We start from the raw sequence: 57671 nt of genomic DNA, 5'->3' as shown, positions 1-57671 counted from the left end.
TAGGCCTGGGTGATATCAAAAAAGCCAATCAGGGACTTTTTACCATTATTGACCGCGACGACTCCAACGCCAGTCAGGGCGGTGAAGGCGGTTACAGTCCATCGAGTGTCAATGACCTTTACAAAAAAGTAAGAGTAGTGGTTAATATTGAGTACTCGATAGATTAAGGTTTTTTGCTCCAGATTTTATCGTTGACTTCCAAATAAGCCGGTAATGCTGCCGACCCAAACCATTTAATATATATTGGCTCAAAAATGCCAGTTTTAATAGTGGGGTCGGCAGCCATCAGTTCTTTTATTTTCTCAGGGTCGGTTTCATCCAGAATAAAAATGCCTCTGTAATTTTGGTCATTTTTAAATAGCGGCCCGGCTACCACCATTTTATTGATTTCTACGAGATGGTTTATATTGGCCATGTGGCCTGCAAAAAGGCTGTCTCGTTTTGTTTTGTCTTTTTCTTCAAAATTGCCCGTCTTTAGCAAAACCAAAGTGTAGGCTTTCATTCCAAATTGGTCTGCATTGTATTTTTTGGCCAGACTTTCATCAAAATTTGGGTTTTGGGCAATTGAATTGCCAAAAATAATATCAGTGAAAGTGATAACAATAATTTCATAATCAATCAATTTAATAAGAAATACTTTTTTACATAGATACATTTTTTTTTTGAATAAATGAAAAGACAATTTGCCAATTGAGAATCATTTTAAATAAAAAGACAGTATTTTTTTTGAAACAGAAAAAATATTTACAAAAGGTTGATTTGGTAGAAAAAATACCTAAATAAAAAAGCGTTCAAATCGAGAAAAAATAATTGCACTTTTCCGGTATATCTATATTTCGAGTGCAATTCGGAATTTGTACAAAATGTAGAATAAATTTCTTTATTTTTTGTAAAAATAGTGTTAAGTATTTTGAATACAAATAGTTAGATAATTGAAATGATATTGTCTGAAAATGAAAATTCTGAGAAATGTCATTAAGCTAATTGATTAATAATAGTAAAGTCAAAATTCACAATCATTTTTTGGTATTCCTTCTGTCATTCAAAATCTGAAGAAAAAGGTGAAATTTTGTTTCGTCGAAAAAGAAGAAGTTTTCAGATATAAATAACAAAAAAAATGAAAAAGATATTAGTTCCAACCGATATGAGCCATCTGGCCAATCATGCTCTGGAAGTGGCAGTTTCTCTAGCCAAAAAATTTGATGGTAAAATTGACCTGCTTAATGTAAAAGTGTATCCAACTGCCGACGTTGGTGCTTATTATTCTTTGTATGGAGCATCGGGCATTTCGATAGATGATGCCTGGAATCAAATCATGACTGAGGCCAAAACTGAAATGCAGGAATTGATTTCTAATTTTAGTGGTGTTGATATCAAGCCGATAGTAGAAGAAACCGGCGATCATTTTGTTGAAGCGGTTTTGGAGCACAACGCCGACCTCATTGTGATGGGTTCGCATGGTGCTGAGGGCTTCAAAGAGTTTTTCAAAGGCTCAAACAGTGAAGAAGTAGTAAGAATGGCAAATTGCCCGGTACTTGTTTTGAAAGATGAAGCCAAACCTTTCCAACCTAAGAAAGTTGTTTTTGCGGTAGATTTGAAACATGAAGATTTTATCAAAAAAGCTTTAAAATTGCTTCCAATCGAAGGTGCCGAATGCCATTTCCTTTATGTTGATTATGGAATGAAAGCAATTAATTATCATGAGACTGAAGCTCAGTTGGTAAAATTGGCTGAAAAACTGGGTATTAAAAATTATAAAGCTGAAATCTACAATTCTACAACTATTGAAGATGGAATACTTGAATATTCAGACAGCATCGGAGCAGATTTGATCGCCATGTACACTCATGGTCGCACAGGAATCAATCATTTCTTCAAAGGCAGTATAGCCGAAGACGTGGTTAATCACTCCAAAATTCCGGTTTTCACATATGTAGAATCATAAATTCTCATTTGGTTTAGCTATTACTTGTTTAAAAAAATAATTCCGAATAATTGCAAATTTTATAGAGTGTCTCGTGTCGGGGCACTCTATTTATTTTTTTAATGGTCTCAAATCAAAAATAAATTTTTTTGTGCAAAATAATATTGAAATAATTCTATAATTTCACGGCAAAAAAACTTCAATTTGGAAACCATTATAAATTATTTTGAAACTATTCCCACCATTCACCGAACATTGTTGCTGGTTGGTGGTATTGCCTTCTTTTGGATATTAGAAAGTATAGGCCCACTGTTTGATTTTAAATACAATAAAATCAGACATGCATTACCCAATATTTTCTTTACACTTACCACCGCATTGATTAACCTTTCCTTGGCTTTTGCTCTGGTAAAGTCTTCTGATTGGGTTGTGGAGCATAAATTCGGAATAATACAATGGTTGCCTGCAATGCCTCTTTGGCTTTTTGCCTTATTGGGTTTGATGCTTCTTGATTTGATAGGTGCCTATTTCATACATTGGCTGGAGCATAAAGTCAAATGGATGTGGATGTTTCACATTATCCATCATTCTGACAGGCAGATTGATACTACAACTGCCAATCGGCATCATCCCGGTGAAAGTGTTTTCAGGTTTGTTTTTACCACTTTGGCGGTTATTATTACCGGGGCTCCCATGTGGCTGGTTTTTATGTACCAGTCATTTTCAGTGGTATTAAGCCAATTTAATCATGCCAATATTGGATTGCCACTATGGCTCGACAAAGCATTGAGCTATGTGTTGATTACGCCCGATATGCATCATGTGCATCATCATTATGTTTTACCCTATTCCGATACTAACTATGGTAATATTTTTGCTATCTGGGACAGGATTTTTGGCACTTTTAGTACTCTCGATCGTGAAAAATTGATTTATGGTATTGATACAGTGATGGATACTGCAGAAAATGAACATATTAAGCCAATGCTCAAAATTCCGTTTGCCGGTTACCGTCAGCCAACCGGATGATTAGTTTTGTATTTTGATTAGCCTGTTTTTTTAGTTTTTAGAATTATTATTGTAAAATAAATTGTTGATAAATTTGAAAACCATTATAGCTGCTACAGGTACACACTTGCCTGAGCGTAGGATTGAAAATAGTTTTTTCCTTAGCCGTACATTTCTTAACCCCGATGGCTCGGCCATGGAAAAATCGCCGGAAGATACAATTGCAAAATTGGAGCAAATCACCGGCATAAAAGAAAGGAGGTATATTCCTGAAACCGGCGACTCAGTGCCTCTGATGCGAACTTCCTGCGAAAACGCATTGGAATCCTGGGGTCAGGACAAAGACCTGATAGATGGTATCATCGTGGCTCATAATGCCGGAAATATGCTGGAGGGCCGACAAGGTTTTCATACAGTGCCAAATATGGCGGCATTGCTTAAAAACAGCCTTGGAATTGAAAACTATGACTGTTTTGCTTATGATATTTTGTTTGGTTGCCCGGGTTGGGTTCAGGGAGTGATCCAGGCCCATCATGCCATTCAAATGGGTGATGCCAAAAATGTGCTGGTGGTTGGAGTTGAAGTGGCTTCCCGGTTGGTTGATCCCTACGATTTGGATTCTATGATACTTGCGGATGGTTGTGGCGTGGCAATTATTTCGGCCGATGATGTTGAGAATCAGGGCGGAATCATTTCCTATGCCACTTATTCTCATGCCCACGACGACGTAAAAGCGATTTATCTGGATAAATCATACAATAAAGAATGGAGCGATCCTACTCTTTTTAAAATGAACGGGAAAGATGTATATAAATATGCTACGACCTGGGTACCAAGAGTTATTAAAAAGGCTTTGGATAAGGCCGGTCTTACTGCCAGTGATGTAGATATGTTTCTGTTTCATCAGGCCAACGGTAAAATGCTGCACGCTTTTGCCCACAATCTTGCACAAATGTACGGCATAGAAGGCCTTTCGTTGGATGGTAAAATTCCTGTTACCATCAACTTTACCGGAAACACTTCGGTAGCTACTATTCCTACCATGCTCGATCTGATATTGAAAGGCAATCTGGAAGGATACCAAATCAAACCCGGCATGAAGGTGGTTTTTGCTTCGGTAGGAGCGGGTATGCACTGTAATGCATTGGTTTATCAGTTTTGATTTTTTAAAAATATTATGATTTTAAGCCTCAAAATGAATAGTTTTGGGGCTTTATTATGTTTGAATGTCTGAAAAAGTAAAAATTGTTCCTCCCAAATGGCAAGCCAACGGGCATTGGCAAACGGTATATCCAAGTTTATTTAGAAAAGTAAAAATCGAAACAAAAAGGGAAAGGCTGGAGCTTCCGGATGGTGATTTTTTGGATTTGGATTGGAAAAAACATGGAAATAAAAAACTGGTAATTGCCACCCACGGTCTGGAAGGAGACTCTACCCGACATTATGTAGCAGGAATTGCAAAAATAATGGAGGCTGCAGGTTTCGACGGCCTGATGTGGAATTCGAGGAGTTGTAGCGGAGAAATCAACCGTTTGCCCCGGTTTTATCACCATGGCGATGCCGGCGATCTTAAATACGTGTTGGAACATGCCATAAAGCAAGGTTACGAAAAAATATTGTTGGTTGGATTTTCGATGGGTGGTAGTTTGACTTTAAGGCTGTTGGGAGAATATGCCGGGGAAGTACCATCGGAAGTGATTGGAGCTGTAGTGGCATCGGTTCCTTTAGATTTGCCTAGTTCTGTGGCAGAGCTTGATAAACCGGGTAAGCGATTCTATATGGAACGTTTTCTGAAGAAATTGGGCAAAAAGATTGAAGAAAAATCAAAAATGTTTCCTGATCACCCCATTCTTAAAATTGATGAGAATAAGAAAATCCGCAACTTTGAGCAGTTTGATAATCGATACACTGCACCACTTCATGGGTACAGTGATGCCCACGAATTTTATGAAAAAGCTTCTTCCAAACCACTTTTGCCAAGAATTGAAGTCCCAACTTACATTGTTCAGGCCATAAATGACCCCTTTTTGAGTCCCCAATGTCTGGAGATTGAATCTGTCACAAATAATCCTAACATCCGTTTGATTCTTTGCGACCAGGGAGGTCATGTAGGATTTATGCAGCGTGGTTCCAAATATACATTTGTTGAAAAACTCGCATTTGACAAGTTTTCAGGTGATTAGTAATTAATTTTCAAAAAAACAGTAGTGTTTTGGTCTGATTTTTGCTCATAAAAACTTATCGGGTGAATCTAAAAAAACTACTTAAATGAAAAGAATTTTACAATTGTTTGTAGGCCTTTCTATGGTGATGGGCTTTACTTCCTGCGAAAGTGATATAATCGAAAGTGCAGATTATAATTACACTAATAATGCTGTAAGTGGTGATGAGAAACTTACACTGGAGCAACTTCCATTGACTATTCAAACATATTTGCGGGAAAAATACTCCGGATTTACATTTAAAGAAGCAAAAAAAGTAAGCTCAAATACTGCATCAACTGCCTATTTTTCGGTTACAATCGTTTACAAAGATGCTGTGATTGAAATGAAATTTAATCTTAATGGAGTATTAATCAATAACTTCAATGAAACAAAAAAAACAGAATCAGTAAAAGAGGCAGAGCTTTTACAAGTAATTAAAGATTACATTAAGAGCAATTTTGCTAATTTTAGCATTGCTTCTGCTGAGAAAAAAACAGTCGGAACTCTGATTACCTATGATGTAAAACTAAAAAGCAATTCAACTCAAATATTGCTGACATTTAACGGTGATGGAAAATTTTTAACGAAAACTGTGTTAAGTGGAGAATGGGTTGAAGCTGTGAAACAAGCTGATTTACTTGCTTCAATAACAGAATACTTAAAGAAAACATATCCCAATGCCGTATTTGTTTCGGGTGAAAAAGTCTTCAAAAATACCGTGGTTTCTTACGTTTTAAAATTAAAAACGGAATCTCAAAATCTAACTTTGAAATTTGATGCTAATGGCAAAATAGCTTCGATTTTAGCAGAAAATCTCAACAAAACTGAGTTAAAAGAAACAGAATTGCCGGAATCAATAAAAACGTATCTTTCTAAATTGGGGACTTATACATTTGTAAACGCCCGTAAAATAGCGATTGGAACGTCTCAATATTTTTTGGTTATTGTTAAAGTAAACGGCAAGACTCAGGAGCTAAAATTTGATGCAAACGGCTCACTATTTGTGTTACCTTCAAATAATCCAAAGCCTTTCACAGTAGATTCGCTACTAGCTGACACCCGAAATTATCTCAAATCCAATTTTCCGGATTACACTTTTAAGAGTGCAAAAAGATTAACTTCAAACGGTACGGTTTATTATCTGGTAAGTATTTTGTTTCAGGGCAAAGTGGTAGAACTTAAATTTGATAATAAAGGAATAATAATTCAGGCTTATGGCTCTAATTTTTCTGAGATTAGGATAGAAAAATCATCTTTACCAAAAGCAGCAACTGATTATTTGATAGCCAATTATAAGAACAACGTTTTGGTTTATGCCAAAAAAGTAACCCGTACCACCGGAATCAGTTATGTAGTAAAAATAAAATACAATGATAAAGTTTATGAACTTACTTTCGACAAAAACGGGAAGTTTGTTTCAGTAAAGAATTCTTAATATATTAGGTAAATAATAAAAGCAAGCCCTGGATTTGGGCTTGCTTTTTTGTGTTTTATTGGCAGTTTGGAGCAGCAATATTTGTCATAAATCTTGCCGGATTCTGGATAAAAAACATACCCGGTGTGAGTGTAATTGATTTTCCTGCATTGTATTTAACATTTGAGCTGCCAAGAATTTTATTTCCCGCCGTGATTTTTCCTGTTGCATTTATTACCTGTAGTGTAGGCGTATTTATTGTATTGTTGATCGTGACGTCGGTCCAGCATTTTTCCGAAAATGTAAATCTGAATTTTTGAGAAATGCAATTGTACTGATCTTTTAAGATATAAACCGGTCCAATTTGGGGGTTAGGTACCATGGCAGGGGTATTTGAAAAAGTTTGACTGTAGCCATCGGGGCCTGTCACTGAGAAACTTTTGACATTTGGCCAGTTGGTTTTAAGTAGCTGTAATTGAGGAGATTCTGTTGGCAGGTCGAGTGCTGATATTGCTTTGACCAAAGTGTCATTTTTGTTAATATCTTTAAAAATCACGAAACTATCGGCCACCACGCCGTCTTCCTGTACAAACTTTGCGTCGAGCCGGTTGTCTTTTACTTCGATATAAACCGAGCCTCCTTTTTCCATTTGGATGTTTCCGCGAGTTTGGTATATATTACTATGGTTAGTAAATGATGCTCCATTGAGGGCCTTATGTCCTACGATTGCATTATAAGTAGTCCCCTCAGACCTTTGAAGTTGACTTGATGAACCCGTCAAAACATAAACAATTCCCTCATTAATCGCATTTGTTCTGGATTTTAAATAGGCACAAGAAGTGTCACTGTTATATTTTCCATTTGAATTGGCCTTTGAGTCAAAAAGTGGGTCAAGAAGAGGTTTATTGTGAACAGAAGGAGTAAAAGAATCCTCAAGTCCGTAATGACCTTTCATGAGCCTTGAACGTGAATAAACATGGCTATGACCATTTAAGATTAGATCTATGTCAAAATTACCCTTATCCAGAAATCTTATTAATTTGTCTCTAATTCCATAAAGAATAAATTCGTCATTCCAAAGTGAATCTGAAAAGTGGCCTCCACCCCGGGTATAAGGCGAATGATGCCAAAACATAATCGTCCATTTTATATCTGGATTAGATTTCGCCTTTTTTAAATCGTTCCTTAGCCAGATAAACTGTGAATTTTCAGAGGTATCGGTTAATGATGAATCTGGAATTCCGGCATATAGCATTCGATTGTTGTAAAATCCATAAGAATCAAGTCCAATGAAGTGAATGTTATTATGATTGTAGGAATAATATGCTTTGGTGCTGTCATTGACAGAGGTTGAATATTTTTGGCCAAAATTGTTTTTCGGAAAAGAGAATAATTCGAAAAAGCTATTCTTTTTTATTTTTCGATCTACATTGTTGGTCAAGCCTCCAAAAAAAACATTGGTATATCTGCTTGAAACAAATTGATTCGCTCGATTAATTAATACTGAATCAGAACTCAAGAATTTTGTTGCTTGGGTTGAATAATAATCATGATTTCCAACGCATGATAACAATGCCGTTTGCCTCATTATTTTCAGAGCAGAAGTGTCATGGGTAGCAAAAAAAGCCGTGTCATATTCTATAAGACTTCCAGTTTCATTACATACATCACCCAATAATAGCCAAAGATTTATATCGCCGATGTTTTTTTCAGTCTTGAATTTCTTGAAACCTGCCAAAACTTTTCGTCTTTGGTCGCTATGTTTGGTTTGGCCTATGTCACCTGTAACCCAAATTTTGGTTGTTTTAGTGGTGTCAACATTTTGAGGGGAAGTAGAAAAATAAAAATCACTTCCCATTTTATATATTGAGTCAACTGAATTTTGGATTGAATAATAATACGTTGTATTGGGTAGTAAATTAGAAATATACAGTTTATGATTTGTAACTGATTCAGTATCAATTGTGCATTCACCATGATTTGATGGACTTATCGGGTTTGAGCTGCTTATGCAAACTTTACCTATTTCAGCAATATTGGTTTTCCATCTAACTTGGATTCCTGTGGGAAGTGGCAATTGGAGATAAGGCCCTCTGGTGAGTGAAGGGGTAATATTACCTAATGTACCACTTAGTTGCATATCTATAAACAGGTCACTGGAATTGGTGGAGCAGTTTGGAGTAAGTCCCACTGTACTTTGGTGTATTTCGGCAGTGATTGTGATTTTATCTGGACTTTCGGGATGTTGCGGGAAGGTATTAGAGATTTGAAATACCTTACTAATGGTGTCGGTACCTATAGCAGAACCCGCCGAAATATTGGCACCAAGAGCACCAGTCGGCAAGTTATAGTTGGCAACTTCAGTTTCATTAAAATAAACTCTGACTCCATCATCAGCTCTTATTTTAAGTGTAAAAGAACTATATGAAGCCCTTGGGAAAGATGTCAAAGTAATAGTCCTTCTAATATATAGAGTAGTGGGTTTTGCAGAAGGATCACTAAAAGTGAGTACCTTTTTAATGGTCAAACCTCCATAAATATTGGAAGTGTTTACAGCATAGCCCATTGGCAGTGTATCGCTATTATTTACCCAGCCGGGTACAGCTATCGTATTGTATTGCGGCGATTTCCAGCTAAAAGAAGCAGAGGATATATAATTTGGGGGCTCAGTGCAGGGTGCTGCAGCAGGCAGTTGATGATAATATTTCCAACCCGGACTCCCAAACGGTACTATTTGTCCAAATAAACTGGAACTGAAATACAAAATACAAATAAAAATCAAGGCGATCTTTCTCATGGTAATGCTTATTTTATTATTATTTGGGCTTTTTGAGCACCCAAATTTTAAATAATTTATCTGAGCATTAAAATGACTTCTGATATCTCAATCGACTGAAACTGGTTTTTTTATTTGGCGGTCCATTATAAGGTCTTCTAATTTTTAAATAGCTATATTATTCCTAATCACTGTAAAAAATATCCATTAGTAAAGGAGTTTTTGAGTTAAATAAAATTTGTTTCTTTAAAAATTACTTTCCTATCCCAGAAAAATGAAATCTGAATTCAATAAAAGAAATTACAATAATTTTGGCCATCAAAAGTGCATGTCAAAATACAATTATTATATTCCATTAAATGAATTTTTATGGACAAGTTGAAATAGAGTTTGAGGTAAAAACAGCTGCAGGGCTTGCATGGAATCCTACCCCAAACCCAGTCCAACCTACAGAATAACTATTAACTACCGAGGAAGCTTTTATTGTGTTAAACCAGAATAAGCTTCCTGAGGATTTTATTGTTTCAGGAACTGGGCTGTCAATTAAGTTAAATATATTGACACCAGAAGCAGGCCAACAATCAGGCGTAAAGTGGAAGCGAATATTTTGAGCAAGGCAGCCCGTTGCGTCAGAATAAGAATAGTAAGGACCAATTTGCGGATTAATAATATTATACGAGGAAATGGATGGCACAAAAGTAAATGAGCTTCCCGGAGTTGGCGGAGGAGCCGTAAAGGTGAAAGGAATACCTGTAGCGACAGATGGATCCCAAATCCTTTGAAAACTAGGTGAGTAGCTTGGTAAATCTAGAGGACTTATTTCTAGGACAGCCTCAGGTCGTTTAATTATATCTTTAACTATTGTGAAATTATCTCCTACATTTCCATTTTGATCTATCCACTTTGCTACTAATTTAAATACTTGCATTTCTAAAATCATTGACCCACCCAATGAATAATTAAATATCGGTAATGCTTTATGTCCGGCTGGGTTTATTGGGGTTACTTGGACAGTAGATCCAGAACCAACAACTGCATAAATTATTCCATTTGTACTAGCCAAGGCATTCGAACTAGTTTCATAAGGACAAGAATCTGTTGAACCATCATATTTTCCTGTACTAGTATTAATTTGGTGTGTTAAGGCATTGAAATGTGTATGAGGTTTAAATGTAGCAGAGGACATTATAGTCGAGTTTATAGCTGTACTTACGGGCCCAACAATAGGATCTGTTGCATCATATAAGCCTTTCAATTGTTTTGACCTTTCGTATACGTGGCTATGCCCACTTAAAACCATATCTACTTTATGGTTTTCAAGTTTTCTGACCAATTTATTTGCAATCGCATTCATAATACCATCATTAAAACTGACTCCCGGTTCGCCATGAAGTGTATCAGAATTGTAGGATCCTTTTGTATAAGGTGGATGATGTAAAACAACAACAGTCCAAAAGATTTCTGTATTGGTTACAGCGATATCATTTTGACTGAGATCATTCTCTAGCCAAGCCATTTGAGGGCTATTGTTTTCCCATAATGACCGTCGTGTACTTGTCAGAGGGTCAATATCAGCACCGTAAGAATCAAGGATTATGAAATGTATGTTATTTGCATTGAAGGAATAATAGCTTGGAGAATTTGAAGGCACCCCACCCGCTTGACCTTTCTGCGGAGTTTTAAAAAGGTCATAATAGGCATAATTTCTAGAAAGCCGGTCATTGCCACTTCCGTCAAGGGTATATCCAGACCTTGTTGGCACAGGATTAGGAGTAGAAAGAGCAGTAAGTCTTGACTCATAATACTCATGATTACCTAGTGCCGGTATAATTGTCGCCTGCTTCATCATTTTCGTATTTTGAAGGGGACCAAAGAAATAATCTTTGTAGTCATCCGAGGTTCCATTTAAATAAGCGTTGTCCCCTAACAGTATCCAAAAATCCAAAGAAGGGTTAATATTTGTATTTGCCCAAGTATTAAATCCAGAGATTACATTGTTTTGAACTAGGTTGTATGTTGAGGCTGATGGAGCGAAAGATAAACCTGCATATCCAGCAAGATTATAGCCAATATCCCCGGTAAGCCAAATCTTTGTTTTTTTTGTAAAGACATCCATATATTGAGGTCCTGATTGAAAAAAGTGGTCAGGGCTAGTTATTAAACTAACAAAACTTGAGCTAATTGGATCTAAGTAACCTATTTCATATCTATATTTTTTATTTGCTGTTAGTCCATTGATATTGATTAAATGATCTGTGGTTGCCATTGTCTCTGATGATTGATTTACTATAGAACCAGGAGTATCAATCCAATATTTAACAGAGCCTTTTATGCTTGAATTAGTAGCCCACCTAAATTGCTTAGTTGTGGCTGGGTCTCTAATGATTCCTACCACATCCGAAACATTATCCGAAGCCAACTGCAAATATGGCCCTCGTGTGATAGTGGGGGTTGCCGAGGCTGTTGTTCCGGTAATTTCAATATCAAAAAATGAATCTGTAGATCCTGAAAATTCTGTAGAAGAGGCAGGTGTATCATATTGGTGCACTTCTACTGCCACGGTGATATTTCCGGGTATATAATGAGCAGCAAGAACACTGGCCAGAAGTGATCCAGAGATAGTAACTGTATTCACAAAAGAACTGGTGGAACTGTTAATTCCCCCATTGGCGTTAGTAGTGGAGGTGATTGGAGCAGGGGCTACTGGAAGATTGCTCCTTTGTACTTCAATTCCATTTAAATATACCACAGAGGCATCATCGCTTTTGCAATTTATGGTAATTGAAGAGTAACCCGAGATGCCAGTTAGAGTTTTTCGGTAATAAGAAGTAATTGGATATGGGCTGATGCTAAGAGCTGTCCCCCATGTAAAGGAGGGAAGTAATCCTCCGGGAAAATTTGTTCCATAGCCAATGGGAAGCGTCGCTCCCGATGGCCAGGTAATGCCAAAAACCGAATTATAGTACGGAGACTTCCAATCATATGTGCCTGGGAATCCCGGATCACCCGTAATAGAAACATAATTTTGAGGTGCTATTGGCGAACTGTTCTTCATGTAATATTTCCAGCCAGTACTACCATAGTTTAAAGGAAGCTGTGAATACAAAAGCTTTCCTGATATTAAAATTAGAACCAAAGTATATAAAAAGTGTTTCATTTATTTATTAATAGTTTAGGTACGATTTTAATTTAAAGTCAATTTTTTTGGAAAAGTTTTACAAGATGAAAATAAATGGTGAATATCTAAATAATTAATAATCGGTTTTATTCAATTTTTCTCCATTTTGACCCATCCGAAACAATTGTAAGACTATTTCCACTATTTATTGAATTAAGACTTCCAGTATTTGAGAAAAAAATCCCCCCTGTTGGTGTTACAATATTTAAATTTCCATTTCCATGGTTCAAAATTTTGTAAATACGGCCTCTGTTGTAGGAAAGTGGGTCTGGTAATTGGAGACCACAGTCAGAACTTCCTGTATAAATTAAAATACAGTCTTTTTCATTAATTATTAGATTCCCGATTGTAGGTGGGGCGGTTTCAATCCGGGTACTCATGGAAATTGACCCATTGATAGTCAAACTTGTATTTGAAGTCAAGGCATCATCTAACTTTAAAACCGAAAGATCTCGGATCTTGAAATCAATAGCACCAATATTTCCTGAAATGTTTGTTCCGGGAACACTAAAAAGGATTTTCTGATTACTTAAAATTTCATAATCCATATAATTAGGTCGTGGCCACATATTAACCCACTGACTACCGTTATTATATTTTATATCCTGATCTGTTGAACTATATACTAACCTGCCTTTTTCGTTTGGCATCAAGCTTATTGAGGCGTTTGATTTATTTGGTAATCTTATATAATCTGTATCAATTAAAGTGGAAGACTCTGCTGCGAAACATGAGCTTGTCATTGTTAAGATATCGAAAGTGCCGGTGGCTGCTGGAGGTGTAGAATTGGGATACCCGGTCCAAATCGCACTTGCACCGCCTCCGTAATTTTGCCATTCTGCACAGCAAGGTGGCTGATTATCAGTAAATAGTCCGCTAGTCATGTATAACATATAATGCATAAATGACAAGGAACCTGGAATGTTGGCTTCCATATACCACCTATTGCTTTTTCTAATAATTTTGAAATATTGAGTACCACTATTATAGGCATAAATATTTGTACCAAGATCTGCATTTAAACCAGTTCCTACCGATTCAATTGCATATATATTTCCCATAAAAGTAACTTGACTAAGTACTTCTTGGCAATTGAAAAAATCAAGTATAATTAGTATTAATATAATCTTTTTCATAATTCTTAAATTGTAATAATTCCCCTTAAGGTTCAAATAAGGTAAACGTGATTTTTTATTTTTGTAAGAAACAAAGTTCAAACTCCTTTCTTCTGCGTCTTGAAGTATACTCCAATGTACCCGTAAGTAGTCTAACCCTGTCATTTTCAATCGCTTCTATATAATTTAAATTAATAATCGTATTTTTGGAGATGCGGAAAAAATGCGGGAAAGGCTGCAGGCGACTTTGGATTTTCTTGAGCGTGGTCGCGACCACCTCTTTTCTTTGGCCATCAGTAAAAAACACTGTGGTGTAGTTTACATCCCCCTTAAGGCTCAGTATTTCTGAGGGGTTTACCATCTTTCGGGCTCCGATGAGTATTTCTGTTTCCATGTGAGATAATTTTTGGGTTGTATTTGTTTACACCTCAAAATTGGGAAAGAAACAGACGCGTGTAAATCGCTAATATTAGGGAGAGACTGAATTTAATATCCTATTAGTTACAGGTTTTTTCTCAATAAAAAACTGATTCACCACAGTAAATCAGTTTTTTAAAATGCTTTGATGGTCATATTTACTTTAGGAGAGTTACATGTCCTAAATAATCCACCATATCCCCGGTGGAAGGATCAATGATAAATTTTTCGCCGTTTGCATTTTGTTGAACCACATGACCATCAGTGTCTATACCAAGTACTTTAATTCCTTCTATTCCCGTTGCATACTTAAAAGTCACTGTTTTTCTACTTGACCTACTGCTATTTTGTTTAGTGGCTGAGGCGATATTCATTTGTTTTTCGAAAGGACTCATTTTTATGTATAAGTCTGAATTCAAAATTTTCATATCACCAGTTTCTGGGTCGATTGAAAATAACTCTCCTTTGCCGGATTTGTACACCGGGCTGCCATTTAAGCATGCAACCAAAGTTGTTTTTTGCTGTAAAGCCTTTTCTATTTTTATTTTAATGTAAGGGTCAGTACTTGCCGCGGTTCTTTGAGTAACTGAGTTTTGAGAATAAACGGCAGTTGTGGCCAATTGTGATGAAAGAATTGCAGCTACTACGATTGCTCTCTTTTGATTTTTGTTCATATTTTTTTGTTTAATCTATTGAAAATAAAGTACCTCTGCATTTTACAGAGCCGCATTGGCATGGAAACATTGCTTTTTTTTGTTCAAAGTCAATAACCTGCTCAGGATTTTCAGTTACTAGTTGGTAGTCAAAACTTAATTCTTCACCTTCAGAGATTTCTCTCAGAGCATAGATAAATGGCTTATCATCAAAATAATAAACTGTGCAGTTGGGTTCACAACTGTGATTAATAAATCTTGCTTCATTCCCATTTCGTTCACCATCGATAGCTATGGTTTCAGTGAGGTTCATAACATACTTGAGACTAGTTAAACCTTTTACCATATCAAGGATAAGATCTTTCTTGGATATTCTTTCTCCTTTGTATTCTATTATTCGGCTACCTTTAGGAATATTTCTTTTTGCAAAAACACCCAAACCTTCCACCTGAGAGTCTTTTACTAAGGTAAAGTCTCTGTCAAGAGCTTCTTTAATAACTGAATATTGCATAATCCTTTAAAAATTAAAATCCAGCATGTTTGGGACTACCTGCACCACGGCCACTGGTGGTGATGAGCTGCAATGTGTAAGTTTTACCGTCGATGCTGAGGTTGGCTTTTTCATATACTTCTACGATTCGGAGTTTTTTACCACGGTTTTCGGTGTCATTAATCACTACTTTCTGGTCAGTGGTGTTAATTCTTACCTTTCCTTTTGGCATTTTGAGGCCTACGTTGCCTAGTATGTCCTTGAGCATTTCTTGCGGTAGCTCACCAGGCATTGGTTTTAGGCTTTTTTCGTTTGCGGTCAGTAAGAATTCATCACCTATGGAGCCTTTGGTGCCTATTGTTGTTACTGTGATTACATTGCCCTCCAATGTAATTTTTGACTCTCCTGTGGTACTGTTTTCTTCAGGCCTGTTGGCATTCAAGTCTGGTAATCTCAACCATTTGCGGCAGAATATACCTCCTTGGTTGCAATCGCCATCCCAGCCGTATTTGCCCCAGTTGGCAAGTAGGCCACCTCTGACAGGCGAGGCTGATTCTTTGCCAGCAAGGGTGCAGACCCCATCAATATTTACAAAACCAGCAGGGCAAGTGTTTTCTGTGGCAGATAGCACTACTATTTTGTAGCTGCCCACAGCTAAGCCATTGAAACTAAACGAGCCATCTTCCTCTTGATTGGCATATTTTATAGCACCAGATGGGCTTTTTCCTAAACCTACTTTTACTGCTCTTATAGGTCCACCAGCTAATTCCACTCCTGATGATTTAGGATAAACAGGCACGATGTTATAGTTGCCTATTTCTGTGATATCGACGGTGGTCTCGCCGTTTTCATCTGATGGTGCTGTGAGTCTACTGGCACCACTACCAGGGTTTTTCTTTACTACTACGCCTACTCCTTTTATAGCGGGGAGTACGCCTACTCCTTTTATAGCGGGGAGTGTTATGACTATGAAAAAGGGTATGAGGGTGATTATTAATGTTTTTTTCATTGGGTAGATTGACTTAAATTATTGACATTGTCCATTTATACAGGTTTTATTTATAGGGCAGGGTGGCTCACATGCCATTTGTAATTGTATTCTATCAGTTTTTTTTGCAGGTCCCATATTCTGAATTTGAATACCACAATCTTTTGCTACTAAATTAAAAATATATGGCTGTTGTGTATGAGGCTTGTTATAGGTATTACCGAAAGGATTTACAACATGGATAGTATAGGTCTGTCCCGCAATTAAATTCAAACACTTTGACGTGAATGGGCTACTTTTTATTCCTTTAATATGTGAAACTAAGTTATTATTTGAATCAAAAATTTTTAATCCTTCATTCTGAAAAACAGATGTACCCGCCGAACTGTTTAATATAATTTGATTGGGGTTATTACATTGTCTTTTTACCGAAAAACTATTGACTGAACATTCAAAATTAACTTCATCAACAAAATAAAGCGGTGCTGCAACTTTTTGTACTTTTTGGCCAAATGAAGTACTGAAAGAGAATAACAGTATTAGAATTGAGGTAATTAATGTTATATTTTTCATTTTTATATTATTTTATTTTTTTTTGCCTTCTCTATCCACAGTTTTCGGCTTTCCTGTTATTTGAGCTTATTTGCAAACCGGAGCACCTCCATTTTCTTTTGTTCCCCAAACCCAGATACCATTACCCCATATGAAGCCCCAGTTTCCAATCTCTGTTCCGTTTTTTGGAAGTGGTTTAATATCGATTGGACCACAAACCATTTTTTTACATTTTCCGTCTTTTGTTATGTCACCTTCTTTTTGAGTGGTGTTAGAAACCCAGCCAAGAGGACATTTACAAACGGGATCGACTTTTACAAGGTCATAACAGCCTCCCAGGTAGAAGCCAGTGGGACCACTAATATTGTTTATTTCTGCTGAAATAGTGTACTGACCTGCCGTTAACCTAATTTGAAGACATTTTTTTAATATTATATTTTCCTCCTTAAAGCCCCAACCACCTATTTGTCCTTGATCATACACTTTACTTGAGTTTATGAACAATTTTAAATCATTATCACCTCCCAATTTTGAAATTTTTAAAACTGCTTCTTGACCTGAAGGAACTGTTATGGAGTGAGAATAAACATATACTCCGTTTTCAAAGTTAGACCCTGGAGTAAGCAATTGATCTGAATTTGATGGAAACTTGGTGCCAGTGGCTGGCATAATCCATTGTTCAGTATTCGAAGCTGCTGCCCACAATGGAAATCCTGGATTTTTTACAATCGTATTTATTGTACCGGTTCCATTAGGATATGACGTTATTTTCCAATCATTGTCGTTCGCTCCATTTTGATGTAGAGATCCAGAAGTATTGCTGTAACCGGTTGAGATAAGTCTTCCATTTTCCTTGCAATTGCAGTCTTTTGTACTTTGAGATATTACCTCAAATTCCTGGGAAAAAGCAATATTTGAGATCAATATTGCAACCATTAATAAGATTCTTTTCATGCTTAAAAAATTTAAATTTCTCTCCCTACCTCCTTTCAGCCGAATCGGGTTTTGCATTTATAACTACAAAATAAAAGGAGAAGAGAATGCGTGTAAATCGCTAATATTAGGGAGGTTAATAACAAAATACGGAGCCTGAAATCAAGCTCCGTATTGGTTAAAAAATTGATTGGTAAATTATTATTAGTTAGCCAGGTCGTAAAGGTAATCGCGTTTAATCACATTTGTACCCACTGTTTCGGTTGAGCTGGTTATGCATCCACAGCCGTCTTTGATGTAATCATACATGGTGATGATAGTTGGGGGAGTAACTCCCCCAGGGGAACGATTAACGAAAGTCTTTGTGATTTTCTTTATGGCATTTCCTGAAGTCTTTCCTGTTAAATTCAATCCTAAATATTCACTCTGGATATTGTTATTGACAGAGCTACCCAGCAAGTTCATTTCCAGGTAAGGATTCTGTACTGTGTTTCGGGTGTCGGGGTCATATTCATAATTCACGGTCGTACTAATCGTACCTTGGGGCCGGTCATATTTAGTTTCTACCAGATTTTCTTTTACCCATTTATGGTAAAATATGGTCTTTTGACCATTTTTTATTTCGGTGGTTTCAATCACCTGATCATCAAGGTCATATTTATAAGAGTAGGTTGTGTTTAATGCAGGCGTTGCCGATGCAATTACTTTTCCAGTACCATCAAGCGTATAGGTGGTTGTCACTCCATCATAGACCTTAATTACCTGGGATGTTTGGTAATCAAAAGTTGCGAATTCACTCAACGCTTTTTCATAGCGAACTGCCTGATTATCTGAGTCATAATCTATAGTAAAGTATTCGCCTCCATTGTCAATGTTACGGATACGCTTTCCGTCGCAAGTGCCCGTGCAGTTAATAGCTGTGTCGCAAGCCGTTAACCCAATATTAAGGGACAGGACAATCAATATTTTTTTCATGATATTTTGCTTAATTGGTAAGAGATAATTACAGAGATAATGAATATGAGAGTAATACGGTTTGACTGAAAAAAGGTCTATAAGGAATGGAATTGTCTATCGGTCCATTAAGAGATGCTCTATGACTGAGCTTGAGTCCTTTCATTATTCTGAAATTTGTGATAAACATACCTTTCATATTTCCCTTAAGTGCTTCACTGGTAAAGAAATTATACCTTATTCCCAGTTTGTAATCAAAATCCAACCTCTTTGCAATTTTCTTATTAAGCCAGATATTGAGTTCGGTGCCGTTTGGAGATACATGCCTTGTTTTGTAGTGACCATCAGGCCTTCTCTCACTGATATCGTTTCCTTTATCCGCAATAAACTGATTGGTAAGTCCAAATATTTCAGTTGAATAAGGGGATAGTGAAATAGTGTTTTTGGGTGCAATCTGATACCTTATTCCGGGTGAAACCACTAAAGTGTAGGGATTTAGGAAAGACCTGATTGGCCCCAGTTGGTAATAATCTTTCATGAAATTTCCTTCATATTGCTTAAATATTGGCGAATCGGTTTTTAAAATGAGATTGGCACTCCATTTTCCTGATTTTGAAAGCGAATAAGATAAATCATGAAATGTAAAAAATTGGTCGGCTGTAGTTAGGGTTCTGGATCGGGCATCTGCTTTCCCAAGAGTAAAAAGCCAATGGAGTTCGTTAGTTGCCCTAAACCGACTTTCTTCTTTTACATAATTAAAAATAATATCAACTGCATTGGAATAGGCTAGTCCTTGACTTGGGGTGCCAGCAGGTGCATTGATATTGAGAGTATGAGAGATATTTGCCCCCCAGGTAAAGGATTTTTCCCATGATGGAGGTTTGGTTTCTGTTTGACTGGAATCTGACTGGCTATAGGCAGATATTGACATGCCCAGAATGAAAATGAGTTTTTTCATATTTTAAATGGTTTATACTAATATTTTTAGAAATTCATATTTGTCCTTTTTGGAAACTACTATTTCAAGATTTTTTTTATTTTAAAAGTGTTACATATCTAACAAAACCGTGTTTTTTACCTGCTACATCCTGAGTACAACCATTGCCGCTGCCATCGTCCCAAATCGGATGACTGATATTGTTGGTTCCTATCAATTTTTATTTCTTTAAATCAAGTGCAATAAAATAAGGAGGTTTCCTTACTGCTGACTTCTTTTCTCAAAGGACTTACACCATTGTCATCCATCATTATTTTTACTCCATCTTCATTTTGTAAAATAAGGTATCCATCTGTTCCACCAATTGTCATCCAGGTAGCTTGTGAAAGATTTTTTATTAGGCTTTTATCTGGCGAAACTGCCAAACCTAATGCCTGATCCATAGTAGATCTAACTAGTGCAAATGATGCGATTGTAGAACAAATTGCAAAAAATAGTACTCCCAATTTCTTCATTTTTTATAAAAACTTTAAATTTCTGTCCCTACCTCTTTTTTCAATTCAGGTCTTTTTCGTTTTGATAATTACAAAATAAAATGAGAAGTGAATACGTGTAAATCGCTAATATTAGGGAGATTAAAAGCCGGGATGGAATAAAAAAAGCATCACCCGAGATAATTACAGGTGATGCTTTTTATAGTTTTAAAAGAATTAATTAGCCAAAACCAGCTTTTGTAATAACGCAAAACTTTCCTGGTTAAACTCAAGTAGGTAAGGCTTGTAATTAAAATGCTTAATCTTGATTGGGTTTTCGAAATTTCTGATAGCGTTAACCTTAATATTTGTCAAATCGGCTTTCGGGATAAGATTGAACAAATCAATCAAAATATATTTTCTTTCTGATTTATTTTTTAGCGGGATAAGTAAAAAGTCAGGGTTGCTTTTGTAAGATTTGTAGTAAAAAATTTTATGAAAGTCCATGTCAATTTCCGGCATCTCTACAGTCGGAATTTCCGGCCTTTGAGCTACCCTGTTTGCAAAATTGTTTTGAGAAACAAATGCCGACATTCTAGGCGGTTTAGGTGCAGTGGTATCGGGGCTGTCTGATTTAACTTCGAGATTGTCCAGTACATTAACCACCGAGGTTTCATACGGTTCTATCCTTTCGGTCATTGCAGTAAATTTTTTTGCGTATGCATCATTGGTGCTTACATACACAAATTTTGTTTCTCCATTTTTTTTAACACTATTGTAATATGAGGTTTGATTTTCGGAGTTTGATAAAATCAAAAATTCCAGTTTACTCAAATTTTCAAAATCCTTATCTTTAAGGTAAGTTACTTCCATTCCCTCATCGACTGTCATTGAATCATTTCCGAAGATGTACTGATTAAATGAAGTCTTGTATTTCGGCAAGGAAGAAATACTACTTCTGGCGTATTTTATAGACAATCTCTTTTTAGATTGTAAGAATTTCTTTCTTTGTCGGGTAGATGGAAGCCCTGGAAATGAAACCTCTGAAGTGTCCACCGGATTCAAGCTTTTCTGAGAGAAATTATAGAAAAATTTTTGTTTGCCGCTTAATTGACTACTATCTAGTAAATCGTAATTAAGAGCATAATTAATGCCCAGAGTATCAAGATTTTTCACCCATGGGTCATTGATTAGCAGATATTTTGTGCTTGACTTTGAATTGCTCTGCGTTTCAAGATAACCAGTTATCATGAAAAAATGAGGACTGGGTTTACTAATATTGTTGTCCTTGTAAACAATAATTGGGTTGGCATTTTTATTTCTAAAATTCTGTTTTATCTTATTCCAATCAAGAGTTTCGGTACTATCACATTTATTTTTCCTGGAATCAAGCAGGTCGTAAAGGCCTCCAGGAGCAATACCTTCGACAAGTGTTTTTGGATCACTGATACTCCGGAAGTTCTTGTAGGTATAATTTTCTTTGAGCTTTTTATTAATATATTCCAATTGAAACTCTCTTCTGATTCCTGCTGAGTTTTCGAGCATTTCAATACAAGCAGCCCAGCAGGTTGATTTAGTAATCTGACCTCTGGGCTTAATGTTTTTTATCAATGCATACTCAATATTACTTTGGGCATTGACTACTGATGCCCAAAGTAATAAAAACACCACTTTTTTCATATTAATTGCTGGGAGGTGGGGTGGTTTTTCCGAATCCGTCTCCATGACCTTCCGACGGCAGTATTTCTTCAGTATCAACCAAAGTGAGGTCGGGGTATTCTCCTTTATAAAACGAAAATATGGGTCTTACTTTCTCAGTAATAGTTTTTAAATTTTTGCTTTTGTTAAATCCCATATTCACCACCATATAATCCCATTTATCAGACTTTGAAGTTGACTGAAAATCGGCAACATCCTGAAAAAGGGTTTTTAAAATCATTCTTTTTGGTATCAATGCTCCGAATGGCAACTCCATATTATAGTTTTCGGCATATTGCAGAATTTCCAGTTCTTTTTGCTCACCAGACGTGATTTTGATTTTCTTTGCTAATTCTTTAATTCTTTTTTCCCTTCCATCTCTGGTTAAAAGATCCTTTAAATTTGATTTTACATTCATTTTTTTGGTATTTTACGTTATTAAAATTGTAATTTATGATATTTCTATATTCAAAAACTTTGTACTGGCTTTATCTCAATGTTGGTAATTTGGCTGTGTTTTTTTTATTAATTTTAACTATCTATACTATTTGGAACCGCAATTTTGTAAAAGAAGAATACAGGGTTTTCTACTTTCTCCTGATAGGTTATTTCTCCATTGAGATTTTTACTGCATTGCTTCCATATTTTGGTGTAAAAAACACAATTTTTATCAATTATTTATATTCTACTTTTGCATTGGTAGTATCTACAATTTTTTATTTTCGGTTTTTAAAATTGAAAAAGTCGATCTCCAATATTTATTTAGCCCTGATTGGGGTTTATATTTTTGGTTCATTATTCCAACTTTATCGGGAACCGTGGCCGCCAACCAGCCCTAAGTTATTTCCACTAAAAAACCTTATTACACTTTCTCTTACTCTGTTTACTTTAAAAAATCTTTACAACTCTCCCAAAGTCAAAACCCTAACTAATGAACCCATTCACTGGATAAACTTAGGCTTCCTGCTTTTTAATATCTCAAATCTAATTCTCGTACCTCTTTTTAGTGCCGCCATTCCAATTTCCGACGATTTGGCTTTTATCATCGGTATTATTTCAAGCTTGGTTGACCCTATCGCTTACACCCTCTGGGCCATCGGCATTTATAAACTCACCAAAAAACCCTTCAGACCAGTCGCATCTCTATGGCCTTGATGATGGCCTCCGGTGCCGAGTTGACGTGAAGTTTTTCGTAAATGTGCTTCACGTGGGTATTGACTGTCGAGTAGCTGATACCACAGGCGTCGGCTATGAGTTTGTAGCTCAGGCCTTTTACCATACATGCCAGCACGTCTTTTTCCCGTTGGGTGAGGTCCACAAAGGTGTTTTGCGACTTCACAAACTGGTTTTGGAACAATTTCATCACTTTCGATGCAATCGTCGGTGACAAAGCCGAGCCCCCTTCATGTACTTCTCTTATGGCCTGTACATACTTTTCAGGGTCGGGTGACTTCACAATGTAACCCGAAGCCCCCCCACAAATTGCCTGGAAAATCCGGTCTTCGTCTTCAAACACAGTTTGTATCAGGATTTTGGTGTCGGGAAAGACCTGTTTTATCTCCGCCATAGCCATCAGGCCGGTTTTGTGGGGCATTTCGATGTCCATAAGCACCACGTCGGGCTTGTGCTTTTTTACGATACTTACCGCTTCTCTTGCATCAGGGAAATTGCCAATCAACCAAATATTTTCATTGCCCGCCAGATATAGCGAGAGGCTTTCTCTAAAATTCTTATTGTCTTCAAACAAAACCACTCTTATCATTCTTTGGCTCATTATTGATGTGAAACTATTGTTGTAATGTATTCTTTCCGCCGCGACCATTTGTTTCTGTTTTTTTTTCTACAAAATTGAAACATTCGCATCTTCCAAAAAATCACTAATATTAGGGAGAAACCACAATACTTAGAATCGTTCCATTTCCATTTGTGCTGTTAATAGTTAAACCAAAACCCGATTCCTCGGCTCGTTCTTTAAAATTTCGGAGTCCGTTTCCTTCCTGGTTTTGACTGATATCAAAGCCATTTCCGTCGTCGCTTAGAATAAAAATTATTTTTCCTTTATTTTCAGAAATATGCAAAGAGGCCGATTTGGCTCCGGAATGTTTACAAATATTATTAATGCCTTCCTTAAGGATCAAATATAGGTTTTTGCGGTTTTCCATGTCGAGTTTGAGTTGCAAAGGATTAATATTGACCGATTGAGAGTACATGATTCCTTTGGCAGAAAGTACCTGGCGGGCTAAACTTTCGATTTTTGCAAAAAGCCTTTCCGGTGTGTCATTTTTGGGGTTCAGGGTCCATACAGTGTCTTGCATCAGACCTACTGATTCTTTAGAATTGTCAATTATTTTATCTATGATGGGTTTTAGCTCGATATCATTTTCAGGAATTTTTTTCTTCAAAACTTCAGAGAAAATGGCAATACTGCTCAGGTTGGAGCCCACTTCATCGTGCAAGTCTGCCGAAATCTTGTTGCGAAGCAATTGCAACTTGAGTTTTTGCCGGTAATTATTCTGGAAAAAGAAAAATACCACCACGCCGACTACCAATAATACATAGGCAATAATCATTGGGAAAAACCACCATTTCTGCCAGATGGCCTGTAGTACACTTACATGTATGACTGAAAATGTTTTCGAACCTGAAAATCTGTACTTTAATTGAAAATCACCCCCGGGGAGATTGGTATATCGCAAATGCGGATATGGGCAGGATTGTAATTTTTCATCATATCCAACAAGTTGATATACAATCGAATCAGGGCTTTGGTCAAAAGTGATTTCCAGGAAATTGGTGATTCCTTTGATAAAAATAGAGTCCTGGTTTTTCGAAATGACCTGCTGGCCTATCCCATCAATTTTTATACTTTTTGGTTTAGGGTTTTGACTCCAAATTATGCCGGAGACAAACAATTGTATTATTAAAAACACAATTTTTAATCCATTGGGCTTCATTTTTTATTCTGTTCTTTTAGGGTTTTTGTTTATAGTTTTCGATTGTATTTCTGCAATCTTTTTCAAAAAATCTGTGAAGTGTATTTAGATTCTGATTTTTGGATTTAATCTTTTGATTGAATTTGAAAATCAAAAAAGAGCAAAAAAAATCAAAAAGAAAATATTTGTTAAATCTTTTTTTGAAATAATTTGCTGAAAATCAGAAAGAAATCATTTGGAAAGAAATTTCAAAACATTGAATAGCTACTCAATTTTTAAGAGAAACCATATTTTGAAAACTGGAATATTTAATTTCAGTGAATTTGAATTTAAAATTTATAAAAAACAAAAGTTGAAGATTTAGTAGCCTTTTTCATATTTAATCTTAAATCTACGTACCTGATTTTAATTGGCAGCAAGCAACATTTGTCCAAAGAAATCTCTTTTTCTGCGTCTCGATGCCCTTTCTATATCACCCGTTATCAACAGGATATCGTTGTCTCTGATCTGATCAATACAATTTAGGTTTATTATGGTATTGCGTGAAATGCGAAAAAAGTACGGGAAAGGCTCAAGGCGACTCTGGATTTTTTTGAGAGTTGTTGCTACTACCGTTTTCTTTTTTCCGTCTGAGTAATATATGGTAGTATAATTTATGTCGCCCTTCAGACGGATAATTCTTTGAGGGTTAATACTTAATCTTCCTCCGACGTGTATTTGAGTTTCCATGTTACCATTATTTTGGGTGTATATGGATGTATCCCTGCTGTTTTAATTTTTGTAACTCACACTTTTAGATATTTTCTGTATTTTTTTAACATAATTCATAATGTGTTGATAATCATGCTTTTATGAATTAGTTTTTTATTTAGCGGCATTTTTTTTTAATAATAATTTTTAATATCAGGGTCACCCGATAAATTTGTACAAACCTTGACTACTGTAATTTAAATGGCCAATTTCTTTTCGGACTCTGAAATTGTTTTTGCCCTCAAAGCTGGGGGTAAGCAACAGGACGATGCCATTTATGCCCTTTATACCCAAAATAAATCTTTACTTCTCGGTATTTTAAGGAGTTCATTCAAAATAGAACGCTCCAAAACTCCCGACGATATTATCTGGGAAACCATTGAAGTTTTTGTTTCCAACGTACTTTCTGAAAAATTTTCATTAAAAGAAAATACTTCAATTTCAGCCTATTTAAGGGTGGTTTCAAAAAACATTATGATGAAATATATATCCTCAGAAGAAGCGAGAAGTATGCGAGAGATGAGCTATGGTGCTGATAATGAGTATATTGATCAGGATGTGTCTGTGATGATTTCGGAAAGTGAAACCTGGAATCGTTATCTGGAGATTTTTGAGCAAATAGGAAAAAATTGCAAAAGAATATTACAAATGGTCTATGGACTTGGATATAGCATAAAAGAGATGGCAAATGTACTGGTAGAAGAGGGGCTATACGAAAATGAGCAAGTAGTCAGAAACGCCAAAAGCAAATGCCTGAAAAATATCCTTACGAAAATCTAACGTATGACAGATCAGGAACTTGAAATATTGGAAGCTTATATACTTGGACACCTCGATGGCATTCAGATTGTGGAAGTCGAAGAAAAACTGCGTACTGACAAAGCTTGGCAGGAAAACTTTGGCAAAATCAAAGTATTGAAAGAATTGCCGGGAAGATTGCAGCTTAGAGAAAAAATTAAAGCCATACAAAATGAGGTCCTCACTGAATGGAAAATCGATAGTACTCCTAAAAGCAGGATTATTTCCTGGCCAAAAATAGCCATTACAGGTATAGCAGCTTCGGTGGCTCTGTTTGTATATTTTAATGTTTCCAATATTAGCATTCCGGGTGCACTGACTATGCAGGAGCGTGGCAGCGAAACCAATATAAGTAAAGCTGATTTGGTTGACTTTCAGATGTTTAAAGATGCACAACAATTGTTGATTGATGGCAAAGACAAAGAAGCAGCTCAGGCTTTTTCTGTCATTAAAAACTCAGAAAATCTCCGGAAATATTACCGTGACCTGGCAAGATGGCTGGAAGTTGTGGCCCTCGCTGAAACCGATAAAACAAAGGCAGGTAAGCTTTTTAGAGAAATAGAGGCAGATGCTGACTTTAAATACAAGATTTCTTTTTCTGACAAAATCAAGCTCAGAGCCCGTTTACTTTTTTGATTTTCTGCTGATGTAATACCATCTGAGTGCAATTGCAATAAGGAAAGCCAATATCCAGAAAATCTCTTTTTTAAAGTTTTCAAATAAGTTGATATCTATTGGTTTGTCGTTTCCAATCAAAATAAAGTTTGACCAAAAATAAGGGTGATCGTATTGCCCAAAGTCTTCGTTGTGAAGTAAATCTAGCTTGGCCTGTTGCACAGCTTTAGCTTTGTTGTATCCTTTTTTTAGGTATTTGTGGATATTCGCAGCGATAAAGGCCGAAGTCTCGTCGTTGGCTTTCCAGAGGGTACTTATGACTGACGGGCAACCCGCATATGCAAACGCCCGTGCCAGAGACATGAGACCCTCGCCTTTTTGATTATACCCATAACCGCCTTCACAAGCCGATAAAACTACCAATTGGGTTTTATCAAAATTCAAATCAAAGAGTTCCTGGGTGAAAAGCTTACTTTCTTTTTCATCAGGGTAAAATGCTATGAATGAGAGATTTGGGTCTGTATCGTTAAGTTGGGCATGTGTGGCAAAATGTATAATGTCATAGTTTTGATAATTCTTAAAAAACAGATCTTTTTTTGCTTTTTTCTCCAGAAATATGTCGCCACCGATTTGTTCTACCTCTTTTTTAGAAGCCAAAAGAGGTTTTAATTCATCTGCAACCTTACCGGAAGCATTTTCAGATGTAAATGGAGCTATCGCCATTAGTCCGCTGCGGTGTGAAGGCGAATCGTCATTTTTATCAATTTTCCAGATATTTGCCGACCAGCCATATTGAAATTCATATTTTTCAATTAAAAACTTTCCATTTTGGTCAACTAAAACTTCAAAGGGCAGGTATTGCAACAGCCCGTCTCTGATTACCACCAGTTGCTTTATGTTTTTCAATTCTTTTTCAAAACCATCGAAAAATACCCGATATAAGTCTTTTGCTATGTTTTTGTCATCAAATTCCGAAATACCCGGATTGGTATTAATCTCTTTTAATAATTTTTTTAGTTTTGATTCTATTGTAGGAGTATTTGTCAATAATCTAAAATTCGTATAGTTTTTCCCAATACACATAATCCCGATTTTGTTTTCAGAATAGTAAAAACTCAATATCGCCTGATCAGGCTTCAGTGCATTTTTTATTGCAGAAATTTCTACGCTATCGAGTGTATTGACTTGTTTTTGATAATTGGGGCTTTTTATTCTTATTTCGGTTTGAATATTGGTTAATGCTATTTGTGCCTCCCTTATCTTAATTTCATTGGTTTTCTTTTCGGCTAAAGAATTGGCGTTGTTTAGCTTTAAACGATATTTATTTATTTCTCTTTTTATTAATAATTCTTTCTTTATCAGGTCTTTAGCAATCGTGGAAGCTTTGAATTGATTTTTTTTCAAAACATCAGAAATAAGTGCCGCTTTGCTGTATTCCATTATTTTGAAAATACCCGCTATGTTTTCAGGCGAAATCATTACGATGGCTTTTTCATAGAAATCTGATTTAGCTTTCAAAAAATAAAGCTTTGAATCATCTTCTTCGAGGCTACTTTTTATTTGGTTTACTGCCTTTACGGCCGACAATATTGCCTCATCTTTCTTTGGGTGTTTGGTTTGAAAATAGTATTCCGCTTTTTCCCACAAAATTTCAATATATTTTTCTACCGAAATCAGGTTTTGAATTTCAATTTTTTCGCCAGCAAAACAAGACTTTATACTTTTTTCAAAAAAGACCTCTGCATTTTTTATTGTTGAAATTTTCGCCAGCATCATGTAAGCATCTGCTACATGAGGGCCTTTTTCATTCCCAAATTTAGCATTTGAAATTTGTATCACATTACGGCAATGGGTGGTACATTCAGCCTTGTTGTTTTTAATAAAATAATGTTTAGCCCATTTTGCCTCAATGGCCATTTCAAGTGCGGGGAACTGAGCCCCGGCTTCCTTAAATGCTGATTTGAGAAGGTTTTTCCTGGCGTTAATGATTTGTGTTTTGGCTTCTTCGGCTTTGTTTTGTTTCAAATAAATTTGAGCCAATGAAAGCTCAATTTCACATTTTTCTTCACCTTTTTTAGCAATTTTTAAAGCTTGCTGATAGTAGAGTTTGGCTTTTTCAATTTCGGCTATTAAAAAATAGTTAGTTGCTAATGCTTTAAATATAAATAACTTATAGTATTCTGTTTCTTTGGTATTTGTCAATGTGAGTGCCTCGTTGAGCAATAAAATGCTTTTATGTGGGTCACCTTTTTCACGTTGAAGCCTGCTATAATTGGTAAAATATGCAATGGTATATTCTTTTAAATAAGACTTAATTTTTGGGTTTTTAGAAAGCAAAACGGCTCCCTGGTCAAAGCAGCTCAAGGCATTTTCGAAATCAAACCGGGCATTGTAATAATAGCCCAGGTCTGACAGCAACTTAAAATGCAGGGTGTCGTTTTTGTAACCTGACTCTTTAATTTTTTCCAGGCCTGAAATACATTCTAATGCTGATTTTTCGGTCTGATTTGAAAGATAAAAGCCTAAAGCTTTGAATAACTTTATGTTTAACCCAATATCTTTGTTTTGCCAGTTGTTTTGTTTTTCCAGCGTTTCTAAAGTAGTAATTGCCTGGGTTGGGGATATTTTGGCAGTTCGGAGATTTTGGTAAATCTGAAATACTTTTTTGTGCAAATCATTAACCACCTTTGGTCCGGCCATCGAAGCTGACCAGACCAAAGATAATAAAACTGTTAATATGTGTACCTGTTTTTTCAAATTATCATCCTTCAATCAAAGGTAAGGGAGGATCTTTCTCATCCTGAATTCTCAAAGTTTTAAGACTGGACTTTTGACCTGATTGTTGTATTTTAAAACAGGGGTCGCAATCATAATCTTGGATCATATCCACTCTGAAGCTTCTAAGATAGTTTTGTTTGATTACATTAAAAAAAGTTTCTTCTATTCCATCTTTTAAAACCTTCTTGCCTTCCCGTATTTCATAAAGATTATCGAGTTCCGGGATTGTTTTTTTAATTAAAAATACCCGCAGCTGATAGGTTGGAAGATTTGCCTTTTGGGAGGAGAAAGTGATTTTGTCCATTGTATTAAATGCCGTTTCAGAACTTCTTTCCCGATCAATTTTTCCATTGGTAATTACCAGCCCGCTTCTTGAACTATTGATTTGATAATCAGCAGCATTTAATTTCAAAGTATTAATCAAATCAACTGCATCGGCGATATTTCGGTTGGCTGTTTTATGATAATCCAGAAATTGGGTGTAATCTTCTACTATCACCTCATTTTTTATCTTATATATTTTTATGCCCGAAACTTCGGTTTCAAATCTTGGAGTTTTTCCGGCTGGTCTGAAGGTGAAAATCGGCTTTCTTTGACAAATCAAAGTATCATAAGGTAGCTCATAACCGGGCGTTTCGACCCAAACTGCGTTTTTGATGGATGTACTTGCTTTTTGAATATCTTGCATTTCAGTAGGAATGCCCCCACCTTCAAATACGTAAAGATATCCCTGATTGTCCTGGTAACCGTTAGGTTTACAACTAGAGTTAGTACTTACTGCACCGATAGCTCTGTGTTCAGGTTTGAAGAAACCGCCTGATTTAAATACCATGCTTGGTTCGTTTTGAAAAGTGCCATTTTCGATGTTTCCACTTTCGAGATAAATACTTGTAAGTTGTAAATTTTTGGTTCTGGCTTTTCCACTTCCCTGTACTGTGCAAGCTGCCAAACTAAGTGCCAGCATTATGGCAATAAAAGTTAATTTTTTCATGCTACTTAATGGTTTTTTTTATATATACTATTAACAGCAACTTTTGTAACTTCCTGATATTTTATTTTTTAACCTAAATATCTCAATAGATTTTATCTTGAAGTATTTAAGCCATGCAGCCCATATCTTATTTAGATATTTGGGTTTAAAGTATTAAGTTTTTCGGGAAAAGGAAATCTCCTGGCCACTTTGTTTTTTAAATTTTTCAGGAACCTGCTCCAGAATTCCTTCCTGTAAAAGACTAATTAGCCGTCTTTTCAGAAAATCACGATGAGTAATAATACTTACCTTTCGGTAAGGTTGGGGTTCGGCAAAATATTTAAGTTTTTTTCTTTCGTTGGGTCCAAAGTCAAGGGTAGCCATTTCGGGCAATATGGTTATTCCCAATTGCTTGTCTGTGAGGTTTTTGAGTGTTTCAAGGCTACCTGAGCTGTATTCAATTCTGGTATTTTTTTGTTTGGTGAGCTCGCAAAATTTCAGGATCTGAGTTCTGAAACAATGGCCTTCTTCCAGCAACAAAAGCTCTTCGGTATCGATGTCTTCAGCCAAAAGATATTCCTTGTTAAAAGGTCGGGTCGAATACACCACAAATGGCTCATAATACAATTCGTACTCATGGTAATTTTCTCCATCATCAGGCATCACCATTATTCCTGCGTCTATCTCCCCGGTTTTGAGTTTGGCTAGTATGGTATCTGTAACATTTTCTGAAATAATCAGTTTTAAGTTTTCATATTTTTTACTAAAACTTTGTAAAAACATAGGTAAAAGATACGGAGCAATTGTTGGAATCACTCCTAACCTTATTTCTCCGCTGATTATCCCTTTTTCTGTTTTTACAATATTTTTAAATTCTTCTAATTCATAAATTACTTTTCGGGCTTTTGCAAGAATTTTTTCGCCTATTTCGGTTGGAACTACAGGTTGCCTGGAACGGTCAAATATCTTCACATCCAGCTCATCCTCCAGTTTTTGGATCATCATACTCAATGTGGGTTGAGTTACAAATGAGGCTTCGGCAGCTCTGGCAAAGTGCCGGTGCTTATCTACTGCCAGGATGTATTCTATTTGTTGTAAATTCATGTCTGATTACTATTTGCCGCTAAATTTAATCCAAAAAAGCCAATGGGAATTCTGTCGCTATTTTATTTTGAAAAAAGCCTGTGATATTTAATTGAAAATGTGTGCTATTTGCCTTTAAATATTATCTGAAATGATTTAAGTTTCGGCTATTTGAAAACCATTAAAATTGGACCCATCGACTTAGGATTCTCTTTGGTTTCCGGGTGCATTGTAGAAGTTTTTGGGAAATATTTTTGAGTTTTCTAAAAATATTATTTAACTAAATTCTTTGGAATGAATTGATTAGTCCTGAAACTAATAAATATTTTGAAATAAAAAACGTTGGAGTTACAAACAATTCCTCGTTGAAATTTAGAATACGGGCATATAGCAATACAAAAAGGATGTTAGCAAATACTAGTACAAATAAACTTAGATTTACATTAGAATGAATTTTTGGGTTTCGCCAGGTCCAACCAAAAAACAACCCTAGTTGTAAGATCCTTATAAAAACGACGATTTGTTCCGGAAAACTAAAAAGTTCGAAAAAAAGTAAAATAAACAGCAAACTTATTGCAGCCACAATCACAAACTTCAATACTTCATGGGTGATATTTTTTTGTTGATTTAATCCCAAATGAAAAATAACCGGCATTAAAAATAGAAATTCGGCAATATCGAAAATTGTATTTTTTGCTATGAAGTCTTCCTCTCTGGTAATTAATTGGCCGGTAGAAAATCCAATAAACATAAAAGTGAAAACCAAAGTCATCCAGAATTTCACGTTTTTTGGATACTCACCTTCTGCAAAAAACCATAGTGACAAAATCGGTATCAAAGACATAGTAGTGAAAAGTTGGCGATTGGGGATATCAAAAAAAACCAGAATGATATACAATGTCAAAACAAAATAGAAAGTAATGGAGAACAGGGTTTTCATTTGGGAAATAGTAAGAATGTCAGAATAATAAAATCGAAACCAATTATTACAATTTATTCCGGGAATTAAATTCTAATTATTAATGAATTGTATTGTATTATTTATTTAAATGTGGTCTTAAAAGTAACAAAGAATTGTCAATCAAATATTTACTATGACAAATAATTTTAGGACAGATTTTAGGATTTGGCAAATATTGTATATTATATAGAAGTATGTGTCAAAATAGTATCAAAAAGTACCTGTTAAGCACAAAAAAAAATAAAACCCCAAAATTTTTGGGGTTTTATAAAATCTATTTTTTTACCAAACTTTATCCTTGATTGCCACCAGCTCTGTTTTTCAGGTCATCATTGGCAGTTTTTCTGTTTCGTGCATTTTTTACATTTTGATTTCCGAAATTATAAGAAAATGTAAGTGATACTCTGCGGCTGGTCCAACGGTTTTTGATTGTAAAATCCATGTTTTGATATTTTACGGCTCCATTCCAGAATGAAGTCAAAAAGAGATCATTACCACTTAGTTTTATTCGGCCTTTTTTGTTGAAAATAGACTTCTGAATACCTCCATTAATAGCATATTGCGGTTTGGTACCCGTAAAAATTCCACCCAGACTTGGGCTGTTATACCACATATTAAACTCAGCCGACCAGTTTTTAGGCAAAGTAAAAGTAGAGGAAGTATAAAAATTATAAGCTAACTGCCCGGCGTCTAATCTACCACCCAAGAGATTTTCATCCAGGAATTTACCGTAATATAAGCTAAAATTATTTTGCATAATCCACCATTTTCGGACTGTAACCGGAAACGAAAGGTTCATTGAATAATTTTCAAATTGTTGCAAATTCCGCTGAATGGCATAAGTCACTCTGGTTGTGTCATTTTGCTCTGTAATTTGTGTCATCATGTCACGGGTTTTTGAATATCCTAATCCCACAGAATATGAGTCTTTGTAAGTATAGTTTAGCTCAAAATTGTCGGTAAACTGTGGCTGTAAAAACGGATTTCCTTCTTCGTAGGTATAAGGATCAAGGAAGAATAAAAACGGATTAAGTTGCTCATAGTTAGGTCTGTCAATGCGACGGCTATATGAGTATCTCATACTATTGTTTTTGTTGATGTTTTGATTGATAAACATCGTAGGGAAAAGCGATAAGTAATCTCTTGGTACTACTTTGTTCATAGTTAGAGAATTACCCACAGAATGTGTATGCTCTGCTCTTAATCCACCTTGAACACCCCATTTTTTCCAGTTTTTACCCAGATTTACGTAAGCGGCGTTAATGTTTTCTTCATATATAAAATGATTGCTTTTGCCGGCATCGTTGATCCATTGTGCATCTTGCAAGTACTCAAAACCAAAATCGTTGTCAGTTTTAACATATCCGGTTTTGGCTCCCATCTCCAATTTAGTCTGATTTTTTAAAGGTAATACATAATCAATCTTGGCAGCCACAATATTGATATATTTTGGAGTATGGCTTTGTTGAAACAATGTGCTGGTAGTATTTCCTTTTTGATCAAAATATGATGTGTTAAAGTTTTGATTATCAGTATTTCTAAAATTTGAATAATCAATGTCAAAAGTTAATTCTTGTCCTTTTTCATTAATGTTATGTTTAATATTAAAGTTTGAATTAATATTTGTTCTACCCATCTCCATTCCAATAATCTGCTTCAAAGAGCTGTTGATGGTCTCCGCACCTGTTGTACTGGCTATGGTTGTGTTGCCTGTACCCACCATTTCACCATCCCAAAGATTAATGTCGGACATCACTCCAATCGTGGTTTTTTTGTTTAGGAAATAATCAGCACCGATTTTTGTTGAGTTGCCCAAGCCATGGCCATTTCTTTGACTAAATTGATCAAAAACGCTTTTTGTGTTTTCATAATAAACGTTTCTGTGCAGACGGTTTTCATTGTACCATGAGCCTCTGTTTCCGCTAGTTGACCCAAATAAATTCCACTTTTTGTTTCTATAGTTGAGGTTCAGATTTACCGAACCACGATTTAAGTCACCGGTTGAATTAGGCACAAAAGCGGTACCAAGTGTGGAAGAAAAGCTGCCGTTTGTTCCATAATTCTGGTTTTTCTTAAGCTTAATATTGATAATTCCCGAGTTTCCGGAAGCATCATATTTTGAAGAAGGGTTGGTAATGATTTCAATCGAGGCAATTTGGTCACTGCTCATATTTTTCAGATATTGAACCAGGTCGGCTTCTGAAAGGTAATTTTTTTTGCCATCAATCATAAACATCACCCCCGACTTGTTTTTGAGTTTGATGCTCTCGTTTTGTTGATCGACAACCACTCCCGGTGCTTTTTCAAGGACTTCAAGTGCTGTACTTCCACTTGCCACAATGCTGTTTTCAACATTTAAAACGGTTTTGTCAATCTGCTGTTCGATAAAGGGCTTTTTTGCAGTTACCGATAACTCTTTCAGAGCATTTGTCTGAACCGCCATTTTAATAGGTTCTAATTTGAAAGAGCCATTTTGTTCATTTAGATAAAATTTGGGACTATAAAAATCTTCATAGCCTACCATGGAGATTTTTAGAAAATAATGGTTGAAAACTGCATTCTCAATCTTAAATGCCCCTTCAGAATCGCTCACAACGGCTTTGGCGAGAGTGCTGTCTGAAGCTTTAAGGAGCATAACTGTAGTAAAAGGAAGTGCCGAAGATTTTTCGTCAAGAACCGTTCCCGACACTTCCCCGCTTTTTTGAGCGAACACAATAATTCCACTCAATACCCCAATAAGGGTAAGTAATAACTTTTTCATTTTTGTAATAGCTTTTTCTAATTTGTAATTCTTCTGCAAACGTATAGTATTATGTAATACAAGGTAATGAGTAATACATAAGTGGTTGTGATTTTGTGATGAGTGGTTTTTTGAATTATAGATGAAATGATTTTTAAAAGGGTTGCATAATAATTTAGAAATTTAAAATTAATTAACTAAATCGTAGATAGAGAAGGGCGATGGGCAGGTTTTGGAAAAAATCTAGAGGATAAAAAGAAAAAAAATAGATTATTTTTTTAAACAAATTTTAAAAATGGAAGAAAAGATCCGGTTAATTTCTTCTAAAAGATATTTCGATTTATGCTTTATAATATTTTATAAGAGGGTATTACTTTAAAATTACAGGAAGGTTAAAACCATTATTTCAATTTTAGTATTTTGTTAAATGTTCTAAATTGCGTATAAAATTCTGTTTTTTATTAAAAAAGCACGGTCTTTCAATATAATTATAAGATTTAGATTGATTTGCTTATCATTTATACTTTATTGGTATTTTTTTAGCACTTATCTACTTTATTAATATACTTATCTTATTTTTTAGTAAAAAATATTAAAATACCTTTACTGTGCTTATCAAAGCTGAGTACTTTTGTTTATCAATATTTCCAATCAGGCATGTTCAAAAGTTTACAAAATCTATTGTTGCCCACTCACACACCAGACTTGACCCAGTCAATTTTTGTGGTGCTTTTCGCAATATCATTAGGTATTTTTCTAGGTCGAATTAAAATCAAAGGTGTTTCCCTGGGTATTTCTGCAGTTATGTTCTCGGGTTTATTGTTGGGGCATTTTGGTTATAGTCTCAATGACGAAACACTAAAGTTTCTAAGGGAATTTGGTCTGATATTGTTTGTTTATGGTATCGGTATTCAGGTGGGTCCATCATTTTTTTCATCATTAAAGAAGGAAGGGCTAAAATTTAACATTCTGAGCGTAAGTACTGTGATTTTGGGTGGAGTAATCGCTTTTTTGATTTTTAAATATAGCGGTTTGACCATTGAGAATACTGTAGGTCTTATGTCGGGTGCCGTAACTAATACACCGGGACTAGGTGCAGCTAAGTCGGCGTTGCAAGAACTTCAGGAACATTTTCCAGATCGTACATTCTCTGATCCTGCTATTGCCTATGCTATTGCTTATCCATTTGGAGTGTTTGGTATTATTGCTGTGATTATCATTTCTAAAAAGCTTTTCAGAATTGATATTGAAAAAGAAAATGAAAATTTCGAGATTAAAGCCAGACAAAAAATGGCTTTCCCGATCTATAAAAAATGCAGAGTCACCAATAAAGAAGCATTTGGAAAAAGTTTGGGAGATATTTTGGAAATTTTTGGTGAAGATTCTGTGATTTTTTCAAGATTAAAACATAGTGGTACACATGGTGTCTTTTCGCCTTCTTTGGATACCGTTATTCAGGAGCGTGATGTACTTGTAATTGTAGGTTACAAGGAAACTGTAGACAAAGTTGTAACTTTTATTGGTCGGGAGTCATCTGACAATCTTATTGAGTCTGAAGACGACATCATGTCAAAAACTTTGATTGTAACCAAAAATGACATTGTTCACAAATCACTCGAAGAACTGGACCTGTTTAACCGTTATGACCTTAAAGTTACCCGTATTTACCGTTCCGGACTGGAACTCCTCGCTAAACCATCATTGGAGCTGTTTTTTGGGGATAAAATCCATGTTGTAGGCAATAAATACTCAATACAACAAGCCGAAAGATTGATAGGTAATTCTGAAAAAAAATTGCTAGAGCCAGATTTTCTTTCACTTTTTGGAGGCCTCATTTTAGGACTTTTGGTGGGTTCTATTCCACTTTTTGTACCTTCATTTCCTGTGCCGGTGAAATTAGGTTTTGCTGCCGGACCATTGATAGTGGCTTTATTGCTTAGTAGATATGGTGGAGTAGGGGTTATTCATACTTACATAAACCATGGAGCCATTTATTTCATGAAAGACCTCGGAATATGCTTGTTTTTTGCTACCGTAGGTATTCATGCAGGACATGACTTTTATGCCAATTTTGTTAAGTATAATGGATGGATGTGGATTGGGCTTGGTAGTTTAATCACCGTAGTGCCATTGCTTATAATGCTTTTTGTGGGACGGGTAATTATGAAAATTAATTATTTGCAACTCGTAGGTCTCATGAGCGGTACCTATACCGATCCCGCCGCTCTTTCATTTAGTAATTCATATTTCAATTCTGACATTCCTACCCAGGCTTATGCATCGGTATATCCTTTAGTCACGATAACCAGGATTCTGATGGCTCAGCTTTTAATCCTGTTGTTCTTTTGATTCAGGATTATTTTTCAAAAAGAAAAACCTTATAAAAATATAAAATATAGGAGCAGGCGATCTTTTCAAAGGTCGTCTGTTTTTTTTTTAATTTGATGAAGTTTCTGAGTCTAACCCTTTAGAGTTTAAGTAATTAAGAATCCAAAAAAATTTGAATTTTTTTAAAAAGTACTTTAAAATAAAATGATTTTCGATTTTAATCTAGAAATCTTTTTTTTCCTTTGATAGTTTTCATCAATGCGAATCCATCATAGTAAAAATACCCTATAATCAGGAATATTAAGAAAGCCTCCATTCTGTTATTTTTTAATAATGTTTTATTCTTATATCCGGAAAAAATAAATCAAAATTTTATAGTATCCTGAATATTAGTATTTAACAAAAGTAATGGGCTTTTGGTTCTTAAATTAATTTAATATATCAAACAGGACAATCAGTTGACGAAACTATAAAGAAAGGGGGCTTTGTTTGCAGCTCCGGTATATTGTTTTTCATGTCTTTTGAGAAGTCCGGAAGCTAAAATTTTCCTTTGAAAAGTACCTCTGTGCAAAGTTTCGCCTAATATAGACTCGTACACTTTTTGAAGTTCTTTCATCGTGAATTTTGAAGGCAGAAGGTTTACACCCTTAAGTTTATGGTCGATGTTTGATCTGAGTGTGTTTATGGCTTTTTTTACTATTTCTGAGTGATCAAGAATTAGAATTGGCAGATTATCTACATCATACCAGGAACAAGAATCCGATAGCCTGTCAGGTTGAGGATTTACATCTTTTAAATTAATTAATGCATAATAAGCAACAGAAATATATCTGTCCAAAAGCCAGGCAAATTTTTCAAGATCTTCATTGCTGGCGACAAGAATTTTTTCCATCACTTCAGGTTGGTATCTTTCAATATTTCCGAAGGTGTAAAATTGCTCCAAAAATACTTCAGAAAGGCCAGTTCGTTCTTTCAAACCCCTTTTTACAGCATCGTTGAGGTTTTCAGAATGACCCACAAAACCACCTGGTAAAGCAAATAAACCAGTGTTCCGATACTCCATAATCAGGATTTTGAGTTTTTCGCCCGAAAAACCAAAAATTACTGAATCGTAGGCGATATGTTTTAAGTAGGGGTTTGTTTCCATAAATATTTTCAAAATTAAATAGGAATAATTGCAAATACTAATTATTATTGTCGCATTAAGAGACAATAAAATCATTTTTTTATGAAAAAGAAAATATTATTCGTATTGGTTTTGGCTTTTGCATTCCATTTCAGCAATGCCCAAAACAATGCTTTTTCTGTCCAAACCAGAATATCAAATGGAATTATCGAAGGTAACTACGACACCAAATCAGGTATTCAAACCTATTTTGGAGTTCCTTTTGCAAAACCACCGGTTGGAAATCTACGTTGGAAAGCCCCACAACCGCTGGAAAATTGGGTAGGTGTTAAGCAAACCAAAAAATTTGGATCAAGGCCTATGCAGACTGTAGTTTTTGGAGATATGAATAGTCGTTCTGATGGTGTAAGTGAGGACTGTTTGTATCTAAATGTTTGGACTCCTGCTAAAAGAAATACTTCAGGACTTCCTGTTTTAGTTTATTTTTATGGAGGAGGAAATGTTGCAGGTGATGCTTCTGAACCCAGATATGATGGTGAGAGTATGGCTAAAAAAGGGATTGTGGCTGTAACATGTAATTACAGGCTTAATGTGTTTGGCAACTTTGCACATCCTGAACTAAGTGCAGAGGCTTCTTATAAAGCGTCGGGTAATTATGGTTACCTCGATCAGCTTGCTGCCTTAAAATGGGTGCAAAAGAATATTGCTAAATTTGGTGGTGATCCCAACAAAGTGACCATAGCCGGTGAGTCTGCCGGTTCTATATCAGTAAGTTATCAGATGGCTTCTCCTTTGACAAAAGGATTGATAGCGGGTGCAATAGGGGAGAGTGGAGCCGGAATTAACCCAACAATGGCACCGGTTACGCTTGCTGACGCGGAAAAGGAAGGACTCCAATTTGCAAAAAAAGCCGGGGTTCCCTCATTAAAGGAATTAAGAGCCCTTTCTACCAGAGATTTGTATGAAATTTATAACGAAGCAGGTAGATTTGGTTTTCCGGTGGTATTGGATGGGTATTTTTTACCTAAATATCTTCCTGAAATCTTTAATTCAAAACAACATTCCGATATTCCACTTTTGGTAGGATGGAACTCTGCCGAAATTCCCGGTGGAGCTTTTATGTACGGAATGGCCAATACTCCTGAAAATTTTGAAACCAGAGTAAAAAAGGAATATCCTCAGGATTTTGAAGAAGTATTAAAACTATACCCTCACGCCAGTGCTGAAGAAGTTGCTATGTCGGCAACCCAACTGGCATCTGACAGGTTTATTTCCTATAGTACCTGGAAATGGTTTGATTTAGCCAAGAATAATGGTTCCAAGCCTGTTTATCGGTATTTGTACAGTAAACTCCGCCCCGAATTGGTTGACAATACACTGGCTTCGGGCTTGGCTGGAGGGACAGTCAAAGCTGATGCAAATACAGCCAGGCCAAAAGCTCTGGGTGCTCCACATGCTTGTGAGATCGAGTACTGTATGGGAAATCTTCATCTGGTAAAAGAATATGCCTGGACAGCCGATGACTTTAAAGTGTCACAAACCATGTCAAATTATTTTGCTAATTTCATAAAAACCGGAAATCCTAATGGTGAAAAATTGCCGGAATGGCCATCTGCAGCCAAAGGCGATGCAACTCCACCGGTAATGGTTATTGATGTAGAATCCAAGGCCATAAAATCAGAGATAGAAGGAAGATATCATTTTTTGGATAAGGCTTATAAAAATAAATAACTAGAAATTAGAAATCAAAAAGCCCCGGAATTTCGGGGCTTTTTGATTTAAATAAGGGGTAAATTAATAATTATCAATCTAAGTATTTTGTTCAGTTTAATGATTTTTAAATTCTTTCACCATTATATAAATTGTATATAAAGTTTTAAAATTAGAAATTGGTTAGTGTTAAATTTTTTTTGAAAAGTAAGCTAAATTGTAAATAACGTGCTTAATAAGAGTCAGTTGAATACTGTTAAAGAAAAATATTATGTACCTTTTAGTACCAATACATTATCAATTGAACCATCTTTCCTAACTATAAATTTTATAAATACCCGGCCAGAAATATTAGCTTTTTGAGCCTCAGCAGGGTAAGTAATATTTTTTGCTAAAAATTTGTACATAGCAGCTTGTCCACCGGGGAATTCGGGTTGTATTTCCACAGCGGTAAGGATGGGCTCAGCAGGTTGTTGAGCAAAAGATATTTGGCAATAAAAAAATACAATTGTTAAAATCCATCTCATTTTTTTACTTTGTTTTGGTTTTTATCAAAATCACGCCATTTTTTCCTTTTTCTCCATACACCAGTATTGCTTGTGGACCTTTTAAAATATCGACTCTTTCAATAGAGGATGGTTCAATATCATTGATTTTCCTGTCCAGAATTTCTACGCCGTTAACAATGATTAGAGCATTTTCATAGTCTTTATTTGCAACCCTTATCTCCAAAGGCTTTTCTTTTGGTGTAGGTGGAATATGATTACTTGTAATTTCCGCATTTGGTGTTGTAATATTTTTTTCACCGTCCAATTTATACACAATCGGCATATTATAATAAACATTTACGGCTTTGCCGTTTTGCTTGCCGGGAGTCCATTTGGGCATCATTTCTATTACCCTTTTAGCTTCCTCGTCACATCCAAAACCTATGCCTTTCAATATTTCAACATTTGACACAGTGCCGTCATTGCCGACAATAAACCTCACAAAAACCCTCCCTGAAACATTGGCTCTTTGGGCGGCTTTCGGATAAACTATATTTTCACCCAAATAACGGTACATTGCAGCTTGTCCGCCCGGAAACTCAGGTTGCTCTTCCACAGCAGTAAATATCTCACCATTAATTTTTAGGTTTTCGGGTTTGGTGGTGTCAGCTATTATCAGATTTTCTTCTCTTTCAGAAGGAAACGAAATTCTTTTTTCCCTGGGGCTAAAAGACTTTGGATCTATTTGAATGGTTATGCTACTTACTTTTTCAGGAAAGTTTTTTAACCATGTAAATGAAGAGCTTATAAGTAAAATAAACAGAACAGGTACTGCAATAAAATACTTGATCTGAGCCGAATCTCTGGATGGGTTCTTTGCTAACATGGTGATCCTGTGCTTGATAGTTGATTTTTTGAAAAAAGATTGGATAAAAGGATTATTAGACTCTACGCCAAAATGCCGGGCCATCAGCAATAAGGAATAATGATACTTAGACTCCATGGTTTCGCTGGCGTTGCGGTCGGCAAGGTATTCATGCAATATCCTGATTTGGCGGTTAAGGCCATAGCTTGCAGGGTTTATCCAAAATAGAGCCTTAATTATTTCAAAAAACACCAGGTCAAAGAAGTGTCCCTGTTTGATATGTGTGTTTTCGTGCTCCTCAAGGGTTTCAAAGGCCAGGAGGTGCAAGTCGATATGCTTTTTGCCCAAAAAAGAGAAGGCATTGTTTTTTAGAAATGTTAAATTTGAGAATAATCGAAAAGCCTTAATCAATCGGAAAATGGTGATGGCAATCAAAAAATAACTAACAAAAAGGTAGGTATTTTTGATAAAAAACATCGAAATGCCAATCTGTGGTTTTTGGAGGGTGATCTGCACGGCGTCCATCGTAATGGCTTCATAAATGACCTCATCTTTTAAAGGCAAAAACCAAGCATAGATGGTGGGGATGTCAATCCATGGGATAAAAACCGCCAGAAAGGTACTGCTAAGCAAATAAATGCGGTTGGCCTGATGGAAGGTTTCATTTTTTAGGAAAAAATAATAGATTCCATAAAAAACCAGGAGGAAGAGGTTGGATACTAAAAACGGGAAAAGCTGTTCCATGATTGAAATAGTTTTATGTTAATAGAATTTTTGAGGTTGTCCTTTTTAAGACTTATTTTTCATTGTTTCGATAATTTTCAAAATCTCGTCGGCTTCTTTGAGGTCTATTTTTTCATTTTTTACAAAAAAAGACATCATTTCTGTCATAGAATTGGAAAAATAGCCTTCTCTGAGTTTGTCAGTAACAAAGACCGTATATTCTTCTTTTGATATCAACGGAAAATACCTGTGAGTTTTTCCAAATGCATCATGACCTACAAATCCCTTCTGTTCCAGTATCCTTACAATGGTCGAAACTGTGTTGTAAGCAGGCTTTGGCTCGGGTAGTCGCTCAATGATGTCCTTTACGAAGGCTTTTTTGAGTGTCCAAAGTTCCTGCATTATTTCTTCTTCGGCACGGGTCAATTCTTTGAGTTCCATTATTTGTATTTTTTGAATTACTGAACGAATTTAAAACTAAAAAATTAGTTATGCAACTATTTGGTTAGTTTTTTTGAATATATATTTTGTAAAAAGTAGTAAGAACTTAATATTTAGCATTTTAAAATGTATAAAATGTCTATTTTGGATTTCAATTTTCCCAAAATAGAAACACATGGAATGATTTGAAGTGTATATTTACAATAATAATTTTAAATGATATGGATCCCATCGAAAAAGTCGAAGAGCCGGAAGCGGTTTACGGAGGAGAAATAGATTCGTTGAGTAAGCTTGACCTGAGTAGAATTTATACTTATGCCGATTATTTGATGTTTAGGTTTAAAGAGCGGATGGAAATCATCAAGGGGAAAATATTTGCTATGTCGCCTGCCCCAAATGTAGCCCATCAACGGGCAGCTACCACTTTAACAGGGATTTTCTATAATTATTTTCTGAAAAATCCGTGTCAGGTATTTACAGCACCTTTTGATGTGAGGCTTCCAAATAAAGACGTGAATGGGAAAGGAATATATACTGTAGTACAGCCTGATCTGTGCGTTTATTGTGATGAAAACAAGCTTGATGAACATGGTGGAATTGATGCTCCTGATCTCATTATTGAAATCCTTTCACCAGGTAATACTCAAAAAGAAATGAAGATAAAATTTGATCTTTATGAAGAGTATGGTGTGAAAGAATACTGGATGGTTCACCCATTAGATAAGACTATTATGATTTACAGTCTTCAAAACGGGAAATATCAATCGCATCGACCAATGATTGAAGATGACACGGCCAGAAGTGTAATTTTTCCTAACTTAGAAGTAGTGGTGGCAGAATTGTTTTAAAGTAAAAATCCCCACCTCCAACGGAAGCAGGGATTTAAAATTTAACCTCTTATTCTATATTTTTAATTTAATGCAAATTCACCGCTCGCCCTGAGCTCAACTTCTTCCGCTACAACAGCACTTGGCATGGCACCCACACCAAAATCAGTACGCTTCACAGTACCTGATGCTTTAAAGCCAACCAGTTTTTTGCCCTGACGGTTGGTACCCGTACCCAATAATGTAAGGTCAAGGGTTACGGGTTTTGTTACTCCTTTCATAGTCAGATTTCCTGCTAGTGAGTATTTTTTCCCGCCCAGACTTTTAATTCCTGTACTTTTAAAGGTCATTGTCGGAAACTTCTCAGTATCAAACATGTCGGCTTTTTGAAGATGGCCATCACGCATATCATTGTTGGTTGTAACTTTGGTGAGGTCGGCAGTGAGTTCGAAAACGGCATCGGAGAAGTCATCTTTTGAAGAAGTAATGCTTGCATCGAAAGACTTGAATACTCCGTCAACTTCAGACATCATAAGGTGTGTAACAGTAAAGGTTAGTTTTGCGTGTGATTTGTCAAGAGTCCATTTCTGGGCCGAAACAGCCACACTCATTAAAAAAGCGATTGCCAATAAACTGATTTTTTTCATTTTTAACAGATATTTAGAATTGAAAATTAAGGTTTCGGAAGATAATAAAAAGAGTCACATTTTTTTTTGAAACCTGACTCTTTTAGAAAAATTTTATTAATTAATTGTCGTCGCCACCTGACTTCACGTCATCGTTTTTGACTTTTTTGGTTTTTTGTTCTACAAATCTCATATTACCCAATTTGTAACTAAACGTAAGTTTAACGTTAGAGTTGTACATATAATTGGTTGATTTTGAATAAATAGTTGGGGTGCTTGTAGTATTTCTCATGGTCATGCCTTTTACGAAGTTCTCAGCTGCCAGACCCAAACTAGCTTTTTTGCCAAAATCTTTACGGAATCCTATTTGATACATTCCCATACCACTTTGTGTGCCTTGAAGGTTAACTTGTTTTCCTCTCATTCCACCTCCGGCTTGAAAAGCCCAACCATTTTTCAATTTCAGATTAGTCATGGCTCTACCACTTATTACCCAACCATCATTGGACACTTTTTGGCTCAGTCCGTCCAGGCCTGATTGTTGACCTTCCATATATCTGTACATGATATCAAAGCCACCATTCAATGTCCAGTTTGTTCCTAAAAACACATTTCCAAAAATATTGGTACCATACGATTGTTCCTTTCCAATGTTTTCAAATGTAGTTTCTACTCCACCTGGGATTGAATCCGATGGTGTTGTGATTCTATTAATCGAATTGCCTGAATTTCTGAAAAACAAAGCGGTAGTCAAATAAGTTTTTTTGATGCTCTTGCTCAAACTTAATTCAAAATTGTCAGTAAGCTCAGGACTCAAAGAAGAATTACCATAGCTAATGTTTAATGGGTTAGCCAAGTTTACGTTGGGGTTTAATTGTTGCAAACCAGGTCTTTGGATTCTTCGATTGTACGCAATTTTATAAGTCGAAGTTTTGATAGTTTTCGAAATATTAATACTAGGTACCAAATTGTCATATGCTGGAATCACTATATTACCTTTGGGGTCATCAGCAGTGATTTGTGTTCTTTCATATCTTGTTCCCAATTTAAAATTAATCCTGTTTTTTGTTGTAAAAAGGTAAGAAACATATCCTGAATAAACATTTTGAGCATAGTTTAAGAAACCAGCAGGGTTTTTAGCATCAGAGACAGGTGTTGATCCTGGTAGCCCAAACAAATACTCGTAATCACTATCCACACCACGCATTACACCTTTAATTCCAAATTCAATCTGTTGTTTTTTACCAATTGGCGTTACATAATCAGTCTGAAGGGTAATTTCGGTATTTAAATTATGATTAATGTTCTGCTGAGTCCTCAATAACTCCCCATCGACTCCTGTTAGGAAGTCAGAAGTGAAATTGTTTATGAGTTTATTTTGGCTGTACATTGTCGAAATTGACCATTCTTGTCCGGGTTTGAAAGTACGAATGTAATCAAGGTTGGCATCTACCGAATGTGAATTATCATTTGAATTTACATCCCTCCAGATTTCGCTATTGGTGGCTCCGGTACTTTTTGAATAAAGGAGTTGATCTCTTCCAAAATTTCTTGTGCCAAATGCCAGTCCAGCGGAAAGAGACTGATTTTTTGCCAAATCATAATCAAATCCTAAATTGTATCTGCCAAATAATCCGTTATTTTTCCCTGTTTGAGTTTGTAAAGTAGTGACATTTTTTGTCGGGTCAAGATTGAAAATATTTTGCTCACTTTCACTATCTGACTTATTATACATTGCTCTTCCAAAACCACCAAAACTGATGCCCAATTTACCTTGGCGGTAGTTACCGTTGAGGCCCAAATTTGATGCTCTTACACCCACACCGGAATCAAGATTAAGATTTAAGCCCTGTAAAGTTGATTTCTTAGTAATGATATTAATAATCCCTGCCGAGCCTTCTGCATCGTATTTGGCTGAGGGCGAGGTGATTACTTCTACACTTTTAATGAGTTCGGCAGGTAGCATTTTTAATGCGTCGGCAACACTGCTGGCTACTATTGTAGAAGGTTTGTTATTGATTAAAACTCTGATATTTGCACTTCCTCTCAAAGAAACATTTCCATCAAGGTCAACGCTTAACATTGGTACGTTTTTCAGTACATCGGCGGCATCACCACCTCTTGAAGAAAGATCTTTTTCGGCATTGTAAACCAGACGATCCACTTTTTCCTCAATCATAGCTGCCTGCCCTGTTACTACAAGTTCGTCGAGTTGTTTGGTACTTTGTTTGAGTTTGATTACTCCCAAATCTATATCTTTTCCTTTTTCAACTTTAATATCAGCGATTGTTTTTGTTTCAAAACCTATAAATGATACTTGAAGATAAAAATCACCGGCAGCAACTTTTTTCAGTGTAAACTGACCTTTTTCATCGGCCATTCCACCGTCAACAGGTTTCTTTGTGACTTTGCTGTAAAGAGCCACATTGGCAAATTCTACTGCTGATTTTAGGTCTTCATCTACCACAACACCGGTGATTTTTGAATTTCCTTTTGGTGCGTTGCCATCCAGGTCAAGAGTAGGAGTGGTTGGCGTCTGGGTACGGGGGCGACTATTGCCATCTCCCATTGGTCTTCCCATTCCGCCACCCGGAGGGCCAAATTGAGCCAGAATCTGACCTATACTTAGTGTGGTGATGGCGAGTGTAATAATTAACTTTTTCATAAAAACTTATTTAATGATATTATCTTGATGTCTTTCGGATTATATGATGCAAAATAAAAACATAGGTTTATTACATTAATGATGCAATAGACCAAAAGGTTTTTATTTTCGACAATTGGGCATTTTTTTAGAAATTCCTCCAAAATTTCCAAATTTCGAGCAATTTGGGCGATCGGTAGAAAAAACCTTCCCATTGGTATATAATGAGATATTTTATGAGATTGGTTTTAAATTAAACCCATACATTCGTATTGAATTAAAATCAAAAAATTGAAAACGAAAGCGATTTTTTCCAACAATAGAGTATTAATGATGCACCTGTCTTTTTGGTGTCTGTATTTCTCTTTTTTCTTTTATCAGATTACATTTTTACGCCACCGGGAAGACTTCAATCTCGGAAGGTCATTTGCCGATGCCATTACCAATGTGTTTTTCATGGGGATTGCGAGCTACCTCAACTATTTTCTTTGGTTGCCTCGATTTTTAAAGCATAAACGTTTTCTACAATACCTTTTTGAATTCCTGATTCCCTTTGCAATTATAGTTTTTTTACATCTTACATTTAAAAAATGGCTCTATGCTGATTTGATTCAAAATGGCCGGAATTTTTTTAATAGCAACCGTTTTGTGTTTCAACACATAGCGGCAGCACTATTTATTGTGATTTTTGTAGGGATGCTCAGATTTGTTGAGGATTGGTTTACATTGGAAGCTAAAAAGAAAGAGGTGGAAAATGAAAAGCTCACCTCAGAATTAAGATTTTTGAAAGCTCAGATAAATCCTCATTTTTTGTTTAACACCTTGAATAATCTCTATTATCTGGCAACCATTAATTCACCAAATACAACGGAAGTCATCGAAAAACTTTCACAGATGATGCGATACATGCTTTATGATTCCAATCATGAGGAGGTACCATTGAGCAAAGAGCTGGATTATATGCAGAATTATATTAGCCTGGAAAAACTCCGATTGGATAATCAGGTGCCGGTGGATTTTGAGATTATGGGTAATCCAGAAAGTGTGACGATTGTACCTTTGATATTTATAACTTTTCTTGAAAATGCTTTTAAACATGGTGTAAGCAACCAATATAAGGATTCTTTTGTAAATGTCTTTGTGAAAATTGAAGAGAAACTTATCATTTATAAAGTAAAAAACAGCATTCTCCCCAATGCTAATAAACTGGAAAAATCAGGGATAGGTTTACAAAATGTAAGCAGAAGATTGGAGTTGAGCTATCCTGGAAAATATATCCTAGAAAAAAATCACACTGAGGAATACTATGAGGTGATTTTAAAGTTAATTTTATAATTGTTTCCGGATGTTTTTCTGGAAAAAAGTATTCATAATTTACCTCAAAAATGGAGAAATACAGCTGCATTGTGATTGAAGATGAGCCCCTGGCTAGAAACCTTATCACAGCTTATATTCAAAAATCTCCGAATCTTGTATTACAACAGGCTTTTTCAAATGGTCTTGAAGCACTCGAATATCTCCGTGACAATAAGGTGGATATTATGTTTTCTGATATTCAGATGCCCGAATTGACCGGTATTGCACTTTTAAAACTCCTAAAAAACAAGCCCATTGTAATCTTGACCACCGCTTATTCGGAATATGCTATTGAAGGATATGAGCTTGAAGTTTTTGATTATCTGCTTAAACCCATCAGTTTTGAAAGATTTCTGAAAACAATAGAAAAAGTGATTGCGAGGCTTGATAAGGAGAAGAATTCAGTCAACCCAATTGTTCAGAATGTTGTTGTTGAAAATAATGAACCGAAAAGTGATTTTATTTTTGTGAAAGACGGCACCAAGCTGGTCAAAGTCAATTTTGCTGATATTCTTTATATTGAAGGGCTTAAAGATTATGTATGTATTTATACTCCCGACCAGAAAATCGTGACTTTGCAGACCATGAAATCTTTGGAAAATACCCTTCCTGCTGAAAGATTCATAAGGGTACACAATAGCTTCATCATTGCATTTAATGCTATAAATTCAATTGAAAGAGACAGGGTTACTATCGGTAAAAACCTCATTCCTGTAAGTGATTCTTATAAAAAAGCTTTCAAGGATTTTATCGAGAAAAAGCAGATCTGATTTGTTTTTAGAACCTTTCTAATAATTGTTTTTGTCCCCGCCGCCCTTGTTTGTGTCCCCACAAACAAGACACAAGCCCTTGTTTGTGTCTCCACAAACAAGACATACCCTTGTACGTGTCCTCACAAACAAGTAAACAGCCTATTAAGTCCCCACAAACAAAATTCCAATAAATGCTTGAAATTTTACATTACTTTATTTTTGTTGTCAACGACAAAATATGCGATATCATTCCGTTGGTACGGTTATAGTGTCCATATCTGATTTCGAGCGAATTCCACCATTTGTTACCTAAAATCCCTCCGGGAGGTGCTATCCTCAGACCTGCACCCCAGAAACCTGAATTAAAATCAGAAATGTCGAAATCACTAGTGTAGTAAGTTTCAGACAAAGTATGGGCATTTTTTGCCGCAAAATATTTTACTGCCGTCTGGGTATTGAAGCGATAATGCGGAGTGAGCGAAATAAATGAAGTGATTTTTATCGGAGTTTCCAGATTGATGGTATGAGCGGTCATGCCCCAGGTGTCCATATAATATCTGTACATGGCTTTGATGATGATTTTATCACCCATAAAATAGCTGGCCCGCACGCTCATCGGAAGTTTAGCCCTTTGACCAGGCAGTTTTTCTACTTTCAGAGTATTGTCGGTAAAGTATACCCTGTGAAATGGTGTACTCAGCAAACCTTCCTGAAAAGAAGGCTCTACCATTACCATGGCCTGGAAGCGTTTGGTAAACACTCTGGAAACTCCCAAGCCCACATTATATGAGTTCCTTTGCTTATAGGCTATGCCCGACTGGTCACCTTCTGCTCCTGAAGGATAATCGGCCGGCCGGAGTTCATAGGGCAAAATAGCCATCCAGGTGTCAAAAAATGCACCTGCTTTAAGGTTAAACTCGGTGTTGTTGTCTTTTGACGTTTTGGAATAATTGATATTTCCTCCGTAAGATTTATAATCCCATTCTGTAGAATACGCTAATCCGATTCCGAAAGTGCTATGATTTTTTTCGTCTTTCCGGCTCCAGGAAACACTTGGGTAAAAGTGTAAGTCCGTCATCGAGGCCGATGAAAGGGAGCGGGAGTCAATCATGTCTGACGAAGCTGAAGAGTAATAATCAAAAGATGCATCTACAGTGACATTGTTGCTCCGGCTTTGCCTATCCAGAAAAGAAAGTTTTAAATCAAGACTATTGGCTGCATCCCAGAGGGCTTCGGTTCCAATACCACCGGTTACAGCAGAGTGGTTGCCGGTTTGGGTATAATACGCTGTTACAAAATTTACCTCATCGAGTTTGAGACTCCTTAAACCCACAATGGTTTCGGTTTTTTCATCAGATGATTTAAGAGTAGGTAAGCGGCTTTGGGCATTTGCACCCCAAATCGCCATACAATATATTCCTATACTAACTATTGCCTTTTTCATTCAAAATATTTTGATTAATTACAACCACAGCCACCGCCACTTTTTCCACCATTTGCACCCGAGGCACCTTCTCGATAGAGGTAAAAATTGGTTTCAAATTTTTCAACTTTTCTGTTTGCAAGTTCCATTTCGGAGTCGTTTATACGGCTTTTCTGATATTCTTTAACACTCACGCAACTTTGGGTAAGCATTAAAATCACGGCCATAATTCCTGTTATTTTTTTCATTTATTCGAAAAAATTTAAATGCAGATTTCAAATACTTAATTCAAAATCCGGTTAATCGGTATGTATGTTATCCGATGTAAAAACTTTATTTTCGTTGTTAACCAAAATACAGGCAATACCCTTCATTTGGTTGATCATATTCAGTGATTCGCTTACACTCATTATACTTATGGGAGTAGCCAAGGCATCGGCCAACTCAGCCATCGGGCAAATCACAGTGACACTTTTGAGTCCTTCTATCGGCATCCCTGTTTTGGGATGAATCGTATGCGAAAATCTCTTGCCGCCAATCATCACATATTTTTCATAATTTCCTGATGTCGCTACGGCCAAATTGCTGATGTTCATTTTCGAAAAAGCAGAATTTGGGGCATCAGGGTGAGCAAGTTGGATATTCCAGGATTGCCCGTTGGGTTGATTTCCCCAGGTTATCAAGTCTCCGCTGGCATTAACTATACCACTCTTAACACCTGCTTCTTTCAAAATTTTTGCTGCCCTGTCTGCGGCATAACCTTTTCCTATGCCTCCAAAACCTATCCTCATACCTTTCTCTTTTAGAAACACTGTAGAATCGTTTTCATTTACCAAAATATTCCGGTAGTTAATCAGTCTTACTTTTTCTTTGGCCAAATCAAGATCAGGCAAGGTGGTCATTTTTTTATCAAAATTCCAGAAAGATTTATCAATGCTACCATAACTCAAATCAAAAAGCCCTTCTGTCAAATCAGAAATTTTTTGTGCCCTTAAAATGAGTTCCAACACTTCCCGATCTACTTTTACAGGTCCAATTCCGGCATTTTGATTGATGCGATTGGTCTGACTGTCTTCAGAAAAAGTAGTCAACAGCCTTTCAATTCTGGAGATTTCATCGATTGCCAACTGGATTTTTTCTTCGCCTTCCTTTTGATTTTCGCTTAAAACCGTAATCGAAAAACGATTACCCATCAACTTTAGCGTTTTGGAAAACAGTTCCGGCATCAGAGGTAACCTTTGATTTGGTTAATCAAAACCTCCGTATTCATACTTTTGGGGTAACCATCCCATTCTTTCAAAATTTTACCCTCCGGTGATAGTAAAACGGTAAGAGGGAATTTTCCTGATGGATTATATTTTTCAGCCAATTTTTCATTGTATTCGGTATGTAGTTTTGTAAGCTGGTTTTTCTTCATTCTTGGAAAATCAGCTCTTACGAGACTCAAATGATCTTTTGCAAATGCCTGAAAAGTTTCAGATTCAAGTACTTCTTGTTTCAATTTTATACATGGACCACACCAGTCTGAACCCGAAAAATATAAAATAATGAGTTTGTGATTTTTTTGAGCATCATCTTTAGCAATTTCAAGATTATCGCCCCAAGTGCCAGGCAGAAACAAAAGTATCCACAATTTTAAAAACAAGATTTTCATTTTAAAAAACAGGTTTAATTATAAGTATTAATAAATCACTAAAGTATTGCCATCAGTGGCTGTATTGTAAACAGTCAGCCCTTTGCTACCTTTTGAATTTAATCCTGATCCAGTCAACGAAAATCTTGCTCCATGATCGGTACAGTACCACTCTTCATTTGAGAAAACTATCCTCTTTTTTGGCTCATGTGAGCAAGTTACCGTTGCTGCTATATATTTTCCGGTTTTTGAAAGAGCAATCACATAGGCATTGTTAATCACATAATACCCGCCTTTGGTCAGTAATTTTGAATAATTCGATGATGTCAAATCAATAGTTACCTTAGCCGAAATTGTCTTTAGTTTATCTGTAGTAACAAAAAGACTTGTATCTGCCTGAGTAGAGGCACTTGAAGTGGTACCTGTGGTGCCAGTTGTGGTGCCTGTCGTTGTACCTGTCGTTGTACCTGTTGTGGTGCCGGTTGTGGTGCCGGTAGTTGTTCCTGCTGTGGTCGCGGTTGTGCCGTCCGGATTCTGGACCAAGGCTTCTACGTACATATCTTCATTTTTTACACAAGAAAGTAAAGTCATCAAAGCACCACCCGTAAATCCTGTAGATTTCAAAAATTCGTATCTTGTCATTTGATTTCTCTAATGTTGTTTTAATCTACTACGAAATTCAGTTTTTAAATGTTGCTTTTTGCAATAAAATAACATTATTTAAAAGAATTCTAAATAATTTCAAATTGTCCCATTTTCTATAAATGGATTGTAATGTAATAAAATTTTAAAAAATATGAATGAATACATTTTGATTTTCAGACACGAAAATGCCACAGGGAAAGTGTCGCCGGAACAAATGCAACAGTGGATGCAGCAACAAATGGAATGGGTAAATTCTATAGTGGCACAAAACAAATTTGTAAGTGGGACCGGCTTGCTATTTGATAATGCGAAAGTTGTGCATCATGATAAAACTGTAACCAATGGGCCATTTGGTGAGTTGAAAGAAACCCTTGGTGGCTATGTGATTGTGAAGGCAGAATCTGCAGAAGAAGCCGCTGAGTTTGCCAAAGGTACTCCAATTCTTCAGGGGGAAGGCAATACTGTGGAAGTAAGACAAATTATTACTCACTAAAATTTTTGTAAACCTGCTCCGGGAAATCCGGAGCATGCTTTTATGCATAAAACCGAAGAAATTTGGCCACATCTTTTTAAGACCGAATTTGGGAAACTGGTTTCGGTTTTGGTGAAAAAATTTGGCTTCAGTCAAATCGAAGTGGCTCAGGACATCGCCAGTGAGACTTTCCTGAAAGCCGTAGAAACATGGCCTTATGCGGGCGTTCCGCCTAATACTCAGGCCTGGCTTTACACAGTGGCACAAAACAAGGCTTTGAATATATTGAAAAGGGAAAAGATTTTTTCAGAAAAAATAATTCAAAATAATATAGAATTTCAGGAAAATGAATCTATGGAATTCCCTGATTTTTCAGAGACAAATATTACAGACAGTCAATTGAAAATGCTGTTTACGATTTGTAATCCGGTAATTTCAAATGATGCTCAAATCTGTCTGGCATTGCGAATTTTGGGTGGATTGGGCTTGGAGGAAATCGCCTCGGCACTGCTTTCCAATAAGGAAAATATTCATAAAAAAATACAAAGAGCAAAAGCGAAACTTAAAACTGAGAATTTAGAACTGGATTTTTCAGATGAAAAATTGCTTAAGCTGAGATTGGAAAATGTACTAAAGATTATTTATTTGATATTCAATGAAGGCTATTATTCCGAGTCCGGGAAAAACCTGATTAGAGAAGACCTGTGTGCTGAAGCCATGAATCTGGCTTATCTTTTATTGAAAAAACCCAAAACCAACACACTCGAAGTAAATGCTCTTATGGCTTTAATGTGTTTTTATGTTTCCCGACAAAATGCACGGCTGGGTTCTGATGGAGAAATCATTTTATTAGAAGAACAGGACAGCTCACTCTGGAATCAAGAGCTCATAGAAAAAGGTTTTTTTTACTTACAAAAAGCCTCTGGATGGCCCGAAAAATCACCCTATTATATTGAAGCAAGCATAGCATATTGGCAGGTTTTTAATGGAGATAACCATTTAAAATGGCGGAATATATATCTTCTTTATGATATTCTTCACCAGACCAATCCATCGCCAATGGTCTCTTTGAGCCGTATTTTTACTTTTTGGAAATCAGAAGGTTCAGAATCGGCAATAAAAGAATTAGAGAAAATTCAACCACAAGAAAATCAATTTTACTGGACTTTGAAAGGGGATTTAAACCGTGAGACTAATCTTCAATTGGCAAATGAATGTTATGAAAAGGCCATCCATTTTTGCAAAAATGAAAAAGAAGAACATTTGATTAGAAAAAAACTTATTAACGGTTAAAAAACTCAGCCACCGCTTGTCTGCCCGCCTGCATCATTTTAGATTTTTCGGCTTCCGGCACTTTCCTGACTCTTGCACTCAATCCGAGGTCATTGATATAGACAGTCCGTTCAACATCCCTTGGGTTGGGCGGATTAATATTTCGCATAATTAAACCTCCCAAAGCATCCATATAAGTATTCATATCAACGATATCAAACGACATGGGTTTGCTTTTTTTGGAAAGCTCATGCTCAATGAGCTGACTTTTTTCCAGCCTTAATCCCAAAGTAAATGGATTAAAAACCGAACCACTCTGGCTTTCCTCTATATATCTGGCATCATCAAAAATATCAATCGGAAAATTGAGCAGCAGCCCACCGTCAACAAATAAACCTGCTTCTGAATTTTGTGGTTTTTTATCGAAAATATTTCCTTGCTTATCCACCCATAGGCTTCTGTAATACAAAGGAATCGACATAGAAATCCTTACTGCATCAGCGATTCTCATTTTTGGATAATTCTCATAAGAAAACACCTCCAACGATTGATTGGTAAGATTTGTGCCTGTCACATATAAATCCCTGAAAGGATAAGATGAAGCCAGATGATGGAGCTCCTCAAAGGTAAGGTCAGCATTTCCGGTTCTCTGGTAAATCACCTGCTCCATTTTTTGCAAAAAACTGTCCCCTCTAAACCAACCGTATTCTTTAAAAAGTCTTTTGGTGGCTTTTGAAACAAACCCGTCGTCGTTAAATGACTCAATGGGCGTATCGTTTACAATTTCGATAATCTCCTCAGGGGTGTAGCCAATTGACAACAAACATGCCTGAATGGCCCCTGCCGAAGTGCCGGCCACTCTTTTTATGTCATGCAAAATGCCTTTTTTGTCCAGTTCCTGTAATGCTCCGCCATAGGCGATGCCCTTGATTCCGCCACCTTCCATCACCAAATTCTGATATTTTAAAGTTGTTTGTGCATTTGATAAAATGCTGATAAAACTAAATAACAGTAAAAAGAAATAGTGATTTTTTGAGAAATTATATTTGAAAAATCGTGGTATCATGTTTTTTTGTCTGATTGATAAAGTCTAATTAATTCATCACATTCAATATTTACAACGTAAAAAGCCCTAAATTTGTGCATCAAAAGGCAAAAAAACGCCCAAATGAAATTCAGTATAATTACGGTATGTTTTAATAGTGCTTCTACAATTGAGCAAACCATTCAAAGTGTTATTAATCAGGATTTTAAAGATTTTGAATACATTGTGATTGATGGTGGTTCAAAGGATGCTACTCTGGAGATACTTGAAAAGTATAAAGATAAAATCAGGTATATTTCTGAAAAAGATAATGGTATTTATGATGCCATGAATAAAGGTCTGAAACTGGCGGAAGGCGAGGTTATTGGAATGATAGGTGCCGACGATTTTTATCCTTCTGAAGATGTTTTGACAGAAGTTAATGCTGCTTTTGAGCGATTTGGAACTGATTCAATTTATGGTGACGTACAATTTGTAAACCCTGGTAGTGAGCATAAAGTGGTGAGATATTGGAAAGTGGAGGAATACCGAAAGGAAAATTGGTTAAATGGATTTATGCCTCCGCATATTACATTTTATTTGAAAAAATCTATTTATGATAAATTCGGATTATATAGAACAGATATGTCATGTGCTGGAGATTATGAGCTGATGCTTAGAGTTTTATATAAAAATAATGTTAGTAGTATGCACCTGTCTAAAGTTCTTATGACCATGAGAAATGGCGGAACCTCAAATGCTTCTTTGAAACATCGTTTGATTGCAAATATGGAAGATAGAAAGGCATGGAAAGTGAATGGTTTAAAACCAAAATGGTACACATTATGGTGGAAACCATTATCTAAAATTAAACAATTGTTTATAAAATTTGATATCGATTCTCAATCATAAAATTGTAAACTTTTTAAAAATGCTATTTGCAAAAAAGGCACAAATTGGATTTTGTGCCTTTTTTGTTTTACATTTTTTTATCCCAAAAACGGATACTTATAATCAACCGGAGAAACGAAGGTCTCTTTGATTGTTCGGGCATTGACCCAACGTAACAAATTAAGTTTTGAACCCGCTTTGTCATTGGTACCAGAGGCTCTTGCACCGCCAAAAGGCTGCTGACCTACCACAGCACCTGTTGGTTTATCATTGATATAAAAATTCCCTGCGGCATTAACCAACGCCGCTGTAGCCTGATTAATTGCATATCTGTCTTGAGAGAAGACCGCCCCTGTTAATGCATAAGGCGATGTTGAATCTACTAATTCCAGTGTTTCTTCCCATTTGTTTTCATCATAAACATAAATGGTTAAAACTGGCCCAAAAATCTCCTCTTCCATCGTTATGTAATGAGGGTCAGTTGTTAATAAAACTGTAGGCTCTATAAAATATCCAACAGATTTATCAAAATTACCGCCAGCAATTACTTCAACCTTATCAGATTTTTTAGCTTCGGTGATATAATTTGAGATTTTGTTAAATGCTTTTTCGTCAATAACGGCATTTACAAAATTTCCAAAGTCTTCCGTAGGACCCATTTTGATTTCAGAAAGGTCAGCCTGCATATATTTTTTTACATCTTCCCAAAGATTCGAAGGAATATAAGCTCTTGATGCTGCCGAGCATTTTTGCCCCTGATATTCAAATGCCCCTCTTACCAATCCCACTGCAACAGCTTTGGCATCAGCCGATTTATGAGCAATCACAAAGTCTTTTCCTCCGGTTTCACCCACAATTCTTGGGTAAGATTTGTATTTCGAGATATTTTGGCCAATGGTTTTCCAAATATGTTGAAAAACACCGGTGCTGCCAGTAAAATGGATACCTGCAAAGTCAGGATGCGAAAAAATGATATCCCCGGTCATAGGACCATCCGTATTTATCAAGTTAATCACACCATTCGGAACGCCGGCTTCACGGAAAACTTCCATAATTACATTTGCCGAATATAGTTGGGTATGT

53 protein-coding genes (2 of these 53 running past the window's edge) are annotated in these 57671 nt (G+C 36.1%); 17 read left to right on the top strand and 36 right to left on the bottom strand.

Going from position 1 to position 57671, the window contains the following annotated elements; translation table 11 throughout:
- On the top strand, window positions 1-167 hold the final stretch of the coding sequence (locus tag IPP61_01960; protein ID MBL0323937.1) for an SIMPL domain-containing protein. The gene continues 589 nt to the left of window position 1, outside the view; only the last 167 of its 756 coding nucleotides appear in the window; the start codon falls outside the window, past its left edge; the stop codon is at window positions 165-167.
- Here the strand turns inward: IPP61_01960 and IPP61_01955 are convergent.
- Complete coding sequence (locus tag IPP61_01955; protein ID MBL0323936.1) at window positions 164-655, bottom strand: hypothetical protein; 492 nt, start codon at window positions 653-655, stop codon at window positions 164-166. The genes IPP61_01960 and IPP61_01955 overlap by 4 nt on opposite strands.
- Before the next feature lie 462 nt (window positions 656-1117).
- Here IPP61_01955 and IPP61_01950 point away from each other — a divergent pair, with 462 nt between their 5' ends.
- The 5 genes from IPP61_01950 to IPP61_01930 all read left to right on the top strand — a co-directional run bounded on the left by IPP61_01950 (window position 1118) and on the right by IPP61_01930 (window position 6571).
- Complete coding sequence (locus IPP61_01950; GenBank protein MBL0323935.1) at window positions 1118-1945, top strand: universal stress protein; 828 nt, start codon at window positions 1118-1120, stop codon at window positions 1943-1945.
- A 183-nt stretch (window positions 1946-2128) separates the two neighbouring features.
- Window positions 2129-2953 (top strand): sterol desaturase family protein, encoded by an 825-nt coding sequence (locus IPP61_01945; GenBank protein MBL0323934.1) that lies wholly within the window; start codon window positions 2129-2131, stop codon window positions 2951-2953.
- Between the two features lie 73 nt (window positions 2954-3026).
- Entirely contained in the window at window positions 3027-4094 is a 1068-nt protein-coding gene (locus IPP61_01940; protein MBL0323933.1) for a 3-oxoacyl-ACP synthase III family protein, read from the top strand.
- Between the two features lie 64 nt (window positions 4095-4158).
- Entirely contained in the window at window positions 4159-5115 is a 957-nt protein-coding gene (locus tag IPP61_01935) for an alpha/beta fold hydrolase (GenBank protein ID MBL0323932.1), read from the top strand.
- Window positions 5116-5200: 85 nt separating this feature from the next.
- A complete protein-coding gene (locus IPP61_01930; GenBank protein MBL0323931.1) occupies window positions 5201-6571 on the top strand; it encodes a PepSY-like domain-containing protein in 1371 nt (456 codons plus the stop codon).
- 55 nt (window positions 6572-6626) lie between these two features.
- Here the strand turns inward: IPP61_01930 and IPP61_01925 are convergent, their stop codons facing one another.
- The 14 genes from IPP61_01925 to IPP61_01860 all read right to left on the bottom strand — a co-directional run bounded on the left by IPP61_01925 (window position 6627) and on the right by IPP61_01860 (window position 22132).
- Complete coding sequence (locus tag IPP61_01925) at window positions 6627-9347, bottom strand: metallophosphoesterase (GenBank protein ID MBL0323930.1); 2721 nt, start codon at window positions 9345-9347, stop codon at window positions 6627-6629.
- Between the two features lie 346 nt (window positions 9348-9693).
- Window positions 9694-12483: a metallophosphoesterase gene (locus IPP61_01920; protein MBL0323929.1), complete on the bottom strand. Its 2790-nt coding sequence runs from the start codon at window positions 12481-12483 to the stop codon at window positions 9694-9696.
- Window positions 12484-12590: 107 nt separating this feature from the next.
- Entirely contained in the window at window positions 12591-13565 is a 975-nt protein-coding gene (locus IPP61_01915) for a hypothetical protein (protein MBL0323928.1), read from the bottom strand.
- A 130-nt stretch (window positions 13566-13695) separates the two neighbouring features.
- The gene (locus IPP61_01910; protein MBL0323927.1) at window positions 13696-14013 is read right to left on the bottom strand and encodes a LytTR family transcriptional regulator; all 318 of its coding nucleotides are present in this window, start codon (window positions 14011-14013) and stop codon (window positions 13696-13698) included.
- A gap of 181 nt (window positions 14014-14194) precedes the next feature.
- Complete coding sequence (locus IPP61_01905) at window positions 14195-14710, bottom strand: hypothetical protein (GenBank protein ID MBL0323926.1); 516 nt, start codon at window positions 14708-14710, stop codon at window positions 14195-14197.
- Between the two features lie 10 nt (window positions 14711-14720).
- Window positions 14721-15200, bottom strand: coding sequence for an SET domain-containing protein-lysine N-methyltransferase (locus IPP61_01900; GenBank protein MBL0323925.1), 480 nt, complete (start codon window positions 15198-15200; stop codon window positions 14721-14723).
- Between the two features lie 13 nt (window positions 15201-15213).
- Window positions 15214-16188, bottom strand: coding sequence for a hypothetical protein (locus IPP61_01895; protein ID MBL0323924.1), 975 nt, complete (start codon window positions 16186-16188; stop codon window positions 15214-15216).
- A gap of 18 nt (window positions 16189-16206) precedes the next feature.
- Window positions 16207-16740: a hypothetical protein gene (locus IPP61_01890; GenBank protein MBL0323923.1), complete on the bottom strand. Its 534-nt coding sequence runs from the start codon at window positions 16738-16740 to the stop codon at window positions 16207-16209.
- A gap of 66 nt (window positions 16741-16806) precedes the next feature.
- The gene (locus IPP61_01885) at window positions 16807-17673 is read right to left on the bottom strand and encodes a hypothetical protein (GenBank protein ID MBL0323922.1); all 867 of its coding nucleotides are present in this window, start codon (window positions 17671-17673) and stop codon (window positions 16807-16809) included.
- A 183-nt stretch (window positions 17674-17856) separates the two neighbouring features.
- Entirely contained in the window at window positions 17857-18627 is a 771-nt protein-coding gene (locus tag IPP61_01880) for a hypothetical protein (GenBank protein ID MBL0323921.1), read from the bottom strand.
- Window positions 18628-18655: 28 nt separating this feature from the next.
- A complete protein-coding gene (locus IPP61_01875) occupies window positions 18656-19564 on the bottom strand; it encodes a hypothetical protein (protein MBL0323920.1) in 909 nt (302 codons plus the stop codon).
- A 212-nt stretch (window positions 19565-19776) separates the two neighbouring features.
- Window positions 19777-20058, bottom strand: a complete 282-nt coding sequence (locus tag IPP61_01870) for a hypothetical protein (protein MBL0323919.1) — start codon at window positions 20056-20058, stop codon at window positions 19777-19779.
- A 195-nt stretch (window positions 20059-20253) separates the two neighbouring features.
- Window positions 20254-21696 (bottom strand): hypothetical protein, encoded by a 1443-nt coding sequence (locus tag IPP61_01865; protein MBL0323918.1) that lies wholly within the window; start codon window positions 21694-21696, stop codon window positions 20254-20256.
- A 1-nt stretch (window position 21697) separates the two neighbouring features.
- Complete coding sequence (locus IPP61_01860; protein ID MBL0323917.1) at window positions 21698-22132, bottom strand: hypothetical protein; 435 nt, start codon at window positions 22130-22132, stop codon at window positions 21698-21700.
- 35 nt (window positions 22133-22167) lie between these two features.
- Between IPP61_01860 and IPP61_01855 the strand changes: the two genes are divergently transcribed.
- On the top strand, window positions 22168-22869 hold the full coding sequence (locus IPP61_01855; protein ID MBL0323916.1) for a hypothetical protein: 702 nt from the start codon (window positions 22168-22170) through the stop codon (window positions 22867-22869).
- On the opposite strand, the gene IPP61_01850 is transcribed toward IPP61_01855, so the two are convergent.
- The 3 genes from IPP61_01850 to IPP61_01840 form a co-directional block, all read right to left on the bottom strand.
- Complete coding sequence (locus tag IPP61_01850) at window positions 22841-23476, bottom strand: response regulator transcription factor (protein MBL0323915.1); 636 nt, start codon at window positions 23474-23476, stop codon at window positions 22841-22843. The genes IPP61_01855 and IPP61_01850 overlap by 29 nt on opposite strands.
- A gap of 121 nt (window positions 23477-23597) precedes the next feature.
- Window positions 23598-24668 (bottom strand): hypothetical protein, encoded by a 1071-nt coding sequence (locus IPP61_01845; GenBank protein MBL0323914.1) that lies wholly within the window; start codon window positions 24666-24668, stop codon window positions 23598-23600.
- A gap of 384 nt (window positions 24669-25052) precedes the next feature.
- Window positions 25053-25376: a LytTR family transcriptional regulator gene (locus tag IPP61_01840; protein MBL0323913.1), complete on the bottom strand. Its 324-nt coding sequence runs from the start codon at window positions 25374-25376 to the stop codon at window positions 25053-25055.
- A 222-nt stretch (window positions 25377-25598) separates the two neighbouring features.
- On the opposite strand from IPP61_01840, the gene IPP61_01835 reads away from it, so the two are divergent.
- Complete coding sequence (locus tag IPP61_01835; protein MBL0323912.1) at window positions 25599-26177, top strand: sigma-70 family RNA polymerase sigma factor; 579 nt, start codon at window positions 25599-25601, stop codon at window positions 26175-26177.
- A gap of 3 nt (window positions 26178-26180) precedes the next feature.
- A complete protein-coding gene (locus IPP61_01830) occupies window positions 26181-26831 on the top strand; it encodes a hypothetical protein (protein ID MBL0323911.1) in 651 nt (216 codons plus the stop codon).
- Here IPP61_01830 and IPP61_01825 read toward each other — a convergent pair.
- The 5 genes from IPP61_01825 to IPP61_01805 form a co-directional block, all read right to left on the bottom strand.
- Window positions 26820-29567 (bottom strand): CHAT domain-containing protein, encoded by a 2748-nt coding sequence (locus IPP61_01825; protein ID MBL0323910.1) that lies wholly within the window; start codon window positions 29565-29567, stop codon window positions 26820-26822. The genes IPP61_01830 and IPP61_01825 overlap by 12 nt on opposite strands.
- A 4-nt stretch (window positions 29568-29571) precedes the next feature.
- Complete coding sequence (locus IPP61_01820) at window positions 29572-30579, bottom strand: hypothetical protein (GenBank protein MBL0323909.1); 1008 nt, start codon at window positions 30577-30579, stop codon at window positions 29572-29574.
- Between the two features lie 153 nt (window positions 30580-30732).
- A complete protein-coding gene (locus tag IPP61_01815; protein MBL0323908.1) occupies window positions 30733-31662 on the bottom strand; it encodes a LysR family transcriptional regulator in 930 nt (309 codons plus the stop codon).
- 259 nt (window positions 31663-31921) lie between these two features.
- Entirely contained in the window at window positions 31922-32581 is a 660-nt protein-coding gene (locus IPP61_01810) for a hypothetical protein (GenBank protein MBL0323907.1), read from the bottom strand.
- Between the two features lie 313 nt (window positions 32582-32894).
- The gene (locus IPP61_01805) at window positions 32895-35363 is read right to left on the bottom strand and encodes an outer membrane beta-barrel protein (GenBank protein ID MBL0323906.1); all 2469 of its coding nucleotides are present in this window, start codon (window positions 35361-35363) and stop codon (window positions 32895-32897) included.
- Between the two features lie 636 nt (window positions 35364-35999).
- On the opposite strand from IPP61_01805, the gene IPP61_01800 reads away from it, so the two are divergent.
- Window positions 36000-37691: a putative transporter gene (locus IPP61_01800; protein MBL0323905.1), complete on the top strand. Its 1692-nt coding sequence runs from the start codon at window positions 36000-36002 to the stop codon at window positions 37689-37691.
- Between the two features lie 433 nt (window positions 37692-38124).
- Here IPP61_01800 and IPP61_01795 read toward each other — a convergent pair whose 3' ends face one another.
- Window positions 38125-38817 (bottom strand): NUDIX hydrolase, encoded by a 693-nt coding sequence (locus IPP61_01795; protein ID MBL0323904.1) that lies wholly within the window; start codon window positions 38815-38817, stop codon window positions 38125-38127.
- Window positions 38818-38898: 81 nt separating this feature from the next.
- On the opposite strand from IPP61_01795, the gene IPP61_01790 reads away from it, so the two are divergent.
- Window positions 38899-40527 (top strand): carboxylesterase family protein, encoded by a 1629-nt coding sequence (locus IPP61_01790; protein ID MBL0323903.1) that lies wholly within the window; start codon window positions 38899-38901, stop codon window positions 40525-40527.
- Window positions 40528-40775: 248 nt separating this feature from the next.
- On the opposite strand, the gene IPP61_01785 is transcribed toward IPP61_01790, so the two are convergent.
- From IPP61_01785 to IPP61_01775, 3 genes are read right to left on the bottom strand one after another with little or no spacing between them, the layout of a single operon-like run.
- Window positions 40776-41033 carry a TonB family protein gene (locus IPP61_01785; GenBank protein MBL0323902.1) on the bottom strand — a complete coding sequence of 86 codons (258 nt, stop codon included), beginning with the start codon at window positions 41031-41033 and terminating at the stop codon, window positions 40776-40778.
- 4 nt (window positions 41034-41037) lie between these two features.
- Entirely contained in the window at window positions 41038-42603 is a 1566-nt protein-coding gene (locus IPP61_01780; GenBank protein MBL0323901.1) for a TonB family protein, read from the bottom strand.
- A gap of 45 nt (window positions 42604-42648) precedes the next feature.
- Entirely contained in the window at window positions 42649-43023 is a 375-nt protein-coding gene (locus tag IPP61_01775; GenBank protein ID MBL0323900.1) for a BlaI/MecI/CopY family transcriptional regulator, read from the bottom strand.
- Between the two features lie 221 nt (window positions 43024-43244).
- On the opposite strand from IPP61_01775, the gene IPP61_01770 reads away from it, so the two are divergent.
- Window positions 43245-43871 carry a Uma2 family endonuclease gene (locus tag IPP61_01770; GenBank protein MBL0323899.1) on the top strand — a complete coding sequence of 209 codons (627 nt, stop codon included), beginning with the start codon at window positions 43245-43247 and terminating at the stop codon, window positions 43869-43871.
- A 62-nt stretch (window positions 43872-43933) separates the two neighbouring features.
- Here IPP61_01770 and IPP61_01765 read toward each other — a convergent pair whose 3' ends face one another.
- Together IPP61_01765 and IPP61_01760 are read right to left on the bottom strand one after the other, a co-directional pair.
- Window positions 43934-44497 (bottom strand): YceI family protein, encoded by a 564-nt coding sequence (locus IPP61_01765; protein MBL0323898.1) that lies wholly within the window; start codon window positions 44495-44497, stop codon window positions 43934-43936.
- A 100-nt stretch (window positions 44498-44597) separates the two neighbouring features.
- A complete protein-coding gene (locus IPP61_01760; GenBank protein ID MBL0323897.1) occupies window positions 44598-47141 on the bottom strand; it encodes a TonB-dependent receptor in 2544 nt (847 codons plus the stop codon).
- A gap of 309 nt (window positions 47142-47450) precedes the next feature.
- Here IPP61_01760 and IPP61_01755 point away from each other — a divergent pair, with 309 nt between their 5' ends.
- Entirely contained in the window at window positions 47451-48455 is a 1005-nt protein-coding gene (locus IPP61_01755) for a histidine kinase (GenBank protein MBL0323896.1), read from the top strand.
- A 50-nt stretch (window positions 48456-48505) separates the two neighbouring features.
- Window positions 48506-49246 carry a response regulator transcription factor gene (locus IPP61_01750; protein ID MBL0323895.1) on the top strand — a complete coding sequence of 247 codons (741 nt, stop codon included), beginning with the start codon at window positions 48506-48508 and terminating at the stop codon, window positions 49244-49246.
- A 190-nt stretch (window positions 49247-49436) separates the two neighbouring features.
- On the opposite strand, the gene IPP61_01745 is transcribed toward IPP61_01750, so the two are convergent.
- Genes IPP61_01745 through IPP61_01725 form a run of 5 tightly spaced genes read right to left on the bottom strand, consistent with a single transcriptional unit; the run spans window position 49437 to window position 52926 of the window.
- Window positions 49437-50672 (bottom strand): DUF3570 domain-containing protein, encoded by a 1236-nt coding sequence (locus IPP61_01745; GenBank protein ID MBL0323894.1) that lies wholly within the window; start codon window positions 50670-50672, stop codon window positions 49437-49439.
- Between the two features lie 14 nt (window positions 50673-50686).
- Window positions 50687-50899, bottom strand: a complete 213-nt coding sequence (locus IPP61_01740) for a DUF4266 domain-containing protein (protein MBL0323893.1) — start codon at window positions 50897-50899, stop codon at window positions 50687-50689.
- A gap of 51 nt (window positions 50900-50950) precedes the next feature.
- Window positions 50951-51877, bottom strand: coding sequence for an FAD:protein FMN transferase (locus IPP61_01735; protein MBL0323892.1), 927 nt, complete (start codon window positions 51875-51877; stop codon window positions 50951-50953).
- On the bottom strand, window positions 51877-52305 hold the full coding sequence (locus IPP61_01730) for a thioredoxin family protein (protein ID MBL0323891.1): 429 nt from the start codon (window positions 52303-52305) through the stop codon (window positions 51877-51879). The genes IPP61_01735 and IPP61_01730 overlap by 1 nt, the downstream gene beginning before the upstream one ends.
- Window positions 52306-52332: 27 nt before the next feature.
- Entirely contained in the window at window positions 52333-52926 is a 594-nt protein-coding gene (locus tag IPP61_01725; GenBank protein MBL0323890.1) for a (2Fe-2S)-binding protein, read from the bottom strand.
- Window positions 52927-53080: 154 nt separating this feature from the next.
- On the opposite strand from IPP61_01725, the gene IPP61_01720 reads away from it, so the two are divergent.
- Together IPP61_01720 and IPP61_01715 are read left to right on the top strand one after the other, a co-directional pair.
- Window positions 53081-53422, top strand: coding sequence for a transcription initiation protein (locus IPP61_01720; GenBank protein MBL0323889.1), 342 nt, complete (start codon window positions 53081-53083; stop codon window positions 53420-53422).
- Between the two features lie 42 nt (window positions 53423-53464).
- The gene (locus IPP61_01715; GenBank protein ID MBL0323888.1) at window positions 53465-54694 is read left to right on the top strand and encodes an RNA polymerase subunit sigma; all 1230 of its coding nucleotides are present in this window, start codon (window positions 53465-53467) and stop codon (window positions 54692-54694) included.
- On the opposite strand, the gene IPP61_01710 is transcribed toward IPP61_01715, so the two are convergent.
- Entirely contained in the window at window positions 54684-55739 is a 1056-nt protein-coding gene (locus IPP61_01710) for a patatin-like phospholipase family protein (GenBank protein MBL0323887.1), read from the bottom strand. The genes IPP61_01715 and IPP61_01710 overlap by 11 nt on opposite strands.
- Before the next feature lie 102 nt (window positions 55740-55841).
- On the opposite strand from IPP61_01710, the gene IPP61_01705 reads away from it, so the two are divergent.
- The gene (locus IPP61_01705; GenBank protein MBL0323886.1) at window positions 55842-56609 is read left to right on the top strand and encodes a glycosyltransferase; all 768 of its coding nucleotides are present in this window, start codon (window positions 55842-55844) and stop codon (window positions 56607-56609) included.
- 77 nt (window positions 56610-56686) lie between these two features.
- Here IPP61_01705 and pruA read toward each other — a convergent pair whose 3' ends face one another.
- Window positions 56687-57671: the 3' portion of an L-glutamate gamma-semialdehyde dehydrogenase gene (gene pruA, locus IPP61_01700; protein MBL0323885.1), read on the bottom strand. 641 nt of this gene lie beyond the right edge of the window; only the last 985 of its 1626 coding nucleotides appear in the window; the start codon falls outside the window, past its right edge — the gene reads right to left on this strand; it ends in the stop codon at window positions 56687-56689.

The organism is Cytophagaceae bacterium (assembly GCA_016722655.1).
In the GTDB taxonomy this organism is placed as follows: Bacteria; Bacteroidota; Bacteroidia; order Cytophagales; family Spirosomataceae; genus Leadbetterella.
This window is presented reverse-complemented; position numbering and strand designations above follow the sequence as displayed.

Excerpts from the sequence above, each read along its gene's own strand:
- IPP61_01885 (MBL0323922.1), bottom strand. The coding sequence starts at position 17,673 with ATGAAAAGAATCTTATTAATGGTTGCAATATTGATCTCAAATATTGCT.
- IPP61_01785 (MBL0323902.1), bottom strand. The coding sequence starts at position 41,033 with ATGAGATGGATTTTAACAATTGTATTTTTTTATTGCCAAATATCTTTT.
- IPP61_01870 (MBL0323919.1), bottom strand. The coding sequence starts at position 20,058 with ATGAAGAAATTGGGAGTACTATTTTTTGCAATTTGTTCTACAATCGCA.
- IPP61_01920 (MBL0323929.1), bottom strand. The coding sequence starts at position 12,483 with ATGAAACACTTTTTATATACTTTGGTTCTAATTTTAATATCAGGAAAG.
- IPP61_01760 (MBL0323897.1), bottom strand. The coding sequence starts at position 47,141 with ATGAAAAAGTTAATTATTACACTCGCCATCACCACACTAAGTATAGGT.
- IPP61_01835 (MBL0323912.1), top strand. The coding sequence starts at position 25,599 with ATGGCCAATTTCTTTTCGGACTCTGAAATTGTTTTTGCCCTCAAAGCT.
- IPP61_01935 (MBL0323932.1), top strand. The coding sequence starts at position 4,159 with ATGTCTGAAAAAGTAAAAATTGTTCCTCCCAAATGGCAAGCCAACGGG.
- IPP61_01820 (MBL0323909.1), bottom strand. The coding sequence starts at position 30,579 with ATGAAAAAATTAACTTTTATTGCCATAATGCTGGCACTTAGTTTGGCA.
- IPP61_01895 (MBL0323924.1), bottom strand. The coding sequence starts at position 16,188 with ATGAAAAAAACATTAATAATCACCCTCATACCCTTTTTCATAGTCATA.
- IPP61_01850 (MBL0323915.1), bottom strand. The coding sequence starts at position 23,476 with ATGATAAGAGTGGTTTTGTTTGAAGACAATAAGAATTTTAGAGAAAGC.
- IPP61_01950 (MBL0323935.1), top strand. The coding sequence starts at position 1,118 with ATGAAAAAGATATTAGTTCCAACCGATATGAGCCATCTGGCCAATCAT.
- IPP61_01790 (MBL0323903.1), top strand. The coding sequence starts at position 38,899 with ATGAAAAAGAAAATATTATTCGTATTGGTTTTGGCTTTTGCATTCCAT.
- IPP61_01735 (MBL0323892.1), bottom strand. The coding sequence starts at position 51,877 with ATGCCGGAACTGTTTTCCAAAACGCTAAAGTTGATGGGTAATCGTTTT.
- IPP61_01865 (MBL0323918.1), bottom strand. The coding sequence starts at position 21,696 with ATGAAAAAAGTGGTGTTTTTATTACTTTGGGCATCAGTAGTCAATGCC.
- IPP61_01930 (MBL0323931.1), top strand. The coding sequence starts at position 5,201 with ATGAAAAGAATTTTACAATTGTTTGTAGGCCTTTCTATGGTGATGGGC.
- IPP61_01780 (MBL0323901.1), bottom strand. The coding sequence starts at position 42,603 with ATGGAACAGCTTTTCCCGTTTTTAGTATCCAACCTCTTCCTCCTGGTT.
- IPP61_01890 (MBL0323923.1), bottom strand. The coding sequence starts at position 16,740 with ATGAAAAATATAACATTAATTACCTCAATTCTAATACTGTTATTCTCT.
- IPP61_01855 (MBL0323916.1), top strand. The coding sequence starts at position 22,168 with ATGATATTTCTATATTCAAAAACTTTGTACTGGCTTTATCTCAATGTT.
- IPP61_01720 (MBL0323889.1), top strand. The coding sequence starts at position 53,081 with ATGAATGAATACATTTTGATTTTCAGACACGAAAATGCCACAGGGAAA.
- IPP61_01730 (MBL0323891.1), bottom strand. The coding sequence starts at position 52,305 with ATGAAAATCTTGTTTTTAAAATTGTGGATACTTTTGTTTCTGCCTGGC.
- IPP61_01800 (MBL0323905.1), top strand. The coding sequence starts at position 36,000 with ATGTTCAAAAGTTTACAAAATCTATTGTTGCCCACTCACACACCAGAC.
- IPP61_01910 (MBL0323927.1), bottom strand. The coding sequence starts at position 14,013 with ATGGAAACAGAAATACTCATCGGAGCCCGAAAGATGGTAAACCCCTCA.
- IPP61_01860 (MBL0323917.1), bottom strand. The coding sequence starts at position 22,132 with ATGAATGTAAAATCAAATTTAAAGGATCTTTTAACCAGAGATGGAAGG.
- IPP61_01955 (MBL0323936.1), bottom strand. The coding sequence starts at position 655 with ATGTATCTATGTAAAAAAGTATTTCTTATTAAATTGATTGATTATGAA.
- IPP61_01925 (MBL0323930.1), bottom strand. The coding sequence starts at position 9,347 with ATGAGAAAGATCGCCTTGATTTTTATTTGTATTTTGTATTTCAGTTCC.
- IPP61_01755 (MBL0323896.1), top strand. The coding sequence starts at position 47,451 with ATGATGCACCTGTCTTTTTGGTGTCTGTATTTCTCTTTTTTCTTTTAT.
- IPP61_01765 (MBL0323898.1), bottom strand. The coding sequence starts at position 44,497 with ATGAAAAAAATCAGTTTATTGGCAATCGCTTTTTTAATGAGTGTGGCT.
- IPP61_01845 (MBL0323914.1), bottom strand. The coding sequence starts at position 24,668 with ATGAAGCCCAATGGATTAAAAATTGTGTTTTTAATAATACAATTGTTT.
- IPP61_01810 (MBL0323907.1), bottom strand. The coding sequence starts at position 32,581 with ATGAAAACCCTGTTCTCCATTACTTTCTATTTTGTTTTGACATTGTAT.
- IPP61_01805 (MBL0323906.1), bottom strand. The coding sequence starts at position 35,363 with ATGAAAAAGTTATTACTTACCCTTATTGGGGTATTGAGTGGAATTATT.
- IPP61_01710 (MBL0323887.1), bottom strand. The coding sequence starts at position 55,739 with ATGATACCACGATTTTTCAAATATAATTTCTCAAAAAATCACTATTTC.
- IPP61_01830 (MBL0323911.1), top strand. The coding sequence starts at position 26,181 with ATGACAGATCAGGAACTTGAAATATTGGAAGCTTATATACTTGGACAC.
- IPP61_01705 (MBL0323886.1), top strand. The coding sequence starts at position 55,842 with ATGAAATTCAGTATAATTACGGTATGTTTTAATAGTGCTTCTACAATT.
- IPP61_01745 (MBL0323894.1), bottom strand. The coding sequence starts at position 50,672 with ATGAAAAAGGCAATAGTTAGTATAGGAATATATTGTATGGCGATTTGG.
- IPP61_01900 (MBL0323925.1), bottom strand. The coding sequence starts at position 15,200 with ATGCAATATTCAGTTATTAAAGAAGCTCTTGACAGAGACTTTACCTTA.
- IPP61_01840 (MBL0323913.1), bottom strand. The coding sequence starts at position 25,376 with ATGGAAACTCAAATACACGTCGGAGGAAGATTAAGTATTAACCCTCAA.
- IPP61_01740 (MBL0323893.1), bottom strand. The coding sequence starts at position 50,899 with ATGAAAAAAATAACAGGAATTATGGCCGTGATTTTAATGCTTACCCAA.
- IPP61_01875 (MBL0323920.1), bottom strand. The coding sequence starts at position 19,564 with ATGAAAAAACTCATTTTCATTCTGGGCATGTCAATATCTGCCTATAGC.
- IPP61_01880 (MBL0323921.1), bottom strand. The coding sequence starts at position 18,627 with ATGAAAAAAATATTGATTGTCCTGTCCCTTAATATTGGGTTAACGGCT.
- IPP61_01775 (MBL0323900.1), bottom strand. The coding sequence starts at position 43,023 with ATGGAACTCAAAGAATTGACCCGTGCCGAAGAAGAAATAATGCAGGAA.
- IPP61_01725 (MBL0323890.1), bottom strand. The coding sequence starts at position 52,926 with ATGACAAGATACGAATTTTTGAAATCTACAGGATTTACGGGTGGTGCT.
- IPP61_01905 (MBL0323926.1), bottom strand. The coding sequence starts at position 14,710 with ATGAACAAAAATCAAAAGAGAGCAATCGTAGTAGCTGCAATTCTTTCA.
- IPP61_01750 (MBL0323895.1), top strand. The coding sequence starts at position 48,506 with ATGGAGAAATACAGCTGCATTGTGATTGAAGATGAGCCCCTGGCTAGA.
- IPP61_01915 (MBL0323928.1), bottom strand. The coding sequence starts at position 13,565 with ATGGGAAATATATATGCAATTGAATCGGTAGGAACTGGTTTAAATGCA.
- IPP61_01770 (MBL0323899.1), top strand. The coding sequence starts at position 43,245 with ATGGATCCCATCGAAAAAGTCGAAGAGCCGGAAGCGGTTTACGGAGGA.
- IPP61_01715 (MBL0323888.1), top strand. The coding sequence starts at position 53,465 with ATGCATAAAACCGAAGAAATTTGGCCACATCTTTTTAAGACCGAATTT.
- IPP61_01795 (MBL0323904.1), bottom strand. The coding sequence starts at position 38,817 with ATGGAAACAAACCCCTACTTAAAACATATCGCCTACGATTCAGTAATT.
- IPP61_01815 (MBL0323908.1), bottom strand. The coding sequence starts at position 31,662 with ATGAATTTACAACAAATAGAATACATCCTGGCAGTAGATAAGCACCGG.